Source organism: Fulvivirga imtechensis AK7, from assembly GCF_000331535.1.
Taxonomy (GTDB): Bacteria; Bacteroidota; Bacteroidia; order Cytophagales; family Cyclobacteriaceae; genus Fulvivirga; species Fulvivirga imtechensis.
Genome location: NZ_AMZN01000037.1, coordinates 1 through 57,671, shown reverse-complemented (window position 1 = coordinate 57,671; position 57,671 = coordinate 1). Strand labels below are relative to the sequence as shown.

Below are 57,671 nucleotides of genomic sequence, written 5' to 3'. Positions count from 1 at the left end.
TCAGCAATGAAATGAGCAAAACCTGTGGCGCCAAACCCAATGGCAAGTATGATCATAAAATCTGCCAAAGTAGGGATCTTAGCTATGCTAAGGCTATATGCCTCCATTTTATCCTTTAACGTTGTGATGGCAGAATTATCGGCTTTGAAAAAATGATCGATCCTATCCGTCCGGCCTATTCCCAGCAATAAGGCAGCCATCCATAATTCCGCCACTATTACGTCCACTGTTATACTAACTGAAAACAGGGTATCGGTAGGTTGAAAAAGCTCATACATAGCCGCCTGATTAGCGCTCCCCCCTATCCAGCTACCTGCTATGGTGGTCATCCCTCTCCAGACAGCATCAGGACCGATACCCCCAACAAATTCAGGATTAATTGCTGAAACAATAAGTATGGCCAGTGGCCCGCCTATGACCACACCTATTGTTGCCGTAAAGAACATGACCAACGCTTTTGGCCCCAATCTTATTACTTCCTTTAAGTCCACACTTAGCGTCAGCAAAACCAGGCAAGCGGGTAGAAGATATCTCGATGCAACAAAATATAGCTTCGACTCCTCAGCATCCACCAGACCAAATGTATTCAGTAATGAAGGCAGAAAATAACACAGCAGAATAGTGGGAATAACTTTGTAAAACTTCTGCCATCCCGGGTTTTTACTTGCCGCTGTTTTGAAAATAATGGCTAGCAAAGTCATTAAAATGCCAAAAATAACAGCATCGTTAGTAAAAAAAGGTTCAAAATGTTCTTCCTTCATCACGTTTTGGAGTTTATAGATTTCCCAAACTAATGCATATTAGGCAAGAATTACAAATTGCTTTTTAATTCCTTCACCACCTCAACCAGCTCAGAAAGCATCATGGCAGTCGCTCCCCACACTGTTTTACCAGCTATGTCAAAGAATGGTGCATTTAGACTGTAAGATCCACGAACAAGTATGTCTTTTCTTTTTACTGTTGATTTTTTAACCAGGAGCGACAAGGGAGTTTCCACCAATTCCTTCACTTCGTATGGGTCAATATTAAATTGAGGCTTTTTTTCGGTGAAACCTACAACAGGTGTTACGCGAAAGTTGCTAGGAGGAATGTAAAGATCTGTCAGTCTCCCGATAACGGCTATGTCAGACATATTAACCCCGATCTCTTCGCTGGTTTCCCTTAACGCGGTGTGTTCCAGGTCCAGATCCCCTTCCTCCCATTTCCCCCCTGGAAAGCTTACCTGGCCACCATGCGTACCTCCGTAGTCATGTCGCTGTGTCAGTGGGAGGTATATCTCACCATCAGATGGATAAAACAGAATCAACACGCCCCCTAAGCGAGCATTATTCTGGTTGAGGTCAAACCGTGAGTTGATACTTTCTACAGGCATCATCAATTTCTGAGCCTCTGCCCCGGGCAATGGCCTTTTGAGCCTCCCCTCCAAATTTTTCACAAATTCCTTAATCACGATACTTTTTAAAAGCGTCCCTGTTGGTTAGTTCTACATATGATTTACCGGTAACCGGCTCTCCACCCATAGTTCCTACTACAGAGCACATTCCCTCCCAATAATACAGCTTATATAATGAGGTAAATCCTACTCCCAATTCCTGGTTAGGCATCCTGGCTTCTATTGTTACATCTAAATCAAGCTTATCAATGGCCAATTTCCACTTCACCGGGTAAATAGCCTTCGACTTACCACTTTTCCAAAAATCAAGCTCTATAAGCTTAATATCTTTCTTATCAATAGAGATTACCTCATTATTGCTGGTATAGTAGCTGCCGCCATAAAGCACATTATTATCACCAAAATGATGCAACCTGTATAGCATCAGCTCCTCTTTTGGCTGGTCCAACTGAATTGATATCCAATCCCAGGCCACCTGCTTCTGCCACACGCCTACGCAATTCCACTGTCTGTCATACCATAGCTCCCCGGCTACCTCAACAGAATCACCATTGATATAGAGTCTCCCCGTTGCCTGCAGCCTTGGGTAGGAATAGTATCCGGCTTTGGTGTATTCTCCATACGTTTCATAGCCAGTGCCATTGTGAAGCAGCACTGGCTTGCTTGGTTCTGTCGACAATGTAATAGCTACTTTCTGTTTGGCCATGTTTGCTTCGATTGTATACTTTCCTTCTGCGCCTTGTAAAATATGTGATCTGTTCTTGTCGTTAATAGCCAGATAAACCGGCAACTCAGGCTGAAGCAGGCTATCTTGCTTTTCAATTTTGTAGTCATGAAGGAACAAATTATTGGCAGGATCAGTCACTGCAAAATTGGTCATCAGGTAATCATGCTTATTTCTGGGGTTAAAATGAAATACAACATACTCAACTCCATATTCTTTGCCGGAGTGAACATCGCTGAGGTGCCCCGTGAAATACCACCACTCCAGCGAATTTTTAAAATGCAATGCTTCGTCCTGCGGGGGGCCAGCTTCATTATTGTAGATGTCATTGCCGCTGTAAGGCGTAAATTTGCAAGATAACAGCCCCAGGAGGCAGATTAATGGCAGTTTTTTCATCACCTGTTTAAACATCATTAAAAATAAGATGTTTGTAGAATAAATAGTATTTTGCCTACTCAAAGTAATAGTTACGCTCAAAGAATGTTTAAATCAGCGGCTTGCATTCTACTTTTTGCTTTAATATTCCAGACCTCACATGCTCAGGAAACCATTATAAATTGTACAGATTCTGTTTTTTGTGTGCCAGGTGTAGTAGGCCTTCCGCGCTCCAAAGGTATTGTAATTAAGCGAGAACTCGTCAGGGACTACCTCATTCGATCGGAATCAGACGGAGGCAAAGCCTCAGCAGAAATCAGGAGAAACAGAAGATGGGAGTTTAAATTAAGAGCCCCGATCATATTAAAAGATGGTTTTAAAATGGCTGCAGGTATCAAGTATTATGTTGAAGAGTTTAATTTTGAAAACCCCGAATCTCTTAATTTTCCTTTCTATCAAAACCTTGAGGATCGCTCACTCCGAAGCATACGAGGCGATATATTCATTGTAAAACCCACACTGACCAACAAGTATTATATCCTCCGGCTGAGTGGTGGCCTCAATGGTGACTATAGTTCCGAATCTTTCGCCAAGAGCGACTTTTTTAAGTTTTCCATCTCATCACTCATGGGCTGGAAAAAGAATGACTATGTATCCTATGCATTCGGTGTGGCCTTTAGCTATGGCTTTGGCCGCAGGTCTGTTTATCCCATAATAGTTTACAATAAAAGTTTTAATAATAAATGGGGTATTGAGTCAATACTCCCGGCAGAGATCAAACTGAGGTACAGTACACTCAATCAAAAAAACTATTTCTACGCCAAGGCCGAGCTTCATGGTGCCAACTACAGTGTACGACTGGACGAGGCAAAAGAAGACCTTGTATACCTTAATAAATCAGAAGTACGCTTCCTACTCTCCTGGGAGAGAGAAATTCATGACTGGTTATGGTTTGGCGTTGAAGGCGGCCTGCGTAGCAATATTAATTTCGACCTTTCCAGCGATTCCTCCATACGCACTGATGTAGTCATTGAAAATAGCCTGAACCAGGCGTTGGTTTATAACTTCAGCATCTTTGTTGTACCCCCCAGGAAAATGCTGAAATAAGAAATCCGGCCATTTGCAATATAATATTCTATAAACCTTTGCATTAACAAAACGAAATACCATAAATAAGCTTCTTGTTCAGCTTTAATTTTCAATATAAAATTGATACCTTAAAGCTGCTAAAAAACACTAAAAACAACTTAACTATGAAGAAAACTTACACAACGCTCCTGGCGTTCTGTCTCAGCTTAGTGCTGTATCAGACAGGTCACGCTCAGGAGATCCAGGTCACCGGGAAGGTGACCGAAGCCATGACCGGTGAACCTATTGCCGGGGTGAATGTGATTCAAAAAGGAACTACCAGCGGCACCATTACCGATGGAAATGGAAGATATTCACTGACAGTTCCTACAGGATCAGTTCTTCAATTTTCATTTATCGGGTATTTAACTGAAGAAGTGACTGTAAATTCAGCCAACCTTGACGTAACTCTTAGTGAAGATATTACAAGTTTGGAAGAGGTGGTAATTTCCGGTTTGGCCACAACGATTAAACGTTCTAATTTGGCAAACTCCGTTGCAACCGTTTCTTCTAAGAAACTTACAGGCCTAACCAATCAGTCGACTATGGATGCCGCCCTTTACGGGAAGTTTAAAGGCGCTGATATCAGATCCAACTCCGGGGCTCCCGGCGGTGGCATTTCTATGCGTTTAAGGGGCGTAACATCCATTTTCGGAGATCAGCAGCCACTGTTTATCGTAGATGGTGTGTATGTTGACAACTCTTCAATTTCATTGGGAAATAACATCGTAAGTGAGGCTGCCGGTGGTGGAAATCCTTCTACCAACCAGGATGATGCGTCTAACAGAATCGCTGATATTGATCCTGAAGACATCGAAAATATCGAAATACTAAAAGGAGCGTCAGCCGCTGCCATCTATGGGTCACGAGCGGCCGGTGGTGTGGTAATTATTACTACAAAACGCGGAAAAAAAGGAGGTGATTCCAGAGTGTCATTTTCACAAATTGTGGGTTTCAGAAGTCCTACACAACTACTGGGTCTAAGGGATTGGGATCCTGCAGAAGCAGAGGCTATTGGTGGCCCCAGTGCAGCAGCGGCAGTAGCCAATGGTCAGCTAAGGGATTATGAGGCTGAACTATTCGATCATACCAGAGTTACCAACACTTCACGAATCACAGTATCAGGAGGTAGAGAAAATACGGATTACTTTCTTGGAGCTACTTATAAAAATGAACCCGGCTTGGTAGACAATACCGGTTATGAAAAAGGCTCATTCAGGCTCAATGTTGGACATAAGTTTAATGATTGGCTAGACATTTATGTAACTAATAATTATATTAATTCAACGTCTGACAGGGGTTTCTTCAACAATGGAAACGCTAACAGAACTATCGGATACGCGTTGGCCTTCACTTATCCTTGGGAAAACCTCTCTCCGGTAAACGGAGCATATCCACAGGGCGGAGCAGGCTCAAACGTTCTTGAAACAGTAGCTATTACCACAAACCGGGAAAATACTAACCGCTACATAGGAGGCGCAACCGCAAATGTGAAAATAATATCGAAGGAAAATAACCAACTCAAATTAGTTCTACAAGCAGGTTTGGATCAGTATACACTTAGAACTACAAGTATTTTTCCTCAACAGCTTTCGTACTTCAGAAATCCTACTTCATTAAGAGGTGTTTCGATTTCCGGAAGTACAATTACAACCAACTATAATTTGTCAGCTAACCTAGTTCATTCTTACTATCTGGATAACGGTCTAAGTTTTACTACTCAGTTAGGTAACTTTTTACAAGATTTTGATAGAAACACAGTAATCACTACTGCGACTGGACTTAATGGTTCTCAAACTAACTTGGGTCAATCAACCAATGTTGGTGTTCAGCAAATAGACCTACCACAAAGAGATAAGGGTTTCTTTGTTCAGGAAGAAGTAAACTATCAGGACAAAATTATTGCTACCTTAGGCATTAGAGGCGACAAATCCACTAACAACGGTGATGCCAATCAATTCTACTATTATCCAAAAGCAAGTTTGGCCATTAACCTCCATGAATTCAGCTTCTGGAATAGCACTACTATTACTAATGTCAAACCACGTATTGCGTATGGGCAGTCAGGGCGATTTGCTAACTTTAATGACAGGTTTAGCTTAACAAATCCTCAGCTAATTGGTATCAATTCAGGGGTAAGTCCTGCCAACCTTCGTGGCAACCAAGATGTTGGTCCGGAACGACAAATTGAGTTGGAATATGGAGCAGACTTAGGCTTCTTAAACAACCGGATCGCTCTTGACATTACTTTATACAAGAAAACAATGGAAGATGTATTACTACGTTTAAACACCCCTACATCTTCAGGTTTCACTGCAAGGGTGGACAATGCTGCAGAGTTAGTGAATAAAGGGATAGAACTGGGACTGGATGCCTACGTTATTCAGAATGCCTCTCTAAACTGGTCCACTACAATTAATTGGTGGAGAAACAGGTCAGAAGTAACCAGATTAGATGTTCCTGCATTTAATGAAGGTGGTTTTGCGGCTGCGCTTGGAACCATGAGGATTCAGGAAGGTAAAAGCGCCACACAAATTGTGGGCACATATATTCCTTCTGAATGCAACGGTTGCGATCCTGATGGGGATGGTTTCGCTGTTTATGGAGACGCTGAGCCGGACTTTCAAATGTCGTGGTTTAACCAGTTGAGTTATAAAAACTTTGACTTGAGCTTCTTGTTTCACTGGAAGCAGGGTGGTGACGCCATCAACTTAACTACGCTTCTGTATGATCTAGCTGGAACAACCTGGGATTATGATGATACTGGTTTGGATCCCGAAGGCGTGCTTACCAATGGTCAATATAGAGCCAGTCAGGCTTTCGCCAATCCTGATCCATTGATTGAAGATGCCGGATATATCAGACTTAGAGAGATAGGTTTGTACTATACACTTCCCAAGCAGTTAATCCCTCAGGTTTCTCAAATACGAGTAGGTGTATCGGGCAGAAATCTTATTAATATATTCGATTATAACAGCTACGATCCGGAAGCATCGAATTTCGGGAATAATGTACTGGCTAACAATGTGGAGGTAACGCCTTACCCTGCGTCCAAATTTATCAACTTCCACCTAAATGTTAATTTTTAAAAGATATCAACTATGAAAAATATACTTAATATATTATTGATAGTAGGTGCAGTAGTTTTCCTCTCTTCCTGCGAACTTGAAGAGATTAAAAATCCCAATGCCCCTACTTATGGTAGCTTCATTGAAAATCCGACCCAGGCTGATGCCCGGTTACTGGCAACTGGCCTGGAAGCCGTAATGAGAAATGATATCGGCTTTCATTATCAAACAGTTAGTATTATGGGGCGTGAATATTATGACCTCACAGGTGTGGACCCTCGATATACAGGAGAATTATTAAAAGGTCCATTGGATAATAATGGTTTTTTAACAACACGTTCTTTTGCAGCCTGGTACAAAATTGTACAAACGGCTAATCTTCTCATGCAATCTGCCGAACTGGCATCACCAGATTTCACTCAAGAACAAGAAAATAGTTATTTTGGGTATGCTAAAACGTTGAAAGCTTATGCCTTGTTAATGGTAGCGAACCGACAGTACACCAACGGCATACGGCTTGAGGTTTCGGACCCAGATAATTTGGGCCCATTAGTTACTTATAGTGTAGCATTAGAAGGTATTATGGATCTTCTTAACGAAGCTTATAATGAACTACAGAACTCGCCCGGCCAATTTGATTTTCCTTTAAGTTCAGGTTTTACCGGATTTAACACCCCTGAGACTTTTGCTGAATTTAATAGAGCCATAGCAGCAAGAGTTGCAATTTATCAAGGTAATAAGGCATTGGCCAGGACCCTGCTAAATGATTCATTCCTGGATTTGAATGGAGATTTAGATGAAGGGCCGGCTCATATTTTCGGAGGTCGAGTAGGTAACGATCTTCCTAACCCACTTTTTTACATACAAGACCAATCTGGACAGGAATATATGGTACACGATTCATGGCTGGCTGATGCAGAACCTGGAGACAACCGTGTAACCACAAAATCTGACCCATACGCTGGAGGCCCGGTAACCTTTGATAATCTCACAGCTACAAATCAGGTAAATCTCTACAGTAGCAATACAGATCCTGTTCCAATAATTCGCAATGAAGAGTTAATCCTTCTTTGGGCTGAAGCCAATATAGGATTTGACAATGCAGAGGCTGAAGACGCATTGAATGTAGTTAGAAATGCTGCTGGTATCGGAGACTATACCGGGGCTACTACAGATGATGCATTAGTTGATGAATTGTTACAACAAAGGAGATATTCTCTTTTTGGAGAAGGTCACAGATGGATTGATCTCAGAAGGTATGACAGACTAGATGAAATACCCACTGATCGTGCAGGTGATAATGTTTTAGAAGCATTCCCAACTCCGGTAACGGAGAATGAAACGTTGTAGTTAGTGTCTCTAAGAAAACTCTTGTCCTCATCGCGCCTGTCCCGGGCTTGCCACGGGGAGGAATCGAAGCGATCCCCTCTTAATGCACGTCAAAGAAGAGGGGATTGCCGCACTTCGTTCGCAATGACGATAAATTGTAAGTTTTCTTAGAGGCAATAGTTAGATTTTAGTATTTGACACATACAATAAAATGCCGAAGGATTTTTTTCTTCGGCATTTTTATTGTGTAACCTCCTTGCTCATCCTGATCAACGCATGCCCAGCAACATTCGATGAATAATCCGGATCAGAGATGTACCCTAACCTATTATAAAAGCTTTCAAGATAACGATGTGGGTATAGTTCAAATTTTGTCACTCCTTGTTCAACTCCATAGCGCTCGAGTGCTCTGACAATCTCTGATGCATATCCTCTACCTCGAAATTCCCGAAGCACAGCAATCCTTGCCAATACACCTTTTTTATTTTCAATTACCATTCTTCCTGTACCTGCAACCCTGCCATCTACATACAAGAGTATATTTAAAGCATGCTTATCTTCACCGTCTTTGTCCAGTTCCGCAGGTATACCCTGCTCTTTTGTAAAAACGCTATGCCTGATATCCCAGGCTATCTCCATTAATTCCACCTTATCTACATGGACTATTTCAATTTTTTCCGACATGCTGCTTTCTAGTATTTGATAATATGAATTAAGATAAGAACAATCCCCCTCAAAACCATGTTTTAAGAGAAAGGAGGTGGATGATGTTTCACAACAGAGAAGATGCTGCAAACCAACTGATAATAGCATTAAAGCAGTTTCGGCACGAAAATGCTGTAGTCTTGGCCATACCCAGGGGTGGCGTGCCATTGGGAAAAAAAATCTCCGAAGCACTACACTTTCCTCTAGACATAAGCCTTATCAAAAAAATAGGTCATCCTGCTAATAAAGAGTTTGCCATAGGCGCTGTGGGCCTAGAAGATGAGTTCTTCACGGAAACCGAACGAACAGTTTCGCGTGACTATGTTGATGAAGAAATAGACAAGGTAAGGGAAAAGCTACAGAAACGTTACCACCAATATATGGGAGACAGGCATCCTGTGAGTCTGAAAAATAAAACTGTAATTATTGTGGATGACGGAGTAGCGACTGGAAGTACATTGCTGGCCACTGTACAAATGGTGCAGCATCAGGATGCTGCCAAAATCATCGTTGCAGTGCCCGTTGGGGCACCGGCAGCCATCAGAAAATTAAGAACGGTGGCCGATGATGTTATTTGTCTGGAAACGCCCACCGATTTTAGAGCGGTAGGTCAGTTCTATGAAAATTTCGAGCAGGTTAATGACCGGGAAGTAATAGAAATGTTGCACTAAAAATAAAACCAATGGAGCATACAATGATCCGAGAGGAAGTTAAAATACCTTTACAGGAGGTGACTCTATCAGGCAACCTGGTAGTACCCGAAAATGCGATTGCCCTGGTGATATTTTCCCATGGATCAGGAAGTAGCCGGTTTAGTCCTAGGAACAATTTGGTTGCAGAACAGCTTCAAAAACGTGGCATAGCAACGCTCCTTTTCGATCTGCTGACCAAATATGAAGATGCTGTCTATGAAAACCGTTTTGATATCGATATGCTTACAGAAAGGTTAATAGCCGCCACACAATGGGTTAAGCAACAGGAGCACCTAAAAAAACTCCCCATGGGATACTTTGGAGCCAGTACCGGAGCAGCCTCTGCACTTATGGCGGCTTCAAAACTTGGCAAAGGCATTCAAGCCATAGTATCACGAGGGGGACGGCCCGATCTTGCATTACCTTTTCTTGACAAGGTAAAAGCTCCCACCCTGCTAATCGTTGGGGCGCTTGATACACCGGTAATAGAATACAACGAACAAGCATTAAAACAACTTACTGCTGTAAGTGAATTGAAAATTGTGGCAGGGGCAACACATTTATTTGAGGAAAGGGGTAAATTAGAAGAAGTGGCAGAGATGGCCGCGGCATGGTTTGAGAAGCATTTATAACACAATGCTTCCTGCAAGGCTACTCCACCGTAACCCTACCCGGCTTTATGAATATTAAAATATTAGGCACCAGGGCTAAGGTCAAAAAAAGCCTGTCGAACCACGCTAAGCATTCCGGTGTTTTAATTGACAATAAATTACTGTTGGATGTGGGTGAAAAGGAGTTTCTCGATTACAAGCCGGAATATATTCTGTTTAGTCACTTACATCCTGATCACGCCTGGTTTGTGGAAACAAACGAACAACTTCGAGTAGACATTCCTGTATATGCCCCCGAATTAAGTCGCTACATAGAAAAGGTGAATCTACTCCACTCACCCATTACCCTTGACGGATATAAAATCACTCCCATACCGACTCTTCATAGCATTAAAGTTAAATCAGTTGGGCTGCTCATAGAGTATGGGGGCAAGCGGCTGTACTATTCCGGAGACTTAGCCTGGATCGAAAAACAATACCATCCGCTTCTCCATGATCTGGATCTGGTGATCACCGAAGGTAGCTACATCAAGAAAAAGGGTGTGATCAGAAGAAAAGATGACCAGATCTATGGGCATCAGGGAATTCCCGACCTTATTACACTTTTTAGCAGGTTTTCACCAAAAATAATATTTATGCACCTGGGCACCTGGTTTATGAAAGATGCTAAAACAGGAATGCAGAAAATTATGGAGTTACAACCCAAAGGGGTGGAATTGGATGTAGCCAGCGATGGAAAGGAATATGAACTATAAACCACAGCGATCCAAAAACTGCTGAGGCAACTCCACATTATTTGCAACAGCCTTCCTCAAGCTTTTACAGCCTCCCTCTATATCACCTGCACCAATTTGAGCCTGTGCAAGAAGTAAGTGCCCCCGGTCAACATATGGATCGAGCACTAACGCCCGCTGCAACAGTCGGATAGCGTCTGTATAATTTCCCGAGAGATAATAATACCATCCCTTATTGCGGTAGGCCCAGGCATTATTAGGATCTATCGTAATGCTCCTGTCGATATCCGCCTTCGCTTTATCCAGCCTCCCTTGCAAAAGATAGACGAAACCTCTGTTATTAAGAAAATATGGCTGGCCAGGTTCATAGTTTAGCGCTTCATTCACGAGATCCAGAGCTTTGTCATAATCCTCTCTCTCTACTTCTATCAGCGCCAGTGCATTATAGGCATTGGGTTCAAGGGGAGATCTTTCCAAAGCCCGCTTCAGATCATTCTCCGCATCGTCCAACCTTCTGAGATAATACTTTACGGTACCCCGGTTGATAAGCGTCTCAGCATTACCGCTGTCTAATTTCCAGGCCTGATCAAAATCCGCTATGGCTTCCTCAAATTTTCGCATCTTAGCTTTGACAAGCCCCATACGAAAATACACTGTTGCAGAATCAGGAATACTCTTTTTTACATACTCGAGGTCATCAAGTGCGCGGTAAAGCTCATTAAGCTCATAGAAAGCATTCGCCCGGTTCATGTATGCATCCATATATTGTGGGTCGCACATCAAGACTTTGTCATACTCCAGCACTGCTTTGTTATACAGCCTTTGTTCGAAATATACGATCCCAAGATTATTTATAGCGGGCACATAACATGAGTCAAGATAAATCGCTTCCTTAAAGAACCGCATCGCATCTCGATGATTATGTTGCGTTAGAGCCTCATTACCCCTGATCAAAAACCTTTGTTTCTGTGTGTCACTACTTTTGCCACAACTATATAATAACGCTACAATAAAAAAGAAGTATAAAAGCCTCATGCCTTGAAAATTTTCGGCAAAAGTAATGCTTTTGTTATTGAGGAAAAAGAACTGGTCCTTAGTCACTGGTTAGAAGGGACGGACTGACTGACACAGACATCAGTTTTTTTTATACCTCTCGTGAATATCCGTCAGGCTACGATTTTACATTTCTGATCAATGACTTACCAAAGAATCACCCGCTTATCGCGGAGAAATTTTCCATTAGGTATATCTGGTGCTGTTGCCAGCCAAACAGCAGTTTCGGCTCCCTTTTCAACAGATCGGGGTGCATTTTTTCCTCCCATGCCCGTTCGTACCCATCCCGGGCACATGCTATTTACTGTGACTTCTCCACGGAGGTCCGCTGCCAATATCTGTGTCAAAGCATTTAGCGCTACCTTTGATATTCTATAGCCCGGGTAGCCGCCGCCCATGGAAGATACCGCCCCCATACCACTCGAAATATTCACAATACGACCATCGCTACTTTTCCTGATAAGAGGCAACAAAGCCTGCGTAAGCTCCATAATACCATAGAAATTAACATTTATCGTGTCTTGCATCAGGTCCATTGGTATGTTGGTACTATCATACCCCTGGTCCTGAGAGACGGCAGCATTGTTGATCAGTACGTCTACACGTTGATGCTCAGTCTTTATATCATCAATAAAATGACTAATACTTTCATGATCAGCCACATCCAACATCTTGAGTATGGTATCCAGTCCCTCAGCCTGTAGCTGTTGTTGTGCCCGCAAGCCTTTCTGAGGATCGCGGGCAGTAAGTATGACGCTATGCCCAAGAGTAGCCAATTGCCGACATATCTCGTACCCGATCCCGCGGTTACCGCCGGTCACAACAATAGTCTTACTCATCAATTATTTTTTAAGAAATTTAAAAGCCTGGTTCCATTGATTGCTTTTGAACCCTGGTATGCACCAAAGAATACAAAGCGGCTCTAATGCCCGAGCAGCCTCTACCGTACCCATGTCCTCCGTTTCCCATCCAAATTGATCCAGTATTGCTGCCACCTCCTGTTTTGCAGAATTATCGTTGCCGCATATGAACATGGTGGGCTTCATACCATCAAATTCCGGATCAACCATTAGGTGTGCACCCACGCTGTTGAAGGCTTTAACAAATTTAGCTTCTGCATGTTCGTTCTGAAGCCTTTCCATTAAGGAGTCGTCCAGGTTGGTGAAAAATTTAAGTACGCCATTCACAGGAGGAGCATCTGCTATGGGATTAGTAGCATCAATAACAATCTTATTCCTTAAATTGACAGCCTCTGCCTCCTGAAGCACCTTGTCAGCCACAGTTCCTTTTACTGCCAAAACGATAATCTCGCCAAAAGCCGCTGCTTCGGCAAAATCACCAACACTCCCTTTCCCCTGCACCTGGTCTAACCATTCTTCAAGTTTCACCGGATGGTTTGTACCGATCATTACCTGGTGCCCATACTTAATAAACCCGGCAGCCAGAGCCTGACCAACCGTTCCTGATCCCAAAATTCCAATTTTCTTTTTCATAGTATTAAAATTTAATTTGTATGTACAATCAATAATAAGAGTAAAAATTTTTATGCCAATTTTAAATAAGCTTCATAGCACATATTCGTTAATTTTCTGCTGTCCTCCTCTCCCAGAATAGCAACATATCGATGATATAAACTCTGCCAGGCTTCTACCAGCTTATCCTGTAGCTCCATACTCTTCTTTGTCGGCTGCACTCTGGTGGTACGACCTTCAGCGGTACGCTCCAGAAAGCCCTTATGCTCCAGTTTATCAATTAGTCTTGTTACCGTTGATGGGGTCAATTGCATTTTTATAGCTATGTCACCGGGTTGTATACCTGGATGCTCATTGACAATCATTAAAAGAAAAGCATAAGAAGGAGACATACCTGTAGGGCTAAAAGCTTCATCAGCCATTTTTGTTATCTGCCTGGCCAATGCACTAGCAGAATAGTACAGGCACCCACAATATTTGTTTTTGTTCTCCTCCATACATTGGCAAAGGTAGCATTAACATTTGTATGTACAAGCATTTTAAATAAAATTTTATTAGAGGCATAAAATTTGAGCAGTTTTTATGGATTTTTAAGCATTCGTTCATCTAGTAAATAAAATAAAAACATCCATGAAAAAGATAACGTTATTAACATTGCTATGGCTGACAGCGCTGTCAGCTTTTGCTCAACACCCTAATCCTTACCCCAACTATCCGATGATAAAGAAAATTGAAGTGCAAGGTTCGGCAGAAATGGAAGTTATCCCAGATGAAATCTATCTGAGGGTAGCTTTAAAAGAATATAAAGCTGATACAAAAAAGGTGAATATGGATAAGCTGGAAGCCCAATTGGTAAAAGCTATCGAACAGCTCGGTTTGCCAAAGGAAAACCTGCAGGTGGAGAATATCTATGGATATAATTGGGACTGGAGGAAAAAGAAAAGCGATGAGTTTTTGGCAACCAAAAGCTTCCGCCTGAAGCTGAAAGACGTAAAGATGATCAATAATCTTGTAGAAAAGCTTGATCCTGAAGGTGTTAATAGTATGAATATTGCTGAGGTGAGTCACTCAAAAATTAAAGAATTGAGAAATGACTTAAAGCTCCAGGCCCTTAAAGCTGCCAAGGAAAAGGCCAAATATCTGCTCGATGGCATTGGTGAAAAATTAGGTAGCGCTCTGGAGATCCAGGACATTGACTATGGCGACCAATATCCTATGTATGAAAGAGCCACTATGTCCTACGCTAAAGGATCAGCACAAGATGAAAGTTATCAGTCTGATCTTGAGTATAAAACCATTAAGCTGAAATCGCAAATAAGGGCGGTTTTTGAGATTGATTAAAATAGATAGGGTCTGCTTCATTAAAAAACAGACCCTATCCTTTTCGCTACATCCTCATTACTTAACCATTAATCTCAATAGGTTGCTTTGCTCATCCATAGTGATCTTGACGAGGTAAAAACCACTTTGCACACCATTGGAGATTTCTATCAAATTGACACCGGAAGATATTTCCCCGGAATATAGCTTCTGAACTTCACGTCCATTGATATCCAATAGTGTGATATCAACATCTCCGTGTTTTTTAGAAATAAATTCAATAACTCCTCCGGAACTGCCCATCGGATTAGGGTATATTTTTATATCCGCACCTGTGATCTCATCTTCTATAGCCGTTATTTCTTCGATGCTTACTTTAAATGAGTCTTCTGTTCTTCCGCAATCACTATCAAAAGCATAGACCGTCACTACCATTTCCCCCAATTGAACCGGGTTGATGGCAAGGATTGGGCCATATAGGTCTATCTGTGCCAACGTAGGGTTGTTAGTATAAAATCCATATGTGAGTTCCGCAGAAGATGAAAATACACCTTCCATATCGATTAACACTTTTCCATCATCGGGGTCTATGACTTGGTCGTCCACCGGTAGCTCAATTTCAGGAGGACTGGCAGATGCAGCTTCGCAAACATTTAATGACACAGGTATTTTTATCTTTGGTTTTTCAGGATCATTACTAATAAAGTGGATTATAGCTGAATACTCACCCGCTTCCAACTCGGCAGCATCGATACTAACACTATTCGTTCCGCTTGATGCTGGACCTATATTTCCTATATCGGAAGATAACTTAAGCCAGCTCGCTTCTACCACACCATCGTCTATCTCTGATATCGTTCCGTCCCATGTCGCCAGAAGCAAATTACTTCCATTATGCGCTATAGAATATGCCGGAATATAATTGGAGTTTACTGTAATCTCTTCCATCACAGTCATCTCTTGGTCTTCCAGGGCATAATGTATAATACGACCCAAATGCTCAAAATCTATCGCCCAGAAGGTTCCCCCATTATGAGAATCTACGTATACGCTACTATAAATATAACCTCCATAGGATGAATGAAAAGTGTCTGAAATAGTTCCTGTCACATCTAATTCATAAATGGTCGACTTATAGGAAAAGGCCTTACTTATAATGAGATGATCTCCATCCCAGGCAATTGTTGGATAATATTCGAAAGGGCAGCTAAAAGATCCGTGCTGGGTGCCATTACGATCATAAGCATAAACGTTTCCAACATAGTCACCAATCCAAAGATAAGTACCATCCCATGTTATGCTATATGGGTACAAATGTATGCCGAATCTACTAACTTCAGTTAAAGTAACGGGATCAAATTTTACCAATTCATTTGTTATATAGCTTATCACATACAAAAATCCATCTACATAAGCCATTCCCGTTGATCGTTCAATAAAATTATTGTTCACATTCAATGTATCACCAATACCCAATTGAGCAGCGTCAGATTTTGCCGATTGATACCTACTCATATCAGCAAAATATCCAACAGCCGGAACATCAGTTTGTCTGGCTCCACTGCTGGCTTCAGCTCCATAAGACACATACATTTCATACTGAAGTTCTCCATTTCCACTATTGAATATAGAAATATCTCTAGTGGAACTTTCTCCAACAACTAAACTCTCAAATATCTCACTTGGTGACAATGTAACCTGAGGTGGTTCCATTCCAAGGCCACTAAGAGAAATGGTAACCGTGGCATTTGTAGGATCATCACTTTCAAATGTCAAAGTACCAACGATTTCTGCTGCAGTCGTTGGATTAAAGGAGATCTTTAGCCATTGCCCCTCACCCATCTCTATATCCAAGGTATTTGAAGAGGCGATAAACTCCGCATGTGACGAGTTAATATTACTGATGTGTAATGTCTCCGTCCCATTATTAAAAATAAAAAGCGAGTCAGTCCTCTCCTGACCAATATATGTATCGTCAAGCGCCATCTCACTCAGCGAAAGTTCCATTAATGGAATGCCTGTAACTTCGAGAGTGACTGGAATAGTTATGCGCGGTGTAACCGGATCATTGCTATCCACGTTGATCTCAGCGTTATATATACCTCCAACTAATCCGGTAGCATCAAAATGGATTGAAAAAGAACTTGAACTCTGACTAGCTATTTGAGAAGATTGAGGATCAACAGTTAGCCAACTATAGATATTACCGGCCAGCCAATCAACGACCTGATTGGCAAACAAGCGATTATCTTCATCGTATATCGCTCCGTTTATCATTAGTTCATTGGCCATTAGCACAAATTTCCCAGCTCCAAGCTTTTCCACCACTACATGTCCATTCCCATCGTTGTCTTTAACTATTTCATTTGACGAGCCGCTATAATATCCACCATAAGAGAAAGAGTATATCCCTGAAATATTCGAAGTGATCGGGTGCACAGCCAGATCAGTAAAATAGTCATTGTAATAATTACTTAAGGAATTAAATACACTGCTCGTTTGCGCTATAACATAGTTAATATTAGTCTGGGAATCATGATCATCAGCCTCCATAATAAGATTTCCCCCTCTATCTACAAAATCAATAAGCATATCCAGATCAGATACACTAGCGTAGTATATATAGTCATTGACGATGACTATATCGTAAGCTGTCATATCGGATAATGGAAAGAATAGCTCAGTTACCGAAGCTCCTCTGGCACTTATATCCTGAATTAATATCGAATAATCACCGTAACCAAACACACCTACATTTATTCCGGTAAGGTCAGTTAATGTGGCTTCTAATCTTTGGGCAAAGATCTCAATTTGTTTGTCGCTATCCGGATCCTTCGCCTTCACCATTTTCTCACTTAATGTAAAAACGGAAGATCCGCTAACTTCCGCATAGTCGATACTATTTACAACATACAATTCACTATTCCCAGAATTTGAAATGGTTATAATCTGAGAAGATGTCCCTCCTGTATACAGAGCTTCTGTCAGTGATATAGGGTTGACATTGATTACAGGGGGTTCAACACCGTTTCCAATCAATCTTATTTGATATGGATCGTTGTTCGGATCATTGCTGCGTATCATAAGATCAGCACCAATAGAACCGGTGCTTACGGGACTAAAATCAATATTGACCAATAAGCTATCTCCGGGAACAACTGCCCCTGATCCCACACTAGTGACATATGCTGAATCATCCACACTGATGTCAGTTATCTCAAGATCTTCATTGCCAGTATTCTTCAAATAGAGTGAAAGTTGGGCTGACTGGTTAATAAATACATTCCCAAAATCTAGATTGGTAAAATTGCTTGTAATATGGGGGGCTCCCTCCACGTTTAATTCAGTAGCAACCGTAGTAGTTTCATCAGAAGCATTGCTGGTGATGAAGATGTTGCTGTTATATTGCCCAGGCTCCAGACCAGCAGCGTCAAAAAGAATATCAACAGCTTTCGTCTCTCCCGCTTCTACAGTACCGGAATGTTCTTCCAGAAATACTCCTCTTGTACCTGTGCTTATAGAAACAAATCGATCCATAACTCCCAGCATTACATCATTATCTATATAAGAACCGCTAGTACCGGCAAAAAGCAGGTAATACATCCGATCTATCCCTGTTAAACCATTTATTCTATGGTAGTCATCATTAGTATTAGTAGAAAACTCATGGTTGACGGAGCCATTATCTTCAACAATAATTAAATGATTAACAGAAGGGTCCCATGCATCATAGACCCTTTTGACAAAGCCCAGATAAGATTTACCATTTTTAACCAGACTAAGTACGGCTCCATCAACACTGCCAGAACCATCCGCACCTAAATTGCCTGTGATTTCAAAATAGGATTGCTCATTTAAATCCGTTGCAAGCACAAACAAACCCGGATATTTTGCCGTAAAGTAATGCTCATTGTTTAAATACGTACTTGTAGTTATTGCTTTATCATGATAATTGATATAACCCCCCACATCTGTGGCCAACTTATTGCCTCCATCATACATATCATTACCGCCATCCCAAATTTCATATCCGGTTTCCCCTTCACTAAAGCTATAGTAGTCCGGAATAAGCGCTGTTATAGTACTATGGCTGTTATTCAGGCTATCCAGCACAATCTGAAGATCTATGTCAGAAGACTGCTGAATGCTTCCAATTACCTGTTGAAGATCCACTCTTTCAAACTGACCCGCTGATAGCGCTTCATTTGTTACAGGTTTTATGCTTTTGTCGTGCGGTGTATCCAATCCTTTAAAAACAGCGCTTTGTTGCAATACCGTCATTGCCTTACTGAATGAAGTGCTTCCTAGTTCAAGAATGTACTCCAAAACACCCTCTCCGGTGTTGCTAATACTAATTTGCTGAACTTCAGATTCTCCGACATACAAATTAGAAGTTAAAGAAAGTGGTGCCACTTCCATTACCGGTACACCGGTAGTGGTAACATTTAGCACGTTGGAAATAGCTGATATGTTACTGAAATAATCGCGTGACCTGATAGCAAAATAGTAAGAGGTGTGAGGTGACAAATTTTCAAAAGTATATGTTTCCATACTTCCCTGAGACTGGGCAGCAAGACTACCAGCAAGGATCGCTGACTCAAAATTAGCCTCTGTAATTGGTGACAAACTATACCTTATTTCATATGAGCTGGCAGAATTATTATCCTCATCCGCCGGAGCTGTCCATGATACTGTGGCCTGGTCATGCCTTAGCTCGCTTGCAACTAAATCAGCTATCTGATCCGGAGCAATGCCATCATCTTGCAACAGCGCTGCAAAGGCATTTATCCTTCCTGTTCCTAATTGCCCTGAAAAAGAAGAATTTACGTCATCAATATCATCAGTTGTCTCTGTCAGCCTGAACCTTAATTGTGCCGGAGTAAACCCTGCACCTCCAAATTGCGAGACGATTAAAGCGGCGACCCCGGATACATGTGGACATGCCATTGATGTGCCTTGAAAAAATCCATAGTTATTATTGGGAAGTGTACTTAGTATACCTTGATTGGTTACAGCGGTTTCTCCTCCCGGTGCAGACACATCTACCCATGAACCATAATTAGAGTAGTAAGATTTTTGGTCATTATGGTTCGTTGACGCAACCGACAATACGGGCTCATAATATCCCGGATAGTAAGCCGCGCTAGAGTTACTATTTCCAGCCGCAAAGATCACTATTCCTCCTTGCATAGGACCTACCGGATTTCCATTCTCATCGAAACCAGCGTTAGCAATAAAATAATCTATAGCATCAAGTACAACTTGCTCATAATAACCGGAATAGGTATATCCCCAGCTATTTTGAGAAATAACTGCTCCATTATCTGCTGCATAGGCATATGACTCTGCAAACCCGCCAATACTATTACCAAAAACCTGACAGGACATTAACCTGGCCCCATCCCCCGAGCCACTGCCACCCGCTACACCTGCCACACCTATATTGTTGTTATTCACTGCCGCTACTGTACCTGCCACGTGTGTCCCATGATCATCAGCAAGGATGTTTCCTGTATTATCGGCCAGATTGTAGCCATATATATCATCAATATAACCATTACCGTCATCGTCTATTCCCGGAGTTCCATTAAGTTCTGCTAAGTTTATCCACATATTATCTGCAATGTCGGTATGATCAACATCAATGCCGCCATCATGAATGGAGATAACCACGTCAGAAGAGCCTTTTTGAAGGTCCCACGCTGAAAGCAACTTAATATCGGCCCCGGATGTACCTCCTGTTTGCGTTGTATTGTTATAATGCCACTGTTCGACTAACCTGGGATCGTTAGTAGTATAATTTTGACCTGTACCATCTGAAAAATTAGCAACAGGTTTGGAAAGAAATGGCAGCCCCGAAATCCCACCTCTGTGCTTGGAATAAAGAGGCTCAGCTTGCTGAATAGCAATACAACCGGAATAATTATTAAGTAATTTTTGTACCGAACTCGCTTTAGAGGCATCAAATCTCACCTCATACCAAAGATGCAGCCCAAACTTTTCTCTTCTTTCCCTGTACTTGCCTCCATCTGAAAAGACTCTTCTCAGCTCAAGGGCCCCAAACTGTTCATTAAGTGCGTCCAGAGAGCTCAAACCTGTCTTTACATACCCTTCAGAGGTCCTTGAAAAAGTAGATGGTTTGATCTCATTAATATAAGATCCATTGAATTTAATTCGAATTACATGCTCCTTTTCGTAAAGTTGCGCTTGCCCTTGAAGCAAACCAGGAACAAAAAAAACAAGAAATAAAATAAGTCTAAAGAAGCCAACCATTATTGTACTATTTTGTTAAAAATTTTAAAGGTTGCAATATAAAACAAAATCCATATATAACCTATAGTTATTTATATTTTTGATATTTACTGGAAAGCATCCCGATTTTCCTGACTTTAACCAGACGGCACGACTCTTGCCCCGTTTTTCTTAAAAGTACAGATGCTATGAACAAAAAATATCACATCGGATGCTCTGGTTTTTACTACAATGACTGGGTGGGTAAATTCTACCCGGAAGACCTTAAAAAAAAGAAGTGGCTGGAATACTATGCTGAAACTTTTGATACAGTGGAGATCAACAATTCATTTTATCGTATGCCTAAAGAGAGTACAGTTCAGGGGTGGTACGACCGAACTCCTCACAATTTTACTTTCACCTTAAAAGGAAGCAGGTATGTAACACACATCAAAAAGCTGAAAGAAGTATCAGAAAGTGTTGCTTATTTTTATCATCTGGCGGATATACTCAAAGAAAAGCTGGGAAGTGTACTATGGCAGCTTCCCCCAGGCCTCAAGAAAAATATGGAAAGACTGGAGGCATTTTGCAGGTTACTGACCCCGGAATACAAAAATGTAATTGAGTTCAGGCACCAGAGCTGGTTCGATGAAGAAGTATATGATATGCTCAGGAAATACAGAGTAGCTTATTGCATCATTTCCGCACCTCAGGATCTGCCTGAACATGTCATTTCCACAGCCAAACATGCCTATATGCGCTTTCACGGTAAAGATCACTGGTATAACTACTACTACTCTGATGAGGAGCTAAAGCAATGGGGTGAACTTCTGGGAAAGATGGAGGCCGATGAAGTGTTTATCTACTTCAACAACGACTACAATGCGAATGCGGTAAAAAATGGCAAAAAATTAACAGAGCTGCTGGCAACCGAGACAGCAGATACAAAATAATTTATTCACTTTTGCACACTGCTATATTGATCCTGCCGGAAGCAGGTTGCTTTTCAGCAGCAATTCCAATATTTCCACCTGCCAATATTACATTACTACCTTCTCCTGAAGCGGCAAGGTGGATCTTAACGCTACCATCAAAATTCCTCAGATAATCGTATTCAAAAACTGACTCATCCAGAAGCCTTGGCACAATAGTGATGCTTTCTCCTGCCTCCGCAGAAAGATCATTAAGTTGAGCTGCCAAATCAGCATCCGGAATGGATAAATTACCGTAATGAAGGTGAACAGGATGAAGAGCATTGCCACTAGTGCCGCTCACTCTCACCTCTATCTGTATAGACTTGTCCATTCTTTCACGAAATACCACAGTACCTTCAATTGGAAATTCTGAGGCTTGCAACAGGTCATAAACCATTTCCCGACCGGTAAACTCCTGATCTTCCCGGGTATTTTGCTCATCGCTACATGCTGTTGACAACATTGCAACAACAGCTAAACTAAAAAGGCAGGTAAAAATTCTCATGATTTTAAATGCTTGATATGAGTAAAGTTAAATATAAAACTTTTAGCGGATATAATTAGTTCATTAGAAAATAGGGAAAAGAAATATGTATATTTGGGAGTTTTCAAAATCAAAATATATGGTAAGGTTTGTATTTTTAACGCTGATCATTGCAATTATCAGTTGCACCGGTGGTACTACAACCGAATCTACTGAATCACAACCTTTAAACCAGAAATTGAAATTAAAAACCCTTGAAGGGGATGATATAGACCTGGAAGAATACAAGGGTAAAACTATTTTTATTAATTTTTGGGCAACATGGTGCAGGCCATGCATAATAGAGATGCCTTCAATTGAAAAGGCACAGACAAAACTGAAGGATAAAAACATTGTCTTTATAATGGCCTCCAATGAACCTCGCGGACAAATAAAAAATTTCATGCGATCACATCAATATGACTTTCACTATGCACAGTTGGATATGTCTCTCGAACAATTGAACATCCAGGGTCTGCCAACCACACTTATAATTAACTCCGAGGGCGAGGTAGTATTCTCTGAAATGGGAGCACGTGATTGGAACGCTGCTGAAAACATTCAATTGGTAACTCAATATATCGAATGAAATACCTGATCATCATATTTTTCTGCATTATTACAGCATGCAGCGATGCTGAAAAAACTTCATCACCAGTTTTAAAACACATCCCTGTTAAAACAGCGGGGTCCAGTGCTGAGCCGTTCCTTTGCACCGGACCGGATGGTAAAGTGTATCTATCCTGGATTGAACAAAAACAGGACACTAACTATCTCAGGTTCTCTACATTTAATAATGATCAGTGGTCTGAGCCACAAACTATTGCCTCAGGAACTGATTGGTTTGTCAACTGGGCAGACTATCCAACTTTATCAGCAGATAGCCGAGGTAATATTGTAGCTCATTTTCTGGCCATGAGCGGAGAAGGCACATATTCATATGATGTGTACTTGACGCATTCCAATGATAATGGCAAAAACTGGAATGCCCCATATATTCTTCACGATGACGGTAAAGAGGCCGAGCATGGTTTTGCTTCAATTATGCCGTACGGGGAAAACTTTTTCATAACCTGGCTGGATGGTCGGAATGCTGCTGATCAAACTCAACATACAGGATCGGGATCTGAGGGCCATAACATGGAGCATCATGGAGCCATGACCATAAGAGCTGCTGTTATTGATCCTGCAGGCGGTAAACTTAATGAATGGGAGTTGGATGACCGGGTGTGTGATTGCTGCCAGACAACAACTGCAATAACTGCAAATGGGCCGGTGGTGATATACCGTGACCGATCCGAAGAAGAAATCAGGGACATGTCCATCGTGCGGCTCATGGATGACAGCACCTGGACAGCCCCACAGCCGGTTCATAATGATGGCTGGAAAATAGCAGGATGCCCTGTAAACGGTCCGCGGGCGGCATCGTTAGGAAACAACATGGCCGTGGCCTGGTTTTCAGCCCCCGAGGGAAACGCACAGGTCAAAATTGCCTTTTCTCAGGATGGTGGCGCTTCCTTCACTGACCCTATACGTATAGATTCTGCAAAAACCGTAGGGCGTGTGGATGTAGTAATGCTAAATGAAAGTACAGCCGTGGTAAGCTACATGGAGGGTGCTGACATAAAGGTCGTGAAAGTCAGTCAAAATGGAACTAAAAGTAAGGCGGTGCTCGTTAGTTCATCATCAGAAGCACGGGCAAGTGGATTCCCTCAGATGACTAAAAGCGGTGATCATTTAATATTTGCCTGGACTGACAATGACAAAAAGGAAATTAAAACAGCAGTATTAAGCAAAATCTGATTTTTACTTTTACCGCTTGCCAAATTCACTCAAAATACTGATCTTTTATCCATCATAGAACATAAATTAGCTATTCAATAATTTTATATGAGTTATAAACCCCTCAGATTCTCAGGAAATCATCAAGTTGATTTTATTAAAACCCTTCGCTCGAGGGTAAATGGCTACTTTGAGAGTAATAAGATTTCAAAATATGGTAACGTGCATATGGTGATAAAAACTATTGCCATGCTAGCCATGTATATTATACCTTATTTGCTAATGATAGTTGGTGTTATTACTAATGTATGGGCGATTTTAGCCATGTGGATCGTCATGGGCATTGCCATGGCAGGCATTGGCTTTTCAATTATGCACGATGCCAATCATGGAGCCTATTCCAAAAACAAAAAAGTAAATAAGTATCTAGGTTATCTTATCAATATAGTTGGTGGAAGTGCCATCAATTGGAAAATTCAGCACAACGTTTTACACCATACCTACACCAACATAGATGGTATGGACGAAGACATAGATCCAGGAAAGCTCATGCGCCTGTCGCCTCATAAAAAGAGGTACATGCTTCACCGCATTCAGCATATCTATGGATGGGGACTGTATGGTCTGATGACTTTTTTATGGATAACCACCAAAGATTTCAGACAACTGTTCAGGTATAAAAATATGGGGCTCACTAAGTCACAAAACATAAATACCCAAGTGCAGTTGTTTAGACTAATTATAGCCAAAATTCTCTATTATGCCGTTTTTCTTGCCCTACCGATAGCGGTTCTAAATATCAACTGGTGGTTGGTACTTATCTTTTTTATAGCCATGCATTTCACAGCCGGCCTTATTCTTGGCTGTGTTTTTCAGCCCGCCCATGTTATGCCTACAGCCGATTTTCCCTTGCCGGACAAAGAGGGGAATCTTGAAAATGACTGGGCGGTACACCAACTATATACCACTACTAATTTTAGTCCGAATAGCAGACTACTTGGATGGTATGTTGGGGGTTTAAACTACCAGATCGAGCATCATTTGTTTCCTACTATATGCCACATACACTACAGGAAGATTGCAGGCATTGTAAAACAGACAGCCGAAGAATTTGGGCTACCCTACCATTCTCAGCCCAACTTCCTGCAAGCTATTTTAAACCACGCCAGAATGTTAAGAGACTTGGGCAAGTATGATGTGGCACCTGTAAAAACCTACGTTTAGTTGATATTTAACGGGTAATTCACTGGACATATTGTGGAATAAATGATCAGATCATTTTAACTCATTATGATCCGAAAAGTTGATCTATATCAAGACTACATGGCCTTGATACCTTTCTGTGTTTCTGCATAGCAATCAAAGGATTTCTGCATAAAGCATCGAATCCCCTGGTGTGTTTTTTGCGCCTTAAATCCATATGATCAAGTCGATTTTTCAAATCTTAAATCTTAGGAATTATGAGCAAAGTTAAGTTTGACAAGTTTGCACAGGAAGCTAATGAATTCATTAACGAACTGTCCGAAGAATTAGGACATCCTGAGAGTCAGGAGCAGACCCTAATAGCGCTTAGGTCGGTCATGCATGCTATTCGTGACAGAATAACCATTGCCGAATCATTCAACGTACTTGCCCAACTTCCGCTCCTTCTAAAAGGTATATATGTGGAAGATTGGAAATACCATGAAAAACCCAATAAGATCAGAAGCCTGGAGGAATTTAAGTCAGACATAAAATCACGACAGGAAAAATACGGAGAAACACGATTTGACTGGAGTTTGTCTACTGAAGAAATTGTGTCCAGGATGATAGGAAAGCTGCGCAAATATCTTGATGAAGGGCAGTTAAGACACATAGAGGACCAACTACCTGCTGAGGTCAAGCCATTGCTCCACGAGATGTAAGTCATTGGCTTTGGCGAGCCACTAAAAACAGTGGCACCGTATACGAACGGTCATGTTCCGGCATACCGGAAGCGTTCGACTTTTTAAAGATCAATGTTGCCGGCTGCGACCTGGAAACATGAAAAATAAGGTCAGCTTCAAATGTAACCCAGTCTTCCATCATCCAGTTACCTTTGGCTCGTGCTGATGCCTGAGCCAAGGGTTTATTATCCTCACCTTTGAGCACCACTGGAAATTCACCTTCAAAAAACCACATACCACGCGCCCTACCTCTTACTTTTACGGTAGAAGATACCTGGCTATCAGCCTGCGGCTCTTCCACTCGAATTAAATCATCAATTGGCCTTTTCTCCTTATCCCTGAAAAAATGAAGACTGCCTAATATCCTGTCCACCTGTTGCCGCTGATCACGTTTTACCTCACCATACCTCACCAAACGGTCGCCTCCTCCCATGGTGTTACAATGCACAAGGGTCTTTTCCTTTCCTGAAGCATCAAAACATTTAATATTAAATGCCCGCATTCCGATTTGAATAAAAATAAACCCTTCGTCAGACCATCCGGGTGGAGAGATCAGGGGTTTCAGCAGATAGCCCCATACGTTTCCATCATTGAGTTGGTACGCAACAGAGGCGTCCTGATCCACATCAAAAGAAACTGTCACATCAGTACCGGCTTCAAACAACTTAATCCTGTCTCCTACCGGTCTGTCAACACCGAATCCTTCAGGGAAAAAGGCGAGATACGATGCCTCAGGATCTTCATGAAGTTTTAATGGTAATTTCAGGCGTTCACCGGAGGTGTAATTGTAAACATTAATCACCGAACCCTTTTCACCCGAATTATTGAATATCCTCCAATTGTCAGGGTATTGAATCGAAAAATGATATCGTGAGTTTGAATACTCCTGCCATTTATAATCGACTGTATCGAGGTATGCCCCTGCACTGGTCATCCGACCCGTTGCCGAGGTACTTGGCGAATGTTCGGAATGATCACTGGAAAAATTGCAACCAATAGTGATCAGAAACAATAGGAATCCTGCCGGTAAAATGCTGCTCATATCTTGTGCAATTTTTTACTCACTTTTGTGTGTCACAGTCCTCTGTTATTTCTAGTGCTTTACTTTCCCTTTCTTTTGGCGGCTGATATTCCAATCTGCCAGTAGTAAAGCGACTCCGGCTGCCAAACCAAATAATAATAAAATATATGGCCAGGTATAGGTAAATTCATAGTCGCTGGTCATTGGGGCATCCGGGGCAAAAATCAGAAACAAGAGAAACAATAACACTGTAAGCCCAATAAATACAAAGCCTAAAACTTTCATGTGTATATAATTGATTTTAAGTTGCCACATGGAATAACCAAAGTCCTTGACTGCCTTTGCAACTTGAAAATTTCTCAATATTGATCTTCGGTTGGTATGGCTTAGGCATATGGTCATTTCATGGCGCCAGATATTTAGTTCTCCCCTTAAAGAGTGCATATTTCGTACCATATTGAGAGGCAGCAGATTTTATACGGACCCTTTTGAAGAAAGGGTGGCAACGGCCAAACCCATGGCGCCAAGTAATGCAAATGATAACCTCAAATCAGTCGCCCCGGCGACCAGGCCAATTACAGGCGGCCCTATTAGAAATCCAAAGAAGCCAAGAGTAGAAACAGAAGCCAGGGCTATCCCGGGAGATTGGATTTTTGATCGCCCCGCGGCGCTAAAAACCAATGGCACCACTGATGACACTCCAATACCTATGATAAAAAAACCTAAAAGGGAAGTTTCAAAATGCGGAAGCAAAACAGACAGAAAAAAGCCTGTAGCTGTGAATAAGCCACTGCCCACTAATATTTTTTTAAGTCCAAACCGGTACACAAGTTTGTCTGCTACAAACCTGGTTCCCGCCATAGATATCATAAAAACTGTATACCCAATACCAATCCAATCCTGCTTAACGGCAATGACTTTGTTGAAATATACCCCGCTCCAATCAAACATGGCCCCTTCGCACATCATTGAGCAAAAGGCAATAATCCCCAGTACGACCAACGACCTGTCGGGAAGTGAAAAAATAGGTTTGTCTTTATCAGTATTCACATCCTCCGGTAGCAAATATTTGACAGTGAATGCCAACACTATTGCTACAGCGCCGGCTATCATTAGATAATGAGTGCCCGGTGGTATTGATGCAGCGATCATGACAGCCCCAATCCCAGCCCCGGCAAATCCCGCTAAGCTCCACATACCATGAAATGTAGCCATAATATTTCGCTCATAGGCAGCCTCCACCCCCACCGCCTGGGTGTTAATGGAGATATTCAGCATATTGCCAAGCATACCAAACAAAAATAAAGCAGCGATAAGCGACCAAACTCCGGCAGAAAAGCCAATCGCCAGCAAAACCAAAGGATACAAAAAGGCTGAAAACACAACAACTGTCCGGCTGCCGGCTTTTGCCACCCAATACCCGGAAACAGGAACTGATAATAAAGATCCAATAGGTAATGCAAACAAAATACCTCCTAATTCGGCCTCAGATAGGGCTAATAGTTGCTGAATGGAGGGTATGCGTGAAGCCCAGCTCGCAAAACACAAGCCATAACAAAAGAAAATAATCCCGACTGCAACACGTGAAAATTTTATCGGCATTAAGATTGATTATTATATAAATATTTAAGCGCCTGCTCCCAGTCATTTACCCGCACTTCGTAATCCAGCGTCACGTTGTGACACGCAGTGTAAAGTATCCCCCTACCTTTGCAATAGTTGAGGTTTTTGAGGTGATCATCTATCATAAAATCAGTATCCACTACACTCTTGTCGCCACAGAAAATGATATTCCTCCAACTGATAAATGGAAAATGCTCATTCAACCATTCGTATTTTTCAGGAAGCGATTGAGGAAATTCCATTGCCGCAGATACAATAAACACATCAAAGTCACCGCTGAGCTTTTCCACCGCTTCCTGAGCGCCCTCCATTACCGGCGTATGCCTGAAAAAGCCCGGAGTATATAAAAATTGACGAACTCTTTCCTTTTCGGGAAAGCCCTCACCTTCAGGTTTACCATGAAGCCCTTCTTTTTTCACCAGCACACCATATTTCTCATAATACCATGATATAGCCTGACTTTCAATATCGGCAATCACATTGTCCATATCTATGGCGATTGATTTTCGTATCATTTTTGAAGAAATGTCTGTATTAGTTTGCAAATTATTGCAGTAAATATAAGGCATATATCGCATAATATTGCAAGTTATTACAAAATATTGCTTTATATTTGAGAAACAAATTCAAAACAGATGCTAAAGGAAGAGCGTTTTCAATTCATTCTTAGCAGGCTTGGTGCGGATAGCAAAGTACTTCTGAGTCAGTTGAGTGAAGAGTTAGGTGTATCTACTGACACTATCAGACGCGATATTAAAGAGTTGGATGATCAGGGGTTACTGAGAGCCGTCCGTGGTGGTGCGGTACCACACTCCCCGATACCCCATCATTTTAAAGATCGCATGAATTATAATCAGGAGTCTAAAATGATCATAGCCCGAAAGGCGCTGCAAAAATTGAAGAACGACCAGGTCGTAATATTTGATGCGGGCACATCGGCATTGGCAGTGGCCAGTATTTTACCGGAAGACCTCAGCATAACAGTAGTCACCAACAGCTTCCCAATCGTGACCATATTGGAAGACCATAAAAATGTGGAAGTCCTGTTTGCCGGAGGGCGACTTTTTAAGCAGTCTTTTGTAACTACTGGTCATGACACATTAAGATTTTTCCAAAACATAAAAGCTGACCTGTGTTTTCTGGGTATTTGCAGCATACACCCGTCACTTGGAGTTACCACACCAGACTATGAGGAAAGTGAAGTAAAAAAGGTTATCGTCAACTCCTCTCAGCAAATCGTTGCCCTCTCTTCCATAGAAAAACTCGAAACGGTAGAACCTTACTACATATGCCCGGCTACCCAAATAAACACTATTATCACCAACCAACCTGACGCCCCAAAGCTTAAGCCTTATATAAAAGAAGGAATCGAAATACTCTAGACCGGATTTCGTTAGTTTTCCATAGATAATCAAAAAATTAAGCACTATTTTACCCGCAAATTTTCAGCCTATGGAACTCGCCCTTATTGACTATATTATTATTATCTCCTTTTTCCTTATTTCTCTGGCCATCGGATTATGGTTCAGAAAAGAGGCCGGCAAGGATATTAGTCATTTCTTTTTAGGCGGCAGGAACCTGCCCTGGTATATCGCAGGTATCTCCATGGTGGCCACCACATTTGCCGCTGACACACCTTTGGCTGTTACAGAGCTCGTAGCACAGAATGGTGTAGCCGGAAACTGGCTTTGGTGGAACATGTTGGCTGGAGGCATGCTCACTACATTTTTCTTTGCCAAATACTGGAGGCGTGCCGATGTACTTACTGATATAGAATTTATTGAGCTGAGGTACAGCGGCAAAGCTGCCCGGTTTTTGCGTGGCTTCCGGGCGTTATACTTTGGAGTATTTATGAATGTGCTGATCATTGGGTGGGTAAACGTAGCGCTCATGTCGCTGCTTCAGATCTTTTTCGATATCCCACAAAATGAGCTTTTATGGTATGTAGCCGGGGCTATGCTCATAGTAGTAGTCTATTCAGCCATGTCCGGGCTTTTAGGGGTTGCTTTTACCGATGTTATCCAATTTGTAATAGCCATGACGGGGAGCATTATACTCGCCATTATAGTGGTAAATTCTGACAAGGTAGGGGGTATTGATAACCTGAAAGCCAGTTTACCCGAGGGAACATTAAATTTCTTCCCGAAAATAGGCTCTGAAGGGGGTGGTTCTATGCTCGCTTTGGGACTGGGGAGCTTTTTAGCATTCATTGGTTTCCAATGGTGGGCCAGTTGGTATCCCGGTGCAGAACCCGGAGGTGGCGGCTATATCGCACAGCGGATGATGAGCACAAAAACAGAAAAGGACGCGGTATATTCCACGCTATTCTTTCAGATTGCTCATTATTGTATTCGTCCCTGGCCATGGATCCTCGTTGCCTTATGTGCTATCATCTTATATCCTGAATTGAGCGCTACTGACAGTAAACTTGGTTACGTAATGGCCATGAAAGATTTCTTACCTACAGGTTTGAAGGGCCTGTTGCTGGTAGCATTTTTTGCCGCCTACATGAGTACTATTTCCACTCAGCTCAACTGGGGCACCAGTTATCTTATCAATGATTTTTATAAAAGATTCATTAGCCCACAGGCAGGTCAAAAGCAGTTTGTAATGGCCTCACGGATTGGCACCCTACTCCTGATGCTTATAGCACTGTTCGTCACCTCATTGATAAACACCATTTCAGGAGTATGGTCCTTTATTATAGAATGTGGAGCCGGACTTGGATTAGTAATGATCCTTAGATGGTACTGGTGGCGGATCAATGCCTGGAGCGAAATTGTAGCAACTGTAGCCCCTTTCATAGGTTATGGCCTATCAAAATTTGTATTTGTACAGCTTGATGAATCCTGGGGAAAAGGCCTGGGAGAGGACCCCAGAAGTTTTTTCTTTACGGTAGCATTTACCACAGTAGCATGGATTGTAGCCACATATGTAAGCAAGCCTACTGATGAAAAACACCTGAGAGCCTTTTTTGACAAAATTAAGCCTGACGGCAACTGGCGTCCTTTCCGGGCTGAAAAGCACGGTCAAAGGCTCATGAAGCTGATTATTTGCTGGTTAAGTGCTATCGCAATGGCATATTCTGCCTTATTTCTAACGGGGAGTTTCATTTTCAAAGAATGGAATGAAGGCATCATTTATTCCACCATCTGTATAGTATCTTTTGTAGTATTAAGATATACAGCCGGCAAAGTCCGTATTTTTTCTGATAAGCAGAGCTGACCAGCGTTTATTTGAGTTTCAATATCTTTTTCAGCTCTTTTCTTTTGATATCCAGCAGGCCGGCATCCGGCAATCTGCGGGTGAGCTCGCGCCAGTTTTCATTTTCACGAAACACACGTTCAAAAATAGGCAGCGCTTCCTCTATTCGATGATTATTCGCCAGGGTTACGGCTGTCCAGTATTGCATCTCAAGATTATGAGGAAACATAGATTGTGCTTTACCATATTCCTGTAGCGCCAGTGACATATCACCTACCTCCACTGCCAGATCTCCTTTATTCATATGCTCATATGCACGATATACTTTTAACAACCGCTTTAGCTCTTCTACAGGATTGGTATGGTCATCAACGCGCAAATTGATCATAGGGTCATCCCAGCTATTCTTTACCGGTTGCCCTTTTACCACCAAAAGAGCTGCTGATTGCTTACCCCTGATATCACCCCCCGCTTTTTCAGCGGCTTCCAGAGCAATGATCACCCGCTCAGCCAACGGCAAGCCACTGCTTTTTTCATATGCATCTGCCATGGCAGGCCAAACCTCTTTTGTAAGCATCATATTGGCCTGTACAGAATAATTTTCGCCCTGTTGATGGCCAGCATAGGCAATACACTTGTCCCCGGTATGTGTAGCCACATTCCCCCTGGCATCAACAATAGCCACCTGACGCACTTCCCTTCCCTCATCAGACCTAAGCAAGATCTTCAAAGCTTCATTGGCCGTTTTTCCATCCTTCAGTAGTTGTAAGCCCAGCGGACCAAACGATTTGTTAACGAATGACTGCGTGGCAACCACGCCCACACCTGCTTCACCCCAGCTAACAACCGTACCAACGGAAAACCAATGACTCTGAACACCAACCGCCATCTCTCCTGTTTCAGGATCTCTGGCCACAATGGAATAGGTATGGGAAAACGGTTCATTTTGAAGGTATACCTGGGCAAACAAAGCATCAGAGGCGCCAAGAATTAAAAGACATATAGCAATTTTTAACATACCTGGTAATTTGATGTTTAAGTAGTGTTTGTAAGAAAACTCTGAGTGGTTTTAAGAAAACGTCAAGGTCAAGGCTTGTGAATGCCAAAAAAGCGGAGCGTACTGAGGTACGTGAGCATTTTTGGGACAATCATAACGCAGACATTGGCATTTTCTTAGAGACACTAAGCATCTTCAAAAGATAGTTGAAATATATTTTAAAAATACATTTTAAGCGATTAAATAATACCATACTTTAAGGAGATTGCGTTAATTCGCAAAAGCATGCAGATACAAAAAAAAATATCCCTGAAACCTTTGAATACCTTTGGCCTGGAAGCTAAAGCAAAACTTTTTGTTGAAGTGTCCACTATTGATGAGCTTCGGGAAGCGCTAGCGTCCGATGAGGCCAGGGATAATGAGATTATGATCCTGGGAGGAGGAAGTAATATACTTCTCACGCAGGACTTTGATGGGCTGGTCATCAAAAACAGCATTAATGGCAAAGAAGTGATACATGAAACGGAAGATTTTGTGTTAGCAAAGATCGGTGCCGGAGAAAACTGGCATGAGTTCGTACGCTACGCCCTCGATCAGGAATGGGGAGGTATTGAAAACCTTTCTTTGATCCCAGGTACAGTAGGCGCTGCGCCAATGCAAAATATTGGCGCCTATGGTGTGGAGATCAAGGAAGTGTTCGAGTATTTGGAGGCTGTAAATATTGAATCGGGAGATATAGAAAAATTTAATAAAGACCAATGCCGCTTTGGTTACCGTGAAAGCATCTTTAAAAATAAGGCAAAAGGTAAGTATGTAATAGCCTATGTAGTACTGAAACTTACCAAACGTGAGCATCAGCTAAACACCTCTTATGGCGCTATATATCAGACACTTGAGGAAATGAAAGCTAAAAAGCCAACCATTCGCGACATCAGCGATGCAGTAACAAAAATAAGACAAAGCAAACTACCTGATCCTGCTAAAATTGGAAATGCGGGTAGTTTCTTTAAAAATCCGACAATTGATAAAATTCAATACGAAGAGTTGAAGACAGAATACCCTGATATACCTGGTTATGAACTGCCCGATGATAATGTTAAAGTTCCTGCTGCCTGGCTTATTGAACAGTGTGGATGGAAAGGTGTGCAAAGAGGTGAGATAGGAGTGCATAAAAACCAGGCGCTTGTATTGGTGAATTACGGAGGAGGAAAAGGTAGTGATCTAAAGGCTCTTGCTGAAGAAATTAAGGATTCGGTAATTAAGAAGTTTGGTATCGAGTTAAACCAGGAAGTCAACATTATTTAGTGGGGGTTCACTATAAAATAGTTTATAAGCCAGGTTATCCCGCCCGAATTTATGGCTATGGGACACGTCCATTGGGGGACATTATTTGAATGAGGCATTGTTGAGCATATCTATAGTATCAAGCAGTTTTTTGTCAAGCGTCCATAAGGCGTAGTCGTACTTGAGGGCTGCAGCGAGGATATAGCAATCTATCAACCCGATTCCCCTGGCGTATAGCTTATACCGGTTAGACAGTTGGCCTGCCTCAATAAATAATTCATGCTCATCTACCTTAGGCAAGTTAATCCAGAATTCTGTGATAATATTACGCTCACGCTTGTTTCTGACTCCCTGAAGGAGCTCTCCAAATATGGCCGATGAAGCTATAATATGGTCCTTTCTAAGATAGGGTATGAAAAGACCGGTGATATCGTTGTTTCCCTTCAGATATTCGATCCACACGGATGTATCCGCTATAATCACCTGTTTCTGTTTATTTTGCGGATACCATAAGCAGTGTAATCCTCGTTGAACTGCAAAGACTCTTTCTGCACCTGATCAATAAGATAATCTATTTTCCTGTGCGCCAGGTATGCCTTTAGGGCAATAATCAGACTTTCAGTAATATTCTTACCTCCTGTAGCCTTTTTCACTTCTTCAATAAGGTCCTCAGGTATAAGAGCTGTTATTTTCATAGGGTCAATATTTAAACTACACCAAAATACGATGACTTATCGTATAAACCAAACATCAACCCGAAAAGTTCTGAAAACAACAAGGACGTTTCTTAAGTCAAAGCGGTAGCATGAGAAATATTGCCGTGATAACGCTCTACCTCCACACCAAATTTTTCAAGGAAATCAACACCTTCATCACTTTCAATGCCTTTATATTCCGCATAAGAGTTGAGGTATATTACCTTGCTTACTCCCATAGTATAGATGATACGGGCGCATGCCAAACATGGCGCTAATGTTACATACAAAGTAGCTCCTTTCACTTCAGTCTTGTTCTTAACGGCATACAATAAGGCATTTTGCTCGGCATGGATAGCTAACGAGCAGCCACCTTTTGAATCACGCGGACAACCCTGCTCCGGCCATTCTTCATCACAGTTGTGTGTTCCTGCAGGGGGCCCGTTATAGCCGATAGAAATAATGCGGGTGTCTTTAGTTAAAACTGCACCTACATGGCGCATAATACAATGGGACCTTTTAGCCAGATTAACGGCTAATTCCATAAAAATATCGTCAAATTCCGGACGCCTCATACGTAACATCTTTGTGCTGTACTGCGGTATAATATTTGATAGAAAGTTGTGTATATTTATACACAACTAAAAGAAATTATACAAAATTATGAATTCAAAACTGCTATTCCTCACTTTTTTTATCGTCTTTTCTTTAATTCATATAAATACTATGGCTCAGGAAGCCATTACTCCACGACCCAGTCCCACCGCTATTGTTACCATGAAGTATGACGACACTTACGTAAAACTCACCTACAGCCAGCCTCACAAAAGGGGTCGCGATATTTTTGGAACACTTGTGCCATATGGCCATGTATGGCGAACTGGCGCGAATGAAGCTACGGAAATTACGCTAACTGGCAACGTACTTATGAATGGTGATACCCTCAAAGCCGGCACTTATTCTATATTCACTATTCCTCAAAAAGAAAAATGGACCATTATCATTAATGACGAACTGGGTCAATGGGGGTCCTATAACTATCACCAGGATTCTGACGTTATGCGTTTTGATGTACCTGTGGAAAAAACACAAAGTGTGGTGTGGGAACCTTTTACTATGGCTTTTGAACAAAAAAATGAAGAAGCAGCCCTGCTAATAATGTGGGATCAAACCAAAGTATCAATACCTATTCAGTTTTTAACTTTATAAAAAAATACCTTGAACATACTGATCATTGAGGATGAAGTTAAAGTAGCTAACCATTTAAAACAAGGCCTGGAAGAAAATGGCTATCAGGCCCATATAGCTTATGACGGAGCTATGGGGCTCAAACTTTATCAACAAAATAAGTATGATCTGATACTATTGGATGCCATCCTGCCCGGAAAAAATGGTTTTGAGCTATGTCAGGAGATAAGAAGATCAGACATTGACACTAAGATCATTATGCTTACAGCGCTGGGCACCACTGACGATAAAGTAGAAGGTCTTGAATCCGGTGCGGATGATTATGTAGTAAAACCGTTTGACTTCCGGGAACTGCTCGCCAGGATCAAAGTGGTGTGCAAACGTAAACCTACTCCTGACCGGCCCTCCCCCTCCATTAAAATAGCAGACCTGGAGTTGGACTTAAGTAAGAAGGTGGCAAAACGGAACCAACAAACTATTGACCTTACTGCCAAAGAATACTCGTTGTTAGAATTTCTTATGAGAAATAAAGGTCGTGTGCTTTCCCGGGTGGAGATCATTGAAAGGGTGTGGGAACTGGACTTTGATACAGGCACCAATGTGGTAGATGTTTATGTCAATATACTGCGGAAGAAGATCGATAAAAACTCTGACCGCAAGCTTATACATACACGGGTTGGAATGGGATATTACATCGATGATCGTGGATGAATATTAAATCAAAACTGGCGTACAGATTACTCCTGATGGTTAGCAGCATTTGGTTTGTTGCTTCTCTCTCCATTTACATCTTTTCAGCAGAATATCGTAAAGAAGAATTTTACAGGCGCCTGGAGTCCAAGGCCACTACTGCGGCCCGATTACTTATAGAGTTTGAAGAAGTAGATGCTGATCTTTTGAAAAAGATCGAATCGGCTAACCCCATACAGCTACCCTCTGAAAAAATTTCCATTTTTGATTACAACAATACTGAGATATTCAGCACCAATATTGATCCTGATATTGCCATCTCAAAAGATATTATGGATCAGATCAGGCTTGAAGGGCAGATCGATTGGCAACAAGGAGACATTGAAGTATTAGGACTGCTGTATACTGATCGGTATGAACGCTTTGTAGTGATAGCTGCTGCCAATGATATCTTCGGTAAAAGCAAGCTACAAAACCTTAGAAATATACTCATCATTGTGTTTTTATTATCTATTTTGATCGTAGCGCTGGTCGGGCGTATTTATGCAAGAAGTGCTTTGCAACCCATTTCCAATGTAATAGCCGAAGTAAATACTATTAGTGCAACAAATCTGGACAAGCGCATATCCGAGGGCAACAGTCAGGATGAAATAGCCCTTCTGGGCATTACCTTCAATCGGATGCTCGACCGTATCCAAAATGCCTTCAGAAGTCAGAGAAGCTTCATTTCAAATGCCTCACACGAGCTTCGTACTCCAATGACAGCTATTTTGTCACAAATAGACGTAAGCTTGCTTAAAGAAAGGGAAAAGCAGGATTACATAAAAACCTTGATTTCGGTAAGAGATGATGTGCGAAATTTAAATGAACTGACCACCAAGCTTCTTCTTCTGGCCAGAACGGAAGCGTTTAGTGAAAGCTTTAGTACCTTAAGAGTTGATACCATCATCTGGCAACTCATTTCAGAAGTAGCCCAACATCACCCCCACTATAAAATTAAAGTAGCGCTATCTCCTGATATTGATGATGAGCAACAACTCACCGTTGCAGGTAACGAGCAAATGTTGAAAAGCGTTTTTCTTAACATAATCGATAATGCCTGCAAATTTTCCGCAGACAATGAAGTCATCATATCAATAGCACCCTCTGATAAATACATAGGCATAGAGTTCAAAGACCAGGGAATTGGCATCCCTGATTCAGAATTAGAAAAAATTACCCAACCCTTCTTCCGGGCCAGTAATGCTGTAACCATTAGAGGGCATGGCATAGGCTTATCACTTGCAAAAAACATCATCGACATACATAGCGGTTCCATGACGATCACATCCACAGAAGGCGAAGGCGCCACCATAACTGTAAAGCTCGAAACGGTTTAAAATTTTAATTGCTTTTTAATCTCATTTTTATCCCACGTTAACAACCTGGTCGTTAATTCACATAAATATTATTCAATAAAAAAATGAAAACTTCAAAAGAAAAGATCATTGCAGGGGTAGTAACTGCAATGTTTTTCACCGCCCTTGGTTTCGCGCTCTTCTACTCGGCTGATAACAAAGCCCTGAATGAGAACCTTAAAAATGAAAAGCTTAAATCTGAAAAAATGCTCTCACAAAAGCTGGCACTAAATAAAGATATTGACAAGCTAAAATCAGAAATACAATCATACCAGGGAAAGAACAAACAACTGGATGGTAAGCTTGCCGATTTATATGCAAAGTTGACAGCAAAGGAAAACGAGCTAAACGCGCTAATGAAGCAAAGATCTTTAAATGAATCGAAACTTAAAAAGCAGATCAGCGATTTAAATGATTACAAAAAGCAGCTTCAGAATGAAATAAGTGGATTAAATGAATCGCTCGAAGATCTGAGATTTAAAAATTCATACCTTCAAAACACCGTTGCTTCATTAGAAAAAGCAAATAAGGAACTCAGCAAGAAAAATGATTTTCTGTCGAAGGTAGCTGGTGACAACTACGGAGTAGAGGCTCACAAAAAGAATGAGAAGCTCACCATCAATGCGCGTAAAACTAAAGCCATTGTTTTAGGATTCGATGTACCGGCCCATATGGCTGATAACTTGTCCCTTACAGTTACAACGCCAGTTGGCATAAAACACAACAATGCTACTTCAAGCGCTGTTACTTATCAAATTATTAATGAGGAGGAGCCCGTATTGTTAGCGTCCACCGACATGGTAGTTACAACCAATGGTCATTCAAAACGAGTGGCTTTAAGTTACAAACCCAAGGAAAAATTCAAAAAAGGCATCTATAAAATAGATATCCATCATGAAGGGACCTACCTTGGTAGCAGCCAAATAAGATTGAGATAAAAGCAAATTCACAGGTTTGCTCAACGGAGTTGCCTTGCTAAGCAGCTCCGTTCTTCATTTTATCACCCCACAAATTCTCCTGAAAAATTTGTATCTTTCTATAGCAAATCAACTTATTGATAGCTATGGAGAAAAAATACACCAGCTTAAAAGAGTTTTATCCCTTTTACCTCTCCGAACATAGCAATACTACATGTCGCATACTACATTTTATTGGTACTGCTCTAATTTTCGTTATTCTCTTCACAGCAATATTCACGCAAATTTGGTGGTTACTAATTCTTATTCCTTTTGTAGGTTACGGCTTCGCATGGGTAGGACATTTCTTTTTTGAAAAAAATAAGCCAGCTACATTTCAGTATCCGGGTTATAGCCTGGCTTCTGACTTTATTCTATTTTTTGACCTTTTAAAAGGGAAAAGGAAATTCAACCCGGAAAAAGAATCCGTTTAACAATAACCTCCTTCAATGGAAGCAAAAGCATCGCTGGACACATGGACGATTATTTTCCTGGTAGTAGGTATCCAGGGCTTATTCCTTGCTGTAATGATCTATATGCGAAGATCCGGGGTCAACTACCTGCTTGGCTCACTAATACTCACTTTTAGTCTTTGTCTGTTGTATTATGTAGCATTTTGGACGAGGTATGTGCAGTTTCTGCCGTTTCACGTGGGCATAACGCAAGGCTTCACCTACTTATTCGGACCACTGGCATATCTTTACATTCGATCAAATAAAAAGGAATTGGCCTTTAATGCCTGGCACCTGCTTCCATACATATTATTTGTAGTCTTCTTTTTTAGCCGGACCTACCTCCACCCATCGCTACAAACCAAAGCTATCACCATACAAGTTATTATCCAGAACCTCCATCTGCTGTCATACACAGCGTTGATTTTTCATTGGTTACAAAGGCAAAAAACTCTTCAGAATGGTATGCTTAAAGATTTCCTGTGGAAGAGAAAGGTCGCCTGGGCTTTCTTTGGATATGCATTAAGCTTTTTAGGCTATTACCTCCTGGTGTGGACAAGTACACTGAAGATAGAGTATGACTATGCCATATCATTTGCATCATCATTCTTCATCTATTTTATAGGTTATCAAGGTTTTCAACATCCGGATGTACTGAAGGTACAGGAGACGCCCAGGTATGATCGGTCTACGCTATCCGATTCTGCAGCAAGATCTATTCTGGCCACAATAAAAATGCATATGGCTACCCAAAAACCCTATTTGGATAGTGACCTGAAGCTTCAGCAACTTGCAGAACAGCTCTCCTTTTCAGCGCATCACATTTCCCAGGTAATTAATGATCTGGAGAAGCAAAATTTCTCTGACTTTATTAACATATACCGGGTCAATGCCGCACGGCAAATGCTTGCTGACCCTACAATGTGCGACAAAAAAATAATACATGTAGCTTATGACAGCGGCTTCAACAATAAAGCGTCTTTCAATAATGCATTTAAAAAATTTACAGGTCAGCCACCTTCGGAATACCGCAACAAACAATTAAACCCAAACGAGGCTCACTCTAACTAAATCAGGTAAAATATTATCGGATTTGCCCGATTTTCACTCCTATTGTCCTATCATAGCCTCAATAAGAGAGTCATGAGTATTTGATCTTGAGTATTGCGTGGAAAAGCAGCGATACGAACGGCAAAAAACAGAATTCTCCAGTCTCAATGACCACACTACCAATATCTTAAACTAATTGCACTCGCATGAAAAATATTCTAATAATAATACTCAGTACCGTTTATATAAGCCTCTTTGCCCAGGACATCAAAGAGACAGCAGATAAACATTTTAATGACCGGGATTGGGAAAAAGCAGCGACTGCCTTTGAGCAATATCTAAGGACAAATGCTACTGATTCGACAGCATGGTACAATCTGGCTTTTAGCAATATGAAGCTGAAGAAGTATGATGATGCCATCGCCTTTTATAATAAAGCTGAAGAATACAACTTTCCCATCTCCAATGTGAGCATCAACAGGGCTAAATCATATCTGCTTAAAGGCGACCGGGCTCAGGCAATAGCAGAATTAAAAAGCGGGGCAGAAAAAGGGGCTTCTGCGTATATACGACTAAGATCTGATATGGAATTTGATCCAATTCGTAACGACAAAGGTTTTGCCGAGGCCCTTGAAAAGTACAGGATAAACGCTTACCCCTGCCTGAGCAGCACGGATCATCGTCATCTGGACTTTTGGGTTGGAGAATGGGAAGTGTTCGCCAGAGGTGGCAAAGTTGGTGATAACTCCATAACTATAGCCAACGGAGGATGTGCCATTCACGAGAGCTATTCCACTTCACACAATTACTCCGGCCAAAGTATCAACTATTACGATCCGATAGACAAAAAGTGGCACCAACATTGGGTAGGAAGTGCAGGTGATGTTTATAACTACCTGGAAACAGCCAAAGACAATGGCATGCTTCGACTGGAGAGTAAATTTCAGAACCGCAACGGAGAAGTATCTCTTTCGCGCATGACCTTTACACTGCAAGGTGATGGCACCGTACGGCAATTAATGGAAAGCTCGACAGATGATGGAAAGACGTGGACAATTGCGTTTGATGGTTTGTATAAAAGGAAAAATGAATGATCTTTCTACGACTAACAACCATGCCACCTGGGCAACCAGAAAAAGCAATATGTCTCTCTGGTGATCTATACTAACAGTCCTGCACCTCGGCCAACTCTACCAAATGAATAACCTGCTCTTCAAATATTCGGCAGTGTTTTTACCGGTTATCCCTTCATACACGCAAAACATATACCTTGACAATCATAAATAACTGTCATTAAAGCCGGGCAGCTTTACCATTACCCTTCATATGAAATTCTATAAATCAACCCCGCTTTATCATCAGAAACTAACAATGAACCATCTGGCATCTGTAACACATCCACAGGCCTGCCCCACGCCTCCTGCTCCTGGTCATTCAACCATCCATCCGCAAACACTTCTGCCTCAGTTGCTCGCTCATTATTCACCTTTACGCGCATTAGCCTGTAGCCAATTTTTGATGACCTGTTCCACGAACCATGCTGCGCTACTATTATATCTCCTTTATAATCACTTGGAAACATATCACCTGTATAAAATTTCATCCCTAATGGAGCGGTATGAGCTGCAAAATTCCATGCAGGCTTTTTAAACTCACTGCATGGCCGCTTTTCTCCGAATTCCGGATCGCCAATATCGTTGCCATGGCAATACGGATAGCCAAAGTGTAGTCCTTTTTCCGGCGCCCTGTTCAGTTCGCAAGGAGGTATATTATCTCCCAACATGTCACGCCCATTGTCGGTAAACCACAAAGTTTTGGTTTCAGGATGCCAATCGAAACCTACTGTATTCCTCACCCCTTCTGCATAAATTTCCATGCCCGTTCCATCAGGTTTGATACGAGTAATAGAGGCATATATGGGTTTCTTACTTTCGCAAATGTTGCAAGGCGCACCTACAGGAACATACAACATCCCGTCTGGCCCAAAAGCAATATATTTCCAGCCATGATGGTGCTCCTTGGGATACTTGTCATACACTACATCCGGCTTTAACGGATTGGCCAGATTCGCCTCTATATCGTTAAACCTGAGGATGCGACTGACTTCTGCTACATAAAGGTCCCCTTCTTTAAATGCCACTCCATTCGGCATCTCAAGTCCGGAGGCCAGTATGTATTTTTCATCGGCCTTCCAGTCTCCGTTGTTATCTCTTACCGCATACACCTTATCTCCCGACCTGTTACCAACATAGATAACTCCAGCGGGGCTCATAGCCAATGAACGGGCATTATCAACTTCCGCAAATACATCGATTTTAAAACCATGTGGCAAGCTTATCCCATCAATGGGGTATTTAGAATAACTTGAACTGTCAGGAACGTTTTCTGCTTCTTTTGTATTATCTGAATTGTTCTTCCCGGTTGTTTCCGGTGAACTACAGGCAATGCCAAACAACATGACAAACATATATATAAGTGGTGCTTGTAAGAAAACTCTAAGTAGCTTTAAGAAACCGTTCCCGCCAAAGAGCGCGATAAAGCCCCAAAAAGTGGAGTCCCCTGTGGCAGAGCATTTTTTGGGCAAGCGTAAAGCAGGCATTGGCGTTTTCTTACAGACACTAAGTATCATATTTTTCATTGTAATCAGGTTTTATCAAAAATTACACTTTTTGAATCGTATTGCCAAAGTATAAATCGTTTTGATTTTTTAATACTAATACAACAGGTAAATTTGCAGCCATGTTATCAATCACCAATCTTTCTTACTACATCGGGGGCAGGCCTCTCTATGAAGATGCCTCGCTACATATTAAACCTAAAGATAAAATTGGGCTTATTGGCCTCAATGGCACCGGCAAATCCACATTGTTAAAGCTCATAAACGGTGATTATAAGCAAGACAAAGGTGAGATCAGCAAAAGCAATGACTGCACAATAGGTTTTCTCAATCAGGATCTCTTATCCTATCAATCTGAAGACAGCATTCTCTCTGTAGCCATGCAGGCCTTTGGTGAAGCTGTTGAAACGCAGAAGGCAATAGATAAAATACTTAAGAAGCTGGAAACTGACTATTCGGATGACCTTGTCGAAAAGCTTACTAAGCTTCAGGAGAAGTTCGAGCGTTTGGAAGGCTACACTATGCAAGCCAAAGCCGAGGAAATACTGGAGGGGATTGGCTTTTCCACGCCAGACCTTCAAAGGCCATTAAAGGAATTTTCGGGAGGGTGGCGTATGCGGGTAATGCTCGCCAAACTGTTGTTGGAAAAACCATCACTTTTGATGCTGGATGAGCCCACCAACCACCTGGACCTACCCTCTATCGAATGGGTAGAAAATTACCTTAGAGGATATGAAGGAGCTGTGATTGTTGTTTCCCACGACAGGCAGTTTCTCAACAATACCGTATCAAAGATTGTAGAAGTTGCCAACCAGCAACTGGTAACTTATGAAGGTAATTATGACTATTTTCTACAGGAAAAGGAGCAACGGGCGGAAATTCAAAAAAATGCATTTGAAAACCAACAGCAAAAGATAAAACAGACTGAGCGGTTTATCGAAAAATTCCGTGCCAAAGCAACTAAAGCCCGGCAGGTGCAATCGCGTGTAAAAGCATTGGAAAGAATGGATGTGGTTGAAGACGTAATAGACGGAACTGCCACTGTAAATTTCAAATTCAACTTCAAACAGAAATCCGGCCGGCACGTCATCCGCCTGGAACATGTAAGTAAGTCATACGGAGACCTTAAAATATTAAAAGACACGTCAGCAAACATAGAAAGGGGTGATAAAATAGCGCTGATAGGCGCCAATGGTAAAGGTAAATCCACCCTGCTCAGAATTATAGCTGGCACTGAGCCCATTGAGGGAAAAAGAGAGGAAGGTTATAATGTAATCAAAGGGTTTTATGCACAGCACCAGCTCGAAGCGCTAAATGTTGACAATGAAATATTAGATGAACTCAAACAAGCGGGCGCCAATAAAACAGAATTAGAACTCAGACAAGTGTTAGGGTGCTTCCTCTTTAGCTCGGATGATGTATTCAAAAAAATAAAAGTACTCTCAGGAGGTGAAAAGTCACGAGTAGCGCTGGCGAAGACGCTTATTTCAGAATCAAATTTCTTGTTGCTTGATGAGCCTACCAACCACCTCGATTTCCAATCTGAAAATATATTAGCCCAGGCATTGCAACAATTTAAGGGTGCATTCATTACTGTATCTCACAATCGCCACTTCATCTCTAAAGTAGCCAATAAGATATGGTATATAGAAAACCATCAGATAAAAGAATATCCCGGAACCTATGAGGAATATATCTATTGGAAAAGCAAGAACCCTGAGGGGCAAAACAATAACGATCTTTCAAAACAATCGAAAGAGAAGAAGGTAAACAAACCCAAGCCTCAGAAAACCTCTGACAACGGCAATGATAAGCTTTTACAAAGTCATCAGAGGGACCTAACCAAAATTGAAGAGCGTATAACGGCATTAGAGAATGAAATAGCTCTTGCGGAAGAGGAAATGGCTGACCCTGCAGTCTTTGGCGACCCTGATAAGCTTTTTAAAGCAAATGATAAGTATGAACATCTCAAAACTCAACTAGACAGCCTCAACCAACAATGGGAAGCAAAAGCCGAAGAAATAGATCAGTTAGAGAATAGTTAGAGGACCAACCAAAATTTCTTAAAAAAAACTAAAAGTGCGCAAAAAATATGCTGCCGCACTTAGTCAATTAATCGGTAATGACTATATTAATATCATTATGATCAAAGTAACTACTACAGCAACAGCATATCTCAAAATCATCTTCCTTAATTGTAGTTCGTAAATCTTCATAAAAATTAAGTGAATGTTAATAGATTACATATTAATGAGGGTTACGCTCAAAAGGTAACTCTCTTTTTCATTATATTTTTAAAAACGGCACAAACTTAAACATTTATTTAGGAGATTTCTAAGATTATTTAAATATAAATTCCGAGTTTAAACAACATTCTGTTCATCGATCTCGATAATATTGTTTGTACTTCTCCACCCCAAATTCCCCACGTACTTCGCTCAGGGTATACTTCCCTTACTTTTTGCAAACTATATGCCAGTGACAGTTCCATGGGCCAAATTCCAATATTAAAAGTATGTCCGGCACCCAGTTTGAGGGCTACTCCCCCGCTTAATTTTTCATAGTCGCGTTCTGACTCCCTCCGTTGCCACGGTTTTCCGTAGCCAAAAGCTGCATACACAAATGCTCCACCATCCTTTCGGTCAAGATCGGTTTTATAATATACCAAAAAAGGCACACACCTAAAACGAAAATAGTTTTCAAAACCAATATTCACGCCCAATTGTGCCCATGGTTCAAGCTTATAATACGTCAGGACTGAAAAAGTCACCTGAGGATGAGACTGATTAACCCCATCTCCACCAACCAATACCCCTCCTTCAAAACCTATCTTCAGCCCACGCTCATAATCATTTTTATTAATAACATCCAGCACATGAGGAACAACAGCCGCTCTGTTCCGTCTGTTGAGCTTGATATGGTTGACCTCTAAATTATTGATCCGAAACAGGCTATTGTCGGTGCGAAAAAGGGTTGTATCCGGGGTGGCAGACACCACCTGTCCGTACAGGAGACTGCCATTTTTAAGGAATACCTTGTCATTTTGGGAAAAAGCATATAATTGCCACAACAGTAAGAGCCCGGCCAGAAAGAGTTTCTTAGTCTGCATCCGTAGATATTTTGATATGGCTCAGAAATTTAATATTGCTAATATCAGAGTAGTCATACTGGTACAGTCCGTCATCACCAATCATCATGGCCACATTGTTAAAAGGTATAACATCAAAAGCTCTGATATTTTTGTAGTGTGCCAGTAAATTTTGGGCTATTGCATCTACCCGAGCAGCATTATATATCTTGAGACCTTCAGTGCCATCACATATAAACAGCACATCGCCATCCTTACCCAAGCCATGCGGATTATACATTTCATATACGTGCAGTAGCTGGGGGCTACTAATATCCGATATATCAATAACCTCAAGCTGATTAGTAAATCCCTGACATTCAGTACCACTTCGCAACGTTACATAGGCATAATTGCCATCTACAACTACGGGGTCGCAACTGGTTACGTGGCGGTAGTTCGATACCTGTACCGGGTGCAGAGGATCGGAAATATCCATGATGAACATACCATTTTGAGCCCCAATAAACAGCTTATCGCCTATGGGGAAGAGCGTTTCAATACCCCAGTCTACAAGTACCTTTTCTGTCGGATGCATATCCGTAGCATTGCTTACATCTATAGGATAGAGATCCGTGGCATCAATGGCATATAGATGACCTTGCCCCAATGCAAAACGAGCCATAGACCCGCCAATGCCTGAAGCACCCGGTGACACCGCCAGATTAGCTTCAAACCGCATGTTATTATCTACCGCTATACCGGTTTCATACAGGTGCCAATCAGAAGACGCCTCACAATCGGACTCATACAAGTTGACCTGCTCCACCTCTTTCCAACCTGTAACTACGCCCAGTTCAGCCGTGGCATAAAAACCATAGGAATTATAACTGGCGAACAGATCCTTTAACCTGCCTACCTCTTTTGCATTATGGACATCGGTGATATCTATTGCCACAAGATCAACATAGCTGTCAGAAAAAAGTATGTGCCCTTTTACTGCCAGATCAAAAGCACCCGGAATATTGATAAAAGTTATATTTTGTGGCTGAGAAGGGTCTCTGTTGTCAATCACATGTACCCCCTGGTTAGGTTCATTGATAAATAAAAACCCATTATTATAAAACATTTTACCCGCCTGACTGATCTCCTGAGCCGGCAGGGTTGTCACAGCAGCTCTAATTTCAGCTAAAGGAGTATATACCGGCTCAAAGTAGGTGTATGTATTTTTTACATTGCACTTATCAGTGCATCCTACTAAGAGGCAGGAAACTAATGCCATGATCAGGAGTAGTATGGTCAACGACCGATTCACTCCGGATGACTTTCTACCGGGGCTTATACTTTTCATATGTCTATATTTTAGTATTGAGTATGAGATAGTTCAAAGATCGAAGTGCTTCATTGAAGTCACTCGACTATTAGTAACACTCTTTTTGCCTACTGCCTTTTTGCCAACTACCAATTATTCATCCAAGCCTGTCCCGAATCGATTATAATCGATTATAATCGATTATCGGGGCCTCCGGGATAGCCATAGGTTTATGCTCATTTCATTGGTGTAAACTTTAACTACACCTAAAAGACACGCTTTGGACAACAGGGGTTGGAAAAAGAGTCAACTTTTAGAAAATGTATTTAAACCTGAACCCAATTTCCAATACTGTCGGGCGACTTAAATAGCCCGCCTCGGACTTGGTAACAGAGTTTACCGATTGCCTAATTTGAGGTATTAAAGCAAGTTGATAGTGCGTACTCACCAGATAACTGACTTCGGAGCTCACAATAGCGCTCAACTGATAAGTATTGTAACGTGATCTGTCACCTGCAGGAATAGTTACCCCTTCAAAATTACCGGACTCGTCACTGACTTCGCTTTTTAACAGGATACTGTTGGCAACACCACCCAAAAGTGTAATTTGAATATCACGGTCCAGCACAATATATCCGGCCTGCACAGGTATAGAGATAAGTTCATAAGTATTATTAACATCGTACGGAGCTGTGAAAACTAATCTGTCTTCGTCTTTGATCTCCAAATGATTACTTAACGTTTTGGCCGTAGACCCCGCATTATTCACTGCAACATTTGATGTGCTGGTAGTTTGCTGCTGGATGTATGTTATACCGCTTTGCAGTACCCATTTTTCAAAAACCTGAACCCCCATGTTAACCCCCATATTTATTGCCTGGCCTTCTCTTTCATTTAAAAACGATGGGCTTCTTTCTGCCGATACCCCATCAAAAGTCTGCAAAAATTCCCTGTTGCCTGCAGCAGACGAAGATGTATTTGGGTCAAGACGCCCCGCTGAAAAACCAATACCCGCCCACAATTTTTTAGCGTTACTAGTCTTTTTTGTAGAGATATACCCATACCAGGGTACCATACGCAACTCAGCAAGCTGAATGGGTGACGTTTCTAAAAATGCAAATCTCCGGTCCACAGGCTGAGGCTCTGATCCCGATGTCCCTTTGTCTGCCTCAGAGGTTACTACAACACCCCCGTTCACACTTCCCATTTTTTGTGTTCCATTTTCTTCCTCACCTCCCGTTATCCCATTAGCCAACAGATCAGGTGATGACATACCAGGTGCCGGAGACACGTCTTTTTTATGATCATTGGCAGAAGAATATCTATTATCCGAAGGAGCCTGTAACTTTTCAGTTGCGTCTGCATACTGCCGGTGATTATCTTCATCTGATGCTACCATATTCTCCTTACCCGGTGCTGTTTCTACTTGGTTCTTTTCAGTTTCGGCGCTGGCCACCTGCTTCACATGGGTTGCATCGTTATTCAAATACATTCTGTATACCCCCACTCCTGCTACAGAAAGGGCAAATGCCACTGATGCCGCAGCCAGCAGTGTAAGCACCAGCAACCGTCTTTTATAGCTTGCCCCATCACCCATAGCCTGATCGATGTTATTCCAAACAGCAGGCGACACATCTGCTTCGGCCTCGGCAAATGCGCTCTCCCACTCTCTCTCGAAATCGGTTCTATCTTGCATTTCCATAACTAATACTTTCTTCTTTTTCAATTTTCTCCCGAAGAAGGCTCCTCGCCCTCGCATACTGGGATTTCGAAGTGCCTTCACTGATATCCAGCATCTCGGCAATTTCTTTATGAGAATATCCTTCTATGGCAAACAGGTTAAATATTACCTGGCAACCTGAAGGCAGATCCTGTATCAGCTTCAACAATTCCCGAAAGTGAAAACCTGCCAATGAAAAGCCTCCATCCTCTAAACAGGTCAATCCATTAACATCAACCATCGGGAATAAATACAGTTTACTTCGTTGATGATTTAGCGCAGTGTTGACTACCACCCTTTTGATCCAAAATTCCAGGCGTGAGTCGCCCCGGAAGGTTTTGATCTTATCAAAAATCTTAATAAAAGATTCCTGCAGAATATCTTCCGCTTCAAGATCCGACTTGGAGTAACGCATGGCAACCACTTTCATCTTTTTAGAAAAAAGATCGAAAAGACGCCTTTGCGACTTTCTATCACCTCTGCAACACCCCTCTATAAGGTCTTTTTCTGAATCCATTTACAACAAATGAGCACGTGCTATGTTTTGTAGACACTGCACAATTAACTTTGGTTGGAATACGTTACCTCGTATATCAAAATTAATCATAATTTTAATGCGTGATGATAAAATGGATCGCCTCAGCAATAATAATTTTTAGCCAATTCTCTTTTGGCAACGCTCCGGGAAATAAAACTTTTCCCCAGGAAAAAAAATTACTATACAAAGATGCCACCTACGAAATGGAGATACGAACGGTGCAGCTTTATCCAAACACCGGTAAGCCTAATGACATTTTACTACCTGCGGTCGCTCCGGTTGGGAACAATAGTCTCATGCTTGAATTTGATGACCTGGTTCAGTCTCCTGAAAACTACAAGGTAAAGATCATTCACTGCAACAGCGACTGGCGACCCTCCAGACTTCGCAACCTGGATTATCTATATGACTACAATGAGTACAATATCAATAACTATGAGTTATCAGTTGATACTAAAATTGCCTATGTCCATTATAGATTTAAGTTGCCCAACATAAAACTGCCCGGCAACTACCTGCTGGTGGCTTACAGGGGTTCAAATGAATCAGACATTATTCTCTCAAAGAGATTTATGCTATTCAATAATAATGTAAGCATTTCACTTACCAGTAGCCTTACCGGCCTCACCTCGGTGAACAGAATGAATCAGCAGTTGGATTTCAAGATTGACTATACAGATTTCCCTATTCAAAACCCTCTCGAAAGTATTCAAATAGTACTCAGACAAAATCAGCGCTGGGATAATGCCATTACGACACTTAAGCCAAATTTCATCAGAGAAAATATAAGTGAGCTAGAATACCGTTTTTTCAACTATGAAAATAATTTCAGTGCCGGCAATGAATTCCGTTTTTTTGACATGCGGTCGCTCAGGTACCCCGGCCAGAATGTACAGCGCGTACACCTCAACACGCGTCCCATTTCGGTGCAACTGATGACAGATCTGCCCAGGATATACCAGGTATATACACAATATGATGACCTGAACGGTGATTTTTTCATAGCCAATACTGACACGGGCAATGGTCCCGTGCAAAGTGACTATGTTACCACTTATTTCACATTGAAAGCAGACGAAATTGGTGGTGATGTGTATGTAGTAGGCAAAATGAACAATTGGGATCTAACCAATAAGATGAACTACGACAAGAAAACCGAAATGTACCACGGTGAAATGATCCTGAAACAAGGATATTACGACTATCAATACTTTATAAAAGGAGATACTTTAAAAAATAACTACTTTGAGGGTAACCACTTCGAAACAGAAAATGAATATGAAATATTCGTTTATTATAGCCCCCCCGCAAGCCGGGCAGATATGCTGATCGGATACAAACATATAACGCTGAATGCCACTAACTAACTAAATAGTGGCTTTTAGAAAACGTCAATATCTGCGTTATGCTTGTCCCAAAAATACTCTTCCCGGACAACTGTACCATAGCCGTCAAGCTAAGCATCCCGGAGGGATGGAATCCTTTGTAGCCTGGGGCATTGAGGCCCGCCGGGGAATGAGATTTCTTTCAGGAAGGATGTAAGAACCTGCATTATCAGCAATATTTACATTACCGCCCCATAAATATCGCTTGATCCCAAATATTGAAAAATCTCAACCAGACATGAAGGAAAAGAGTTGTGAATATAGCTGTTGATTTAGAGATCAGCCCATTAGGCATAGCTGAATTCATATTTCAGCACCCTGCTGTTAGGATTGGAGTGGGCTACATCCAGCATGCCAAACCCTTTGTGTGTAAACTGGCCAAGGCCACAGTGAAAGACAAACTCCTGTACCTCTTTGGCAGCATATAGTGTAAATGGAAAGGTGTACCCTCTTACCTCATACTTTACATCCTGGTCATAGACGGGGTAGATCCTGGCAAATTTCTTTTGTGCCGCAGCCAGCCTGGCAAGGTAGCTTTTGTCCGGCACAACCTGAAACTTATAAAAACTCACTATTTGCTCATCGGTAAACATCTCCGCTGCCTGCATTCTCCCAATAGTAGATTCGTAAAGCAGGTCAGAAAAAGCATCCGTATCCGGAGAAATAAATCGCTTGGCAGAACTATCGTTAAATGAGGAATTGAGTATGACCAGCGGTGATATACAGATAAATTTCAAAGATTCGCCTAACTCCACCTTTTCCTCCAACTCCACGGCCTCAGGCTGCAGGAATAGTCCACCCAGCTCCACCTGCTCGAACTCAAATAGATTCATGAGGAAGTAATCAATGAATTGCTTATTAGGGCTTGAAAAAACAAGTGTTACACGAGAAGAATAAAAGTGCAACCCTTTTCTACTCACTTTAGTTTGACCTTTAAGCCCGGAAAAATTGTAGAAAGAATACTTAATAAACTTTTCCTCACCACCCTTCATCAAAATTCCTTTGATCATTTGCGCAAGCAAATATTGGTGATGAAAAGGGACATGGCTCCCCCTATTCTTTAGAAGAAATATAATCCTGACTCTCAATTTGAAATAAAATTACCTAGACAAAAAATCAGGGCCAAAGGGATATAATCACTGTTTTATCTTAAAAAATTCTCGCGTCACCCCCTCTCCAAACAAACAGTTGTAACTTTAACTTTCAGCCAGATTGTTATCGTTATTCAAAAAAGTTATACAATATTTTAATAAAAATAACGTTAAATCGCCAATTCTAAAAATTCATGTAATAAAAAAATATTTTAAACATTAAATCTGAAGTGCATAATGTCTCCATCGCACACAATATATTCCTTTCCTTCGATGGCAATTTTACCGGCTTCTTTACAAGCCACTTCAGATTTATATTTTTGATAATTCTCTAATTTTATAACTTCAGCCTTAATAAAGCCCTTTTCAAAATCGGTATGGATAACCCCTGCCGCCTGCGGAGCCTTCCATCCTTTTTTAATGGTCCAGGCTCTTACCTCTTGTACTCCGGCAGTAAAATAGGTGATCAGGTTAAGTATGTTATAGGCAGCTTTGATCAGCTTATTCAAGCCTGACTCTTTTAGTCCATACTCTTCAAGGAACAGCGCCCGCTCTTCCGAGTCTTCAAGTTCTGCGATCTGGGCTTCAATAGAAGCCGACACCACAACCACTTCTGCATTCTCCCCTTTCACGGCTTGCTTCAGCATATTAGAGTATTCGTTACCGTCAGGCAGCGCTGTTTCTTCAACATTGGCCACATATATCACTGGTTTAGCCGTGAGCAGTTGAAGATCTGCAATGGCCTTCCTTTCTTCAGGGTCAAGCTCCAGTGTTCGTGCATTGTTTCCTGCCTCCAGATGCGTTTTGTACTGCTGCAATACCGAAAGGTCCTTTTTTGCCTTTGTATCTCCACTCTTGGCTACCTTTTCAATACGGGCTATCTTTTTATCGACAGATTCCAGATCTTTTAATTGTAATTCAGCATCTATCACCTCCTTATCAGCCACCGGGTCTACCTTCCCTTCTACATGCACAATGTTGTCATCGGCAAAGCAACGCACAACATGAGCGATTGCATCTACCTCTCTGATATTAGCCAAAAACTGGTTACCAAGCCCTTCTCCTTTGCTGGCACCCTTTACCAACCCGGCAATATCTACAAATTCAATGGTAGTAGGCAGCACTCTTTGCGGATTCACCAGTTCCTCGAGTATCTGAAGCCGCTCATCAGGTACGGTGATCACTCCAACGTTAGGCTCAATAGTACAAAACGGGAAATTGGCAGCTTCTGCCTTATTATTTGAGATCGCATTAAAAAGAGTGGACTTCCCAACATTGGGCAACCCTACTATACCACATTTCAGTGCCATGAAATTCTACTTTTTCTGAAGTTTAAAAATATTATAGCTTCTGTACCCTGAATATAGTTCAGAAATAGAGACCCTGATAACAGTATAAACAGGTATGGCAGCGATCATTCCGGGAATGCCCGCCAGCGAAGCGCCTGCAAATATAATTATAAATATTTCTAATGGATGTGCTTTTACACTTTTCGAAAAGATTAATGGCTGAAGGACAATGTTATCCACCAATTGGACAATGGCAAATACTGCTGCAATTTTAAGGATCAGGACCAGGTAATCCTGAGAATACACCAAATCGGTGCCTGTAGAAATACCAACGAGGATACCAAAAGTAGCTCCAAGAATTGGTCCCAGGTATGGTATCAGGTTGGCCACAGCAGCAAAAAGCGCTATAGTCAGAGCATATTTTATCCCCAGGATGCTCAACCCCAGAGAGGCAATGGTAAAAATGAAAAACATTTGGAACAGCAAACCGATGAGGTAGTTTGAAAGTAGTCGCTCTATCTTATTGTAAGCGGCAATGGTTACCTCAAAATACTTGTTTGGTATAAGTGATATCAACTTCTTGCGCATGGAACCCATTTCATATAGGAAGAAGAATGAAATAAAGCTCACCGCCAGAATACCCACAAAAAATTGCCCTGTAAAGGCCAGAATGTCATTTAAAACATTGCCGAATTTTACCTCAGAGATAACGGAAATAATGTTGTCTTTCAGGCTATTAACAATAAATCCCTCTGATTCGGTAGTAAGATCATTAGCAATTAAAAAATCTTCCAGCCGCTGTAGAGGCAGGGTCAGACGAGTATATAGATTTTCGTAGTTAATACCAGATATTACCTCTATCTGGTCCGATATAAGAGGGATGAACAAAATAACAAATGAAACGATAAGGAGTATCAATATGGCATAGGACAAGATCACTGCCAGCAACCGGGGTATCCTGATCCTAAATATCTGTGTATTAACTATATACTGGGTAAGTGGCCTTAAAATACTACTAACCACTATGGCTATAGCTATGTATATAAAAATGTCGAGAAATACCCATCCGAAGAAAACAACAAGGGCTAAAGATAGAATGATATAAAAAAATGTACGTCCTGGCATAAAACAAACATAATAAAAACCTTCTGAATTGTTGAGCTAATAACACATATGATCCGCTTATAGTCAAACGGAAAAAGTTGGAGGTGGTTTGAAAAGCCTGAGCAACTCATCGGATGCGTGTCTCCGCAAGGCCAATCACATCCGATAAATGACGCTTGTAAGTCCGAATCAGTGATCGGTTTTCAAAACCTCCCGAAAAATTCTCTTCCGGTGAGTCTCCCGCAAGCAGATATGGAGGCAGGTTCAGACTATGTCTTTAGTCCCTTCACAAAATTAATAGCTCAGGGATATTGCCACTATTAATCTTTAGTGAAATCAGCATTTTTTTAAACCAGGTTCCTTAATTTCGGGTATGACTAATTTGGATCAAGATATTTTAGATTGTCTTAATGACATTAAAGGCAAAGGCTCCTTTGCCTGTAGCAGTACGGAGCCCTTTATTTTTCCTGCCCTGGACGTGGAGGGAGTAGGTGAATTATCATATCCTATTAATAAACCTCAGGCTGTAGCATTGATAGATGTAGCACACAAAGCCGCCTTTGGAAAAGGAAGTCTTACCATTGTAGATAATAAGGTCAGGAGTGCCTGGGAGATAGATGCCGAAAAGCTGAAATTTAATGGGGATAAATGGGAAAAACTTATTCGAAGGATATTAGTCAATATTAAATCCGACCTGGGCATTGAAGAAGATGAAGTGGCTGCTCACCTTTATAAGATGCTTATTTACGAAAAAGGTGATTTCTTCCTGCCCCACAAGGATTCCGAAAAGGAAAAAGGAATGTTTGGCACGTTGATCATTGGTCTGCCGGCCCATCACAGTGGAGGCGAACTGTTGGTGAGTTTTGATGGAAAGCAAAAAGTGATACGGTTTGATTCCTGTTGTGATGATAGCGTTATACCTTACGCTGCTTTTTACTCCGACTGTGACCATGAGATCAAACCACTAACCTCCGGATACAGAGTAGTGTTGATCTATAATCTGATTCAAAAAAAGGCCGGAAAGCAAATACAATTGGAACCACTTCAAAAGTATGTTAACAAACTTGCCGGCTTATTAAAAGCGGATGAGCGCAATCCGGATATGACCCAAAAAATCATTTTATTGGGACATCAATATACACCTGAAAATTTCTCAGCCGAAAACCTGAAGCTAGATGATCGCTCCAGGGCTGAGGCGCTCCTGAGAGCAGCCGAACAAGCAGGGTATTATGCCAAAATGTGTCTGGTAACTTCCTATAAAGCCGGTATGCCAGCCTATGATGGATATGGGTATGGATATGATGAAGAGCCGGATGAGTATGCAACCATGGATGAAGTGTATGATGAATCGCTATATGTTGAGCATTGGCTAAGTGAAGGTGTCCCACCCCTAGGCAATATCCGGTTCGAAGAAAAAGATCTGCTGGTCCCATTCCATCTGGATGAAGGTGAGCCCATCGTAAAAGAAAGTACAGGCTATATGGGCAATTATGGTCCCGATATCATGTACTGGTATCATTATGGCGCGGTCATACTCTGGTCGGCTGAAATACATGAAAAATTGCTCCCTGAGCAAACCGCTGCCAATAAACTGGAATGGATCGCGTACTATAACAAACACAGGAACCAGTTGAATGAGAGAGAAATCTCCTTGTGTGAAATTATCCTGTCCGGCTCCCTTGATGACCAACATTACGAAAAAGCTGACTATAACATTATCATAGACTGGCTGATAGGTGAGAACGATACATCTTGCTTTCGCAGGATCGGAAACCGGTTGCTGAAGGAGCATTTTTTAGGAATAGATACTACACACTGGATAAAACTAGCTCGATTTTATCCAATGAAATACCTGGGGCACATATTTAACGAAGTAGGCCAGGAAGGTAACACAAAGATTATGACCCATCTGCTTTCCATATTGCATGCCCTGACTACATTACCGGAATGTAGCAGTGAGGTGTCGTTGTGTCTGAAGGCCCTCCCTGACTATTTTGCAAAGACAGATCTTAAAAAAGACAACCAGCCTGTGACTACTAAATCGCTTGAAGATCTACTGGCCCTTGAAGGCATGTTTCCTCAAAAAGAAACATGGGTAGAAGCAATGACAGCCATTCTCATGGCTCCCGGGGAAAGAAGCTATATCAATATGGTTTTATTAAATAAAGTCATGGCTTCAAAGAAACGAACCGCATTAGCATGTAAGCTACTATTGGTATGTCATGACAATTTACAGGATCGTGTAAATAATATGCCGCAACCACCGGCAGACTGGTCGCGCCTGGTACCTCAATCAAAACCATATGCCCAACAATGGAATTTATTGTCCGGTTTTATGCAGTCACCTGTTCAGCACACCTTCGATTATCGAACAAATATGCAAGAAAGAAAGCTGATGGAGTCAGCAATCAGCAGTGTAAAAGCAGATCTGACTATGGAAACAATAAAAAAGGGATCTCCTCATACTCTCCGCATCACAAAAACTCAGGCTACCTACAAGCAACAATTTAGGGAGTGGCAGGAAGACACGGAATTACTAAAAAAAGCAGCAAAAAAAGTAGAAGCTTTTGTCTGTCAACCAGAATGATTCTGAAGTTCATACTGACAGATTTTCAAAACCTGTCAGGTCTGGCAAAGTGAGTTCGTGGAGTCACAGAAAACGAGTAAAAGCTTCAGGCGTATTTAAGAATTGCTCTAGAACAGTAAAATGCTCGGTTTCCTCATAGTGTTTTTCTTCAATTATCTCATTGAATTCAAACAGTTGGCTATTCGGCAAGGTCATTAGAATCGGAGAATGGGAGGCGATTATAAATTGGCAATTTTGCCTGGTAGTCATGTCTTTGATAAGGTCCCAAAAAGTATCTTTTTGAGGGCAGGATAGCCGGCAGGCCGTTGAGCAATGGCGCCATGTGGCTAATTCGGTTCGAATAGTGCCACTCATTTCGGTGTGTT

Annotated in this window: 52 protein-coding genes (1 of these 52 running past the window's edge); 25 read left to right on the top strand and 27 right to left on the bottom strand. The window is 41.6% G+C overall.

Going from position 1 to position 57,671, the window contains the following annotated elements:
• The 3 genes in view from C900_RS10965 to C900_RS10955 are tightly spaced (at most 50 nt apart) and all read right to left on the bottom strand, a layout consistent with a single transcriptional unit that may run on beyond the window.
• A protein-coding gene (locus C900_RS10965) for a DUF819 family protein (RefSeq protein ID WP_009579921.1) crosses the window boundary here: on the bottom strand, positions 1-761 show its 5' portion. It extends 496 nt beyond the left edge of the window; 761 of the gene's 1,257 nt are visible here — the first part of the coding sequence; its start codon is at positions 759-761; its stop codon lies off the left edge, out of view.
• 50 nt (positions 762-811) lie between these two features.
• Positions 812-1,450 carry an NUDIX hydrolase gene (locus C900_RS10960; protein ID WP_009579920.1) on the bottom strand — a complete coding sequence of 213 codons (639 nt, stop codon included), beginning with the start codon at positions 1,448-1,450 and terminating at the stop codon, positions 812-814.
• Positions 1,443-2,531 carry a lipocalin family protein gene (locus C900_RS10955; protein WP_009579919.1) on the bottom strand — a complete coding sequence of 363 codons (1,089 nt, stop codon included), beginning with the start codon at positions 2,529-2,531 and terminating at the stop codon, positions 1,443-1,445. Before C900_RS10955 ends, C900_RS10960 begins: the two co-directional genes overlap by 8 nt.
• A gap of 66 nt (positions 2,532-2,597) precedes the next feature.
• On the opposite strand from C900_RS10955, the gene C900_RS10950 reads away from it, so the two are divergent.
• From C900_RS10950 to C900_RS10940, 3 genes are all read left to right on the top strand, one after another.
• Positions 2,598-3,599: a DUF6268 family outer membrane beta-barrel protein gene (locus C900_RS10950; RefSeq protein ID WP_040496520.1), complete on the top strand. Its 1,002-nt coding sequence runs from the start codon at positions 2,598-2,600 to the stop codon at positions 3,597-3,599.
• Positions 3,600-3,745: 146 nt separating this feature from the next.
• Positions 3,746-6,709 carry a SusC/RagA family TonB-linked outer membrane protein gene (locus tag C900_RS10945; protein WP_157493995.1) on the top strand — a complete coding sequence of 988 codons (2,964 nt, stop codon included), beginning with the start codon at positions 3,746-3,748 and terminating at the stop codon, positions 6,707-6,709.
• Positions 6,710-6,721: 12 nt separating this feature from the next.
• Positions 6,722-8,038: a RagB/SusD family nutrient uptake outer membrane protein gene (locus C900_RS10940; RefSeq protein WP_009579916.1), complete on the top strand. Its 1,317-nt coding sequence runs from the start codon at positions 6,722-6,724 to the stop codon at positions 8,036-8,038.
• Between the two features lie 219 nt (positions 8,039-8,257).
• On the opposite strand, the gene C900_RS10935 is transcribed toward C900_RS10940, so the two are convergent.
• The gene (locus C900_RS10935) at positions 8,258-8,701 is read right to left on the bottom strand and encodes a GNAT family N-acetyltransferase (protein WP_009579915.1); all 444 of its coding nucleotides are present in this window, start codon (positions 8,699-8,701) and stop codon (positions 8,258-8,260) included.
• An 80-nt stretch (positions 8,702-8,781) separates the two neighbouring features.
• On the opposite strand from C900_RS10935, the gene C900_RS10930 reads away from it, so the two are divergent.
• The 3 genes from C900_RS10930 to C900_RS10920 are packed head-to-tail and all read left to right on the top strand — an operon-like array spanning position 8,782 to position 10,780.
• A complete protein-coding gene (locus C900_RS10930) occupies positions 8,782-9,393 on the top strand; it encodes a phosphoribosyltransferase (RefSeq protein WP_009579914.1) in 612 nt (203 codons plus the stop codon).
• 11 nt (positions 9,394-9,404) lie between these two features.
• Positions 9,405-10,046: a dienelactone hydrolase family protein gene (locus C900_RS10925; RefSeq protein WP_221408122.1), complete on the top strand. Its 642-nt coding sequence runs from the start codon at positions 9,405-9,407 to the stop codon at positions 10,044-10,046.
• Between the two features lie 47 nt (positions 10,047-10,093).
• A complete protein-coding gene (locus C900_RS10920; RefSeq protein ID WP_009579912.1) occupies positions 10,094-10,780 on the top strand; it encodes an MBL fold metallo-hydrolase in 687 nt (228 codons plus the stop codon).
• On the opposite strand, the gene C900_RS10915 is transcribed toward C900_RS10920, so the two are convergent.
• The 4 genes from C900_RS10915 to C900_RS10900 form a co-directional block, all read right to left on the bottom strand.
• A complete protein-coding gene (locus tag C900_RS10915) occupies positions 10,775-11,794 on the bottom strand; it encodes a tetratricopeptide repeat protein (protein ID WP_157493994.1) in 1,020 nt (339 codons plus the stop codon). The two genes, C900_RS10920 and C900_RS10915, sit on opposite strands and share 6 nt — an antisense overlap.
• 164 nt (positions 11,795-11,958) lie before the next feature.
• A complete protein-coding gene (locus C900_RS10910; protein WP_009579910.1) occupies positions 11,959-12,651 on the bottom strand; it encodes an SDR family oxidoreductase in 693 nt (230 codons plus the stop codon).
• A gap of 3 nt (positions 12,652-12,654) precedes the next feature.
• Positions 12,655-13,305 (bottom strand): NADPH-dependent F420 reductase, encoded by a 651-nt coding sequence (locus tag C900_RS10905; RefSeq protein ID WP_009579909.1) that lies wholly within the window; start codon positions 13,303-13,305, stop codon positions 12,655-12,657.
• Positions 13,306-13,355: 50 nt separating this feature from the next.
• Positions 13,356-13,781, bottom strand: coding sequence for a MarR family winged helix-turn-helix transcriptional regulator (locus tag C900_RS10900; RefSeq protein WP_009579908.1), 426 nt, complete (start codon positions 13,779-13,781; stop codon positions 13,356-13,358).
• Between the two features lie 133 nt (positions 13,782-13,914).
• Here C900_RS10900 and C900_RS10895 point away from each other — a divergent pair, with 133 nt between their 5' ends.
• A complete protein-coding gene (locus C900_RS10895; protein ID WP_009579907.1) occupies positions 13,915-14,625 on the top strand; it encodes an SIMPL domain-containing protein in 711 nt (236 codons plus the stop codon).
• 57 nt (positions 14,626-14,682) lie between these two features.
• On the opposite strand, the gene C900_RS28360 is transcribed toward C900_RS10895, so the two are convergent.
• Positions 14,683-20,877, bottom strand: a complete 6,195-nt coding sequence (locus tag C900_RS28360) for a S8 family serine peptidase (RefSeq protein ID WP_009579906.1) — start codon at positions 20,875-20,877, stop codon at positions 14,683-14,685.
• A gap of 167 nt (positions 20,878-21,044) precedes the next feature.
• Between C900_RS28360 and C900_RS10885 the strand changes: the two genes are divergently transcribed.
• A complete protein-coding gene (locus C900_RS10885; RefSeq protein WP_009579905.1) occupies positions 21,045-21,788 on the top strand; it encodes a DUF72 domain-containing protein in 744 nt (247 codons plus the stop codon).
• 1 nt (position 21,789) lies between these two features.
• On the opposite strand, the gene C900_RS10880 is transcribed toward C900_RS10885, so the two are convergent.
• Positions 21,790-22,314: a hypothetical protein gene (locus tag C900_RS10880; RefSeq protein WP_040496517.1), complete on the bottom strand. Its 525-nt coding sequence runs from the start codon at positions 22,312-22,314 to the stop codon at positions 21,790-21,792.
• A gap of 118 nt (positions 22,315-22,432) precedes the next feature.
• Here C900_RS10880 and C900_RS10875 point away from each other — a divergent pair, with 118 nt between their 5' ends.
• From C900_RS10875 to C900_RS10860, 4 genes are all read left to right on the top strand, one after another.
• Positions 22,433-22,921 carry a TlpA family protein disulfide reductase gene (locus C900_RS10875; protein ID WP_051052824.1) on the top strand — a complete coding sequence of 163 codons (489 nt, stop codon included), beginning with the start codon at positions 22,433-22,435 and terminating at the stop codon, positions 22,919-22,921.
• On the top strand, positions 22,918-24,135 hold the full coding sequence (locus C900_RS10870; RefSeq protein WP_009579902.1) for a sialidase family protein: 1,218 nt from the start codon (positions 22,918-22,920) through the stop codon (positions 24,133-24,135). The genes C900_RS10875 and C900_RS10870 overlap by 4 nt, the downstream gene beginning before the upstream one ends.
• A gap of 207 nt (positions 24,136-24,342) precedes the next feature.
• Positions 24,343-25,338 (top strand): fatty acid desaturase family protein, encoded by a 996-nt coding sequence (locus C900_RS10865; RefSeq protein ID WP_051052826.1) that lies wholly within the window; start codon positions 24,343-24,345, stop codon positions 25,336-25,338.
• A 236-nt stretch (positions 25,339-25,574) separates the two neighbouring features.
• Positions 25,575-26,018, top strand: coding sequence for a DUF2267 domain-containing protein (locus C900_RS10860; protein ID WP_009579900.1), 444 nt, complete (start codon positions 25,575-25,577; stop codon positions 26,016-26,018).
• Position 26,019: 1 nt separating this feature from the next.
• Here the strand turns inward: C900_RS10860 and C900_RS10855 are convergent, their stop codons facing one another.
• From C900_RS10855 to C900_RS10840, 4 genes are all read right to left on the bottom strand, one after another.
• Entirely contained in the window at positions 26,020-27,081 is a 1,062-nt protein-coding gene (locus C900_RS10855; protein WP_040496514.1) for a Gmad2 immunoglobulin-like domain-containing protein, read from the bottom strand.
• 51 nt (positions 27,082-27,132) lie between these two features.
• Positions 27,133-27,345, bottom strand: coding sequence for a hypothetical protein (locus C900_RS29885; RefSeq protein WP_009579898.1), 213 nt, complete (start codon positions 27,343-27,345; stop codon positions 27,133-27,135).
• Positions 27,346-27,534: 189 nt separating this feature from the next.
• A complete protein-coding gene (locus C900_RS10845) occupies positions 27,535-28,662 on the bottom strand; it encodes an MFS transporter (protein WP_040496510.1) in 1,128 nt (375 codons plus the stop codon).
• A complete protein-coding gene (locus tag C900_RS10840) occupies positions 28,662-29,198 on the bottom strand; it encodes a 5' nucleotidase, NT5C type (RefSeq protein WP_040496508.1) in 537 nt (178 codons plus the stop codon). The genes C900_RS10845 and C900_RS10840 overlap by 1 nt, the downstream gene beginning before the upstream one ends.
• A gap of 120 nt (positions 29,199-29,318) precedes the next feature.
• Here C900_RS10840 and C900_RS10835 point away from each other — a divergent pair, with 120 nt between their 5' ends.
• The gene (locus C900_RS10835) at positions 29,319-30,065 is read left to right on the top strand and encodes a DeoR/GlpR family DNA-binding transcription regulator (protein WP_009579895.1); all 747 of its coding nucleotides are present in this window, start codon (positions 29,319-29,321) and stop codon (positions 30,063-30,065) included.
• 70 nt (positions 30,066-30,135) lie between these two features.
• The gene (locus tag C900_RS10830) at positions 30,136-31,908 is read left to right on the top strand and encodes a sodium:solute symporter family protein (RefSeq protein ID WP_009579894.1); all 1,773 of its coding nucleotides are present in this window, start codon (positions 30,136-30,138) and stop codon (positions 31,906-31,908) included.
• Positions 31,909-31,915: 7 nt separating this feature from the next.
• Here the strand turns inward: C900_RS10830 and C900_RS10825 are convergent, their stop codons facing one another.
• On the bottom strand, positions 31,916-32,905 hold the full coding sequence (locus tag C900_RS10825) for a DUF1028 domain-containing protein (RefSeq protein WP_009579893.1): 990 nt from the start codon (positions 32,903-32,905) through the stop codon (positions 31,916-31,918).
• 264 nt (positions 32,906-33,169) lie between these two features.
• Here C900_RS10825 and murB point away from each other — a divergent pair, with 264 nt between their 5' ends.
• Complete coding sequence (murB, locus tag C900_RS10820; RefSeq protein ID WP_009579892.1) at positions 33,170-34,189, top strand: UDP-N-acetylmuramate dehydrogenase; 1,020 nt, start codon at positions 33,170-33,172, stop codon at positions 34,187-34,189.
• 81 nt (positions 34,190-34,270) lie between these two features.
• Here the strand turns inward: murB and C900_RS10815 are convergent, their stop codons facing one another.
• The 3 genes from C900_RS10815 to C900_RS10805 form a co-directional block, all read right to left on the bottom strand.
• Positions 34,271-34,651: a PIN domain-containing protein gene (locus C900_RS10815; protein ID WP_009579891.1), complete on the bottom strand. Its 381-nt coding sequence runs from the start codon at positions 34,649-34,651 to the stop codon at positions 34,271-34,273.
• Positions 34,648-34,863, bottom strand: a complete 216-nt coding sequence (locus C900_RS10810) for a hypothetical protein (protein WP_009579890.1) — start codon at positions 34,861-34,863, stop codon at positions 34,648-34,650. Before C900_RS10810 ends, C900_RS10815 begins: the two co-directional genes overlap by 4 nt.
• A gap of 92 nt (positions 34,864-34,955) precedes the next feature.
• Positions 34,956-35,438 carry a deoxycytidylate deaminase gene (locus tag C900_RS10805; RefSeq protein WP_009579889.1) on the bottom strand — a complete coding sequence of 161 codons (483 nt, stop codon included), beginning with the start codon at positions 35,436-35,438 and terminating at the stop codon, positions 34,956-34,958.
• An 88-nt stretch (positions 35,439-35,526) separates the two neighbouring features.
• On the opposite strand from C900_RS10805, the gene C900_RS10800 reads away from it, so the two are divergent.
• The 7 genes from C900_RS10800 to C900_RS28355 all read left to right on the top strand — a co-directional run bounded on the left by C900_RS10800 (position 35,527) and on the right by C900_RS28355 (position 41,690).
• Positions 35,527-36,072: a DUF2911 domain-containing protein gene (locus C900_RS10800; RefSeq protein WP_051052823.1), complete on the top strand. Its 546-nt coding sequence runs from the start codon at positions 35,527-35,529 to the stop codon at positions 36,070-36,072.
• A gap of 9 nt (positions 36,073-36,081) precedes the next feature.
• Positions 36,082-36,762 carry a response regulator transcription factor gene (locus tag C900_RS10795; RefSeq protein WP_009579887.1) on the top strand — a complete coding sequence of 227 codons (681 nt, stop codon included), beginning with the start codon at positions 36,082-36,084 and terminating at the stop codon, positions 36,760-36,762.
• Positions 36,759-38,120: a sensor histidine kinase gene (locus C900_RS10790; RefSeq protein WP_040496505.1), complete on the top strand. Its 1,362-nt coding sequence runs from the start codon at positions 36,759-36,761 to the stop codon at positions 38,118-38,120. Before C900_RS10795 ends, C900_RS10790 begins: the two co-directional genes overlap by 4 nt.
• Before the next feature lie 83 nt (positions 38,121-38,203).
• Positions 38,204-39,076: a hypothetical protein gene (locus tag C900_RS10785; RefSeq protein ID WP_009579885.1), complete on the top strand. Its 873-nt coding sequence runs from the start codon at positions 38,204-38,206 to the stop codon at positions 39,074-39,076.
• A gap of 125 nt (positions 39,077-39,201) precedes the next feature.
• A complete protein-coding gene (locus tag C900_RS10780) occupies positions 39,202-39,528 on the top strand; it encodes an Mpo1-like protein (protein ID WP_040496503.1) in 327 nt (108 codons plus the stop codon).
• Between the two features lie 15 nt (positions 39,529-39,543).
• The gene (locus C900_RS10775) at positions 39,544-40,617 is read left to right on the top strand and encodes an AraC family transcriptional regulator (protein WP_009579883.1); all 1,074 of its coding nucleotides are present in this window, start codon (positions 39,544-39,546) and stop codon (positions 40,615-40,617) included.
• 185 nt (positions 40,618-40,802) lie between these two features.
• Entirely contained in the window at positions 40,803-41,690 is an 888-nt protein-coding gene (locus tag C900_RS28355; protein WP_009579882.1) for a tetratricopeptide repeat protein, read from the top strand.
• Positions 41,691-41,911: 221 nt separating this feature from the next.
• Here the strand turns inward: C900_RS28355 and C900_RS10765 are convergent, their stop codons facing one another.
• On the bottom strand, positions 41,912-43,063 hold the full coding sequence (locus C900_RS10765; RefSeq protein ID WP_009579881.1) for a PQQ-dependent sugar dehydrogenase: 1,152 nt from the start codon (positions 43,061-43,063) through the stop codon (positions 41,912-41,914).
• A gap of 272 nt (positions 43,064-43,335) precedes the next feature.
• On the opposite strand from C900_RS10765, the gene C900_RS10755 reads away from it, so the two are divergent.
• A complete protein-coding gene (locus tag C900_RS10755; RefSeq protein ID WP_009579879.1) occupies positions 43,336-45,258 on the top strand; it encodes an ABC-F family ATP-binding cassette domain-containing protein in 1,923 nt (640 codons plus the stop codon).
• A 299-nt stretch (positions 45,259-45,557) separates the two neighbouring features.
• On the opposite strand, the gene C900_RS10750 is transcribed toward C900_RS10755, so the two are convergent.
• The 4 genes from C900_RS10750 to C900_RS10735 all read right to left on the bottom strand — a co-directional run bounded on the left by C900_RS10750 (position 45,558) and on the right by C900_RS10735 (position 49,829).
• Positions 45,558-46,322, bottom strand: a complete 765-nt coding sequence (locus C900_RS10750; RefSeq protein ID WP_009579877.1) for a hypothetical protein — start codon at positions 46,320-46,322, stop codon at positions 45,558-45,560.
• Positions 46,312-47,631: an LVIVD repeat-containing protein gene (locus C900_RS10745; RefSeq protein WP_009579876.1), complete on the bottom strand. Its 1,320-nt coding sequence runs from the start codon at positions 47,629-47,631 to the stop codon at positions 46,312-46,314. The genes C900_RS10750 and C900_RS10745 overlap by 11 nt, the downstream gene beginning before the upstream one ends.
• A 274-nt stretch (positions 47,632-47,905) precedes the next feature.
• Positions 47,906-49,294 (bottom strand): hypothetical protein, encoded by a 1,389-nt coding sequence (locus C900_RS10740; protein ID WP_009579875.1) that lies wholly within the window; start codon positions 49,292-49,294, stop codon positions 47,906-47,908.
• Positions 49,278-49,829, bottom strand: a complete 552-nt coding sequence (locus C900_RS10735) for an RNA polymerase sigma factor (RefSeq protein WP_040496498.1) — start codon at positions 49,827-49,829, stop codon at positions 49,278-49,280. The genes C900_RS10740 and C900_RS10735 overlap by 17 nt, the downstream gene beginning before the upstream one ends.
• Positions 49,830-49,933: 104 nt before the next feature.
• Between C900_RS10735 and C900_RS10730 the strand changes: the two genes are divergently transcribed.
• Positions 49,934-51,217, top strand: coding sequence for a type IX secretion system plug protein (locus C900_RS10730; RefSeq protein WP_009579873.1), 1,284 nt, complete (start codon positions 49,934-49,936; stop codon positions 51,215-51,217).
• A gap of 305 nt (positions 51,218-51,522) precedes the next feature.
• On the opposite strand, the gene cas6 is transcribed toward C900_RS10730, so the two are convergent.
• The 3 genes from cas6 to C900_RS10715 form a co-directional block, all read right to left on the bottom strand.
• Positions 51,523-52,323 carry a CRISPR-associated endoribonuclease Cas6 gene (gene cas6 / locus C900_RS10725; RefSeq protein ID WP_083867479.1) on the bottom strand — a complete coding sequence of 267 codons (801 nt, stop codon included), beginning with the start codon at positions 52,321-52,323 and terminating at the stop codon, positions 51,523-51,525.
• Positions 52,324-52,538: 215 nt separating this feature from the next.
• A complete protein-coding gene (ychF, locus tag C900_RS10720) occupies positions 52,539-53,636 on the bottom strand; it encodes a redox-regulated ATPase YchF (RefSeq protein ID WP_009579869.1) in 1,098 nt (365 codons plus the stop codon).
• Between the two features lie 6 nt (positions 53,637-53,642).
• The gene (locus tag C900_RS10715) at positions 53,643-54,740 is read right to left on the bottom strand and encodes an AI-2E family transporter (protein ID WP_040496496.1); all 1,098 of its coding nucleotides are present in this window, start codon (positions 54,738-54,740) and stop codon (positions 53,643-53,645) included.
• 352 nt (positions 54,741-55,092) lie between these two features.
• Between C900_RS10715 and C900_RS10710 the strand changes: the two genes are divergently transcribed.
• Positions 55,093-57,306 carry a 2OG-Fe(II) oxygenase family protein gene (locus C900_RS10710; protein WP_051052822.1) on the top strand — a complete coding sequence of 738 codons (2,214 nt, stop codon included), beginning with the start codon at positions 55,093-55,095 and terminating at the stop codon, positions 57,304-57,306.
• Between the two features lie 178 nt (positions 57,307-57,484).
• On the opposite strand, the gene C900_RS30380 is transcribed toward C900_RS10710, so the two are convergent.
• Positions 57,485-57,671 (bottom strand): hypothetical protein (locus C900_RS30380; RefSeq protein ID WP_221408121.1); only part of this gene is annotated, 187 nt, incomplete at its 5' end.

What these genes read in the sequence shown, in the direction of transcription:
- C900_RS10810 (WP_009579890.1), bottom strand. Translation starts at nt 34,863, where the DNA reads ATGAAAATAACAGCTCTTATACCTGAGGACCTTATTGAAGAAGTGAAA.
- C900_RS10825 (WP_009579893.1), bottom strand. Translation starts at nt 32,905, where the DNA reads ATGTTAAAAATTGCTATATGTCTTTTAATTCTTGGCGCCTCTGATGCT.
- C900_RS10930 (WP_009579914.1), top strand. Translation starts at nt 8,782, where the DNA reads ATGATGTTTCACAACAGAGAAGATGCTGCAAACCAACTGATAATAGCA.
- murB (WP_009579892.1), top strand. Translation starts at nt 33,170, where the DNA reads ATGCAGATACAAAAAAAAATATCCCTGAAACCTTTGAATACCTTTGGC.
- C900_RS10900 (WP_009579908.1), bottom strand. Translation starts at nt 13,781, where the DNA reads ATGGAGGAGAACAAAAACAAATATTGTGGGTGCCTGTACTATTCTGCT.
- C900_RS10785 (WP_009579885.1), top strand. Translation starts at nt 38,204, where the DNA reads ATGAAAACTTCAAAAGAAAAGATCATTGCAGGGGTAGTAACTGCAATG.
- C900_RS10740 (WP_009579875.1), bottom strand. Translation starts at nt 49,294, where the DNA reads ATGGAAATGCAAGATAGAACCGATTTCGAGAGAGAGTGGGAGAGCGCA.
- C900_RS10910 (WP_009579910.1), bottom strand. Translation starts at nt 12,651, where the DNA reads ATGAGTAAGACTATTGTTGTGACCGGCGGTAACCGCGGGATCGGGTAC.
- C900_RS10870 (WP_009579902.1), top strand. Translation starts at nt 22,918, where the DNA reads ATGAAATACCTGATCATCATATTTTTCTGCATTATTACAGCATGCAGC.
- C900_RS10745 (WP_009579876.1), bottom strand. Translation starts at nt 47,631, where the DNA reads ATGAAAAGTATAAGCCCCGGTAGAAAGTCATCCGGAGTGAATCGGTCG.
- C900_RS10735 (WP_040496498.1), bottom strand. Translation starts at nt 49,829, where the DNA reads ATGGATTCAGAAAAAGACCTTATAGAGGGGTGTTGCAGAGGTGATAGA.
- C900_RS10800 (WP_051052823.1), top strand. Translation starts at nt 35,527, where the DNA reads ATGAATTCAAAACTGCTATTCCTCACTTTTTTTATCGTCTTTTCTTTA.
- C900_RS10895 (WP_009579907.1), top strand. Translation starts at nt 13,915, where the DNA reads ATGAAAAAGATAACGTTATTAACATTGCTATGGCTGACAGCGCTGTCA.
- C900_RS10855 (WP_040496514.1), bottom strand. Translation starts at nt 27,081, where the DNA reads ATGAGCAGCATTTTACCGGCAGGATTCCTATTGTTTCTGATCACTATT.
- C900_RS10860 (WP_009579900.1), top strand. Translation starts at nt 25,575, where the DNA reads ATGAGCAAAGTTAAGTTTGACAAGTTTGCACAGGAAGCTAATGAATTC.
- C900_RS10925 (WP_221408122.1), top strand. Translation starts at nt 9,405, where the DNA reads ATGGAGCATACAATGATCCGAGAGGAAGTTAAAATACCTTTACAGGAG.
- C900_RS10875 (WP_051052824.1), top strand. Translation starts at nt 22,433, where the DNA reads ATGGTAAGGTTTGTATTTTTAACGCTGATCATTGCAATTATCAGTTGC.
- C900_RS10710 (WP_051052822.1), top strand. Translation starts at nt 55,093, where the DNA reads ATGACTAATTTGGATCAAGATATTTTAGATTGTCTTAATGACATTAAA.
- C900_RS10915 (WP_157493994.1), bottom strand. Translation starts at nt 11,794, where the DNA reads ATGAGGCTTTTATACTTCTTTTTTATTGTAGCGTTATTATATAGTTGT.
- C900_RS29885 (WP_009579898.1), bottom strand. Translation starts at nt 27,345, where the DNA reads ATGAAAGTTTTAGGCTTTGTATTTATTGGGCTTACAGTGTTATTGTTT.
- C900_RS10945 (WP_157493995.1), top strand. Translation starts at nt 3,746, where the DNA reads ATGAAGAAAACTTACACAACGCTCCTGGCGTTCTGTCTCAGCTTAGTG.
- ychF (WP_009579869.1), bottom strand. Translation starts at nt 53,636, where the DNA reads ATGGCACTGAAATGTGGTATAGTAGGGTTGCCCAATGTTGGGAAGTCC.
- C900_RS10775 (WP_009579883.1), top strand. Translation starts at nt 39,544, where the DNA reads ATGGAAGCAAAAGCATCGCTGGACACATGGACGATTATTTTCCTGGTA.
- C900_RS10935 (WP_009579915.1), bottom strand. Translation starts at nt 8,701, where the DNA reads ATGTCGGAAAAAATTGAAATAGTCCATGTAGATAAGGTGGAATTAATG.
- C900_RS10755 (WP_009579879.1), top strand. Translation starts at nt 43,336, where the DNA reads ATGTTATCAATCACCAATCTTTCTTACTACATCGGGGGCAGGCCTCTC.
- C900_RS10950 (WP_040496520.1), top strand. Translation starts at nt 2,598, where the DNA reads ATGTTTAAATCAGCGGCTTGCATTCTACTTTTTGCTTTAATATTCCAG.
- C900_RS10805 (WP_009579889.1), bottom strand. Translation starts at nt 35,438, where the DNA reads ATGAGGCGTCCGGAATTTGACGATATTTTTATGGAATTAGCCGTTAAT.
- C900_RS10830 (WP_009579894.1), top strand. Translation starts at nt 30,136, where the DNA reads ATGGAACTCGCCCTTATTGACTATATTATTATTATCTCCTTTTTCCTT.
- C900_RS10845 (WP_040496510.1), bottom strand. Translation starts at nt 28,662, where the DNA reads ATGCCGATAAAATTTTCACGTGTTGCAGTCGGGATTATTTTCTTTTGT.
- C900_RS10750 (WP_009579877.1), bottom strand. Translation starts at nt 46,322, where the DNA reads ATGCAGACTAAGAAACTCTTTCTGGCCGGGCTCTTACTGTTGTGGCAA.
- C900_RS10885 (WP_009579905.1), top strand. Translation starts at nt 21,045, where the DNA reads ATGAACAAAAAATATCACATCGGATGCTCTGGTTTTTACTACAATGAC.
- C900_RS10905 (WP_009579909.1), bottom strand. Translation starts at nt 13,305, where the DNA reads ATGAAAAAGAAAATTGGAATTTTGGGATCAGGAACGGTTGGTCAGGCT.
- C900_RS10790 (WP_040496505.1), top strand. Translation starts at nt 36,759, where the DNA reads ATGAATATTAAATCAAAACTGGCGTACAGATTACTCCTGATGGTTAGC.
- C900_RS10835 (WP_009579895.1), top strand. Translation starts at nt 29,319, where the DNA reads ATGCTAAAGGAAGAGCGTTTTCAATTCATTCTTAGCAGGCTTGGTGCG.
- C900_RS10955 (WP_009579919.1), bottom strand. Translation starts at nt 2,531, where the DNA reads ATGATGTTTAAACAGGTGATGAAAAAACTGCCATTAATCTGCCTCCTG.
- C900_RS28360 (WP_009579906.1), bottom strand. Translation starts at nt 20,877, where the DNA reads ATGGTTGGCTTCTTTAGACTTATTTTATTTCTTGTTTTTTTTGTTCCT.
- C900_RS10920 (WP_009579912.1), top strand. Translation starts at nt 10,094, where the DNA reads ATGAATATTAAAATATTAGGCACCAGGGCTAAGGTCAAAAAAAGCCTG.
- C900_RS10765 (WP_009579881.1), bottom strand. Translation starts at nt 43,063, where the DNA reads ATGTTTGTCATGTTGTTTGGCATTGCCTGTAGTTCACCGGAAACAACC.
- C900_RS28355 (WP_009579882.1), top strand. Translation starts at nt 40,803, where the DNA reads ATGAAAAATATTCTAATAATAATACTCAGTACCGTTTATATAAGCCTC.
- C900_RS10880 (WP_040496517.1), bottom strand. Translation starts at nt 22,314, where the DNA reads ATGAGAATTTTTACCTGCCTTTTTAGTTTAGCTGTTGTTGCAATGTTG.
- C900_RS10865 (WP_051052826.1), top strand. Translation starts at nt 24,343, where the DNA reads ATGGTGATAAAAACTATTGCCATGCTAGCCATGTATATTATACCTTAT.
- C900_RS10940 (WP_009579916.1), top strand. Translation starts at nt 6,722, where the DNA reads ATGAAAAATATACTTAATATATTATTGATAGTAGGTGCAGTAGTTTTC.
- C900_RS10730 (WP_009579873.1), top strand. Translation starts at nt 49,934, where the DNA reads ATGATAAAATGGATCGCCTCAGCAATAATAATTTTTAGCCAATTCTCT.
- C900_RS10715 (WP_040496496.1), bottom strand. Translation starts at nt 54,740, where the DNA reads ATGCCAGGACGTACATTTTTTTATATCATTCTATCTTTAGCCCTTGTT.
- C900_RS10840 (WP_040496508.1), bottom strand. Translation starts at nt 29,198, where the DNA reads ATGATACGAAAATCAATCGCCATAGATATGGACAATGTGATTGCCGAT.
- C900_RS10780 (WP_040496503.1), top strand. Translation starts at nt 39,202, where the DNA reads ATGGAGAAAAAATACACCAGCTTAAAAGAGTTTTATCCCTTTTACCTC.